The organism is Acidimicrobiia bacterium (assembly GCA_029210695.1).
Lineage (GTDB): Bacteria > Actinomycetota > Acidimicrobiia > Spongiisociales > JAHEDJ01 > JAHEDJ01.
Genome location: JARGFH010000032.1, coordinates 1 through 43,027, shown reverse-complemented (window position 1 = coordinate 43,027; position 43,027 = coordinate 1). Strand labels below are relative to the sequence as shown.

Genomic DNA, 43,027 nt, shown 5'->3' with positions numbered 1-43,027 from the left:
AACTAGCATCCAAACCCAACCCAAGGTGAGGAATTTCGATGAGCAACCCTGGGGAATTTCAGCGAGCGGCGTCACTGAGGGCATGGCTCGGCCTCGGACGGCCTACGGGGCACGTGCAGCTAGGCGGTTGCCTTCTTGCCCTTCGCCCGCTTCTCAATCTCCCGCTTGCCCCACTCGAGGTTCTTCTCCCACCCCTTTCGCAGCATGGGGTCGAGGAAACGGCTGATCAAGGGGACGGCAAGGCAGCTGTCTATTTCGTGGGTCACCTTCGACCCACCATTGTCCGGCTCGACGGTCTCCGTTTGGGTTCCCTCCATCGCTCCGAAGTTCCGGACGGCAATTCGCTCGCCGGGGACGTAGTCGGTGTAGACCGTCACCCCTTTGCGTGGCATGCCGAGCATCTTGAAAGTCCATTCGTACGAGTTGCCCACAACATCTGGACTCTCGTACACGGCCTCCATCGTCATCCCCGGCGGGGTGGCGGTCGTATCGAGCATGAAGGAGAGCACTTGTTCCGGCGTCGCGTCGACGTGCACGGTCTTGGTGGCTTTCATCGGTCGCACCTTCTCGGCGTTCAGGGGCTAACTCCATTATCACCCCCGGTTGGGCAGCCCGCTAGAGGCGAAGGCGGGCCCTGAAGGCGAATCCCAGCGGCAAAACGTCGTATTCGCCGTGCCCGCACGCCTGTGAGCGAGCGACATGCTCGGGCGACATCCGCAAAGCGACGGTTGCTGACCATAACCTTCAGGAGGATGTGCGAGTAATACTCGACCCTGCGGTCCGTCCCGTCGGCCTCGTTCCTCGACATGCCTGAACCGGCGCCTTCGTCGCCGTGGATCTCCTCGGACGCAACTGGAACGCCGAACAACTGATACCGAGGGATATCGCCCATTCCACCAAACCGGCGACGGATTACCCACACATCCTCACCTCGGCGCTCGCCTGCCCTGCTCCGCGGCGAACACCAAGCGTGGCGACGCCTTGCGCCCCATCTGCCGGATCTCGTGCTTCCTGACGAGGACGATGCAGCTGTCGATATCGATCGCCCGAGCGAGCCTTAGCGCTGGGCGCCGATACGTGGGTGATCGTCGCTGATCCGGCGGATCGCAACGTGGGTCCACCCGCTCCCGCGAGGCGATGCGAAGCTCGTTGGACAACCAGTGTGCTCGCTGGCCTTACAGACCTCCAACACGTCCCCGCTGAACCGGTAGACCGCAAGCTCGCGCCCAATCTGCTTGTGTGCGCCAGGGACTTCCTGCACGTTGGTGAAGCCGTCCGGGTCGACCGTGAAGTCGACGTGGCGGCCGGCGCCGATGCGTTCGCCGCCCCTGAACACCGTGAAGCGACCGGCAGCGTCGACGTGCTCGATGATGCCGGTGACGTCTGTCTGCTCACCATCTCTGGTGTGGAAGACAATCTCCCACCAACCCACGAAGAAATCGGGCTGGCTCAATGGAGAATCGGGTATCCGCCGTACCTGCGTCATCGGCGCAGGTACGGCCCGGTCCGACACGCGGCGGTGACGGGAGACGGCCAGGTACCGGCGGGGCGCTGTTTCATGACCGCCATCATGACATAAGACCGCAACCGGCGCGAGGGTGGGACCGACAAAGGACACGGCCGTCAGTCCGGTTCGGTCAGCCTGGCCAAGTCAACAGGCTCCTCGACTGACGCCGACTCCAGCGATCTGACGCTACCCACCAGACGGTTACCGCCGGCCTGTTTCGCCTGATACATCAAGTCGTCTGCCGCCTGCAGGAGACCCTCGAGCGGGTCGGTGGGTGTCGCGTAGGTCACGACGCCGACGCTCACCGACACGACGGCGCTCTTCCCCCCAAGTTGATCATGGATCCGGCCTACCGCGCCGAACGCTTCCTGCTGATCGGTGGCCGGGAGGATCAGGGCAAACTCGTCCCCACCCAGTCGGCCAAAGACGTCGTAGGCCCGGATGGTGGTGGCTGTTGCCTTGGCAAACTCGACCAGAAGGAGATCTCCTGCCTGATGGCCCTTCCGATCGTTGTATTCCTTCAGCCCATCGATGTCGAAATACGCTACGGTTAGTGGAAGGCCTTCGCGGATGACCCGCAACCGCTCCCGCTCGCCCAGCTCCATGAACCCGCGCGTGTTCAACGCGCCGGTGAGTGGATCGCGCAAGGCCTGTTCCTGCAACGCGCCGATGGTCCGGCTGAGGGCGTCGGCGAGAATCACAAAACCGAGCAGGAGCGCTACGAGCGTCAAACCTTCGAGAACGGCGGCCGAGAACGTCGTTGGATTCCTGGAGACGGCCGTACCTGTCGAGATAATCCGCCCGACGCCCGCCAGAAGGGCTAGAGAACCGCCGGCAGAGGCGCTGCCATGGAAGGCCACCCCGCCGACGATCAGGACGAAGACGATCCCGTTCGGGAATCGGAAGTCGGTCACGAACTCGACCAAGCTCGTAGCTAGTGGTCTGTCTGCTATTTGATGACCGGGGTAGGCAGTGCCACGAACCCTGCCACAGCGGGGATCGTCCGGCAGGAGACCAAGTCACCAAATCCGCGACGGACCACTAGCACCCCGGCGGTGCCCAGGATGACAACCGCCTCGGTTGAGATGCCCGAGAAGGAGTGAAGGATCCGAAACAATCGGTCCGAATCCTGTCCGGTTGGCCCCCTGGCGAGAAGCCGCGATTCTGTCATATATCTGCAGTATTGCCCATATCTGGCAGTAGGCGGCGGATTGTGGGTGGGATGCTTCCCCGGGAGAGAAACGAAGTCCCTGCGCAGTTTTCGAGCTTCCCGTTGTCGACCAACGGCCTCGATGCCCCGACCTCCCGCACTACGCTCTCGACTCACGAAAGGACGCTATGGACACCTTGCTCGACCGAGGCATCGATCTCGTCCTGTGGTTCCAGCAGTTCAGCCCGGGACTAGACACCCTCTTCAAGGCTTTCACGTTCCTGGGTGACGAGGAGTTCTACCTGATCTTGCTGCCCCTGGTCTACTGGAGTGTCGACCGTGCCACCGGCGTTCGCCTGATGATCGTCACCCTGTCGTCGAGTCTCGTGAACACCGTCGCCAAGACGCTAGGCGGCCAACCACGTCCGTTCACGTACGACGACCGGGTGGTTCGCCTAGTCGACGCGAGCGGATACGGACTCCCCAGCGGGCACACCCAGAGTGCAGTGGTGGTCTGGGGCTTCATCGCCACCGAGACGAGACGCCGCTGGGTCTGGTTTCTCGCCGGCTTGCTCACGCTGGGCGTCGGGCTTTCGCGGATCTACCTGGGCGTTCACTTCCCCACCGACATCCTGGGTGGCTTCATTCTGGGCATGCTCGTCTTGTTCGTCTGGCTGAAGTACGGTCGGCGCGCCGAGGCGTGGTTCTGTCGTTTGCCTCTCAACCGCCAACTGGCACTAACCGCCGCACTCCCCCTGATGGCGATGATCGCCGCACCGACCGACGACGTCGTCACCGCCGGAGGAACCTTCATCGGGATGGGTTTCGGAGTCATCCTCGAGCGGCGCTCTCTCCGCTTCGCGACCGCCGGACCAGTCATTTCCAGGGTAGGTCGGTTCGTTGTCGGCGGCTTCGTCCTCGTCGTGCTCTGGTGGGGCCTGCGTACCGTCCTGAACGGCCTGGAGCCCGCCCTCGTGTTCCGGTTGCTCCGCTATGCGGTCGTGGGGTTCTGGGGCGCCTATGGGGCACCCTGGCTGTTCATCAAGTCCGGCCTGGCGCGTCGCGAACTCGCTCGAGTGAGCCCCGATTCCGGGCTGTGACAGCCGGACGATCGGAGGGAGACACGATTCATCCAATAGCTCTGCGCATTCCGTACTGTTAACTGCAGATCCGAGGGGAGATTCATGAATCCGGTATTAGATGTTGTGGAACTAGGTTTTCCGTGGGATGGTCTCGACCCGTTCGTCTTCACTGTGCACCACGTCGACGACTATCCGGCCGGCAACACCGCCCTCGGGCCGGACGCCCCGCTGAACGGTCGGAACATCGGTTCGGACTTCTCTTATCTCGACGGTTGGAGCATGTATCACGGCAGCAGCGTGCCCGGGTTCCCGCAGCACCCCCATCGGGGATTCGAAACGGTCACGGTGGTCCGGCGGGGATACGTAGACCACTCCGATTCCCTAGGAGCGACCGCCCGGTATGGCGAGGGCGACGTCCAGTGGTTGACCACCGGAAACGGGATCATGCATGCGGAGATGTTCCCGCTCATCAACCCGGCCGGCCCGAATCCTCTCGAACTCTTCCAGATCTGGCTCAATCTGCCCCCGGGGTCAAAGCTGGTGCCGGCCCACTTCTCGATGCTGTGGGGTGAGGACATCCCCACGCTGTCGCCGGGTCCCGGCGTTGAGGTGGACGTGATTGCCGGCAGCCTCGCCGGGCTCAATGGCCCGCCGGCTCCGCCGAATTCGTGGGCTTCACAATCAGGAACAGAACTGGGCATCTGGTTGATCCGACTCGGTTCGGGCGCCCGCTGGGATCTCCCCGCTGCCCCGGCTGGAACCAACCGGATGCTGCACTTCTTCGAAGGTTCCGAAGTAACCGTTGCGTCAACGAGCATCGCGAAGGGAAGCGGTGTCACTCTCCGGTCGGAGCCAGCCGCACCCATGGCCAACAACGGCGAGCCCGCCGAGCTTCTCCTCCTCCAGGGGAAGCCAATCGGGGCTCCGGTATTCCAGATGGGTCCGTTCGTCATGAACTCCGCCGAGGAGTTACGTACCGCCGTCGACGATTACCGACGAACAGGGTTCGGAGACTGGGAATGGTCCCGGCCGGACCCCGTGCATGCCAGAACAGAAGGACGCTTCGCCCTTCACGCCGATGGCACGATCGAGCACCGGGCCATGCAGAAGACTCGGTGACCGCCCCACCGGGCCCGATAAGCGAAGAATCCCCCCGATGTAGGGGGGATTCTTTCAGGTCCCCACGTCCGTTCACTTGCTCTCCCCAAGAGCTGGAGCAGCCACGAGCGCCCGGTAAGCCGGACGCCCGTGTCCGAGCCCGGGCACCGGAAACACGTTGAAAGATTCCCTGACGACAACGTGCCCTCTGCGCGCCCGGATGGTCCCCGGTGGCCCAATCGAACCCGGGGAACCAACTCGCACTTCAATACTACGCAGAGTGGCCACGCAAAGACATGGGTCGCCGGGCTCATTGTGATCATCCGCAACGATTGGCGGCGACGTACAAGAAGGTATGGAACTTCCTCCCGACGGCTCATGGCGTGCACGAGCATCGTGCAGGTCACATGATCCCTCCCTCTTCTTCGGAGGGGAATCGACCTCGACGACGAGCTCACTCCAGCAAGCACGGGCGATCTGTGCAGGCTGCCCGGTCAAAGCCGACTGCCTCGATTATGCGCTCCAGACCGGGCCCCGCTACGGCATCTGGGGTGGGTTGACGCAGGACGAACTACAGCCGCTGCGCAGACGTCGGCGCCTCAGATCTGCTTCCTGAGAGCGCAATCACCTACACTCCCCGAAGTGAGGACCCGCACGCTTCTTCCATCCCTCGGCCTGATCTCACTGCTCATCGCGGTGCTTCTGCATAGAGCGCGCCACGGCTCTCCGCCCTCGGCCGAAGCGGGAACGTGGGTCCCGCGCGACATCGCCGGATGAGGGTCGCACTCGCCCCGTCGGACGCTATCGGCATGAGGGCCGGGCGGGTGTTGCTGGCTGACGAGCGCGTTGAGGCGTTGGGTACGTTGGGAACCGGTGTGCGCTCACGAGATTCCAGGGTCACCAAGATCGATGACCTCGCCGGGTGGGACGTGATGGTCTCGGACGCCGCCATCGACGACCCTCGCATCCTGGCGGCAATCGACCAGCACGTGCCGATCATCACACCACACCCACTCCGCCACATCCGGAAGGCAAGCCGTATGGCTCCGGTGGTTGCCGCCGCGTCGATCGGCTCGGGTTTACCGGCGGCGCTTGCCGTGCTCCTCATGGAGCGCTTCGATGTGGTCGAGTCGGTGGTGGCAGCCATCACAGTTCCGCCCAAACGAATCCGGCAGGATCGTTCGGTGATGTTCCCCGATCCTGTCGGCGTTCGATGGTGTGAAACGGTTCCGGCACCGGTTTCTTCGCCGGCGGGATTGATGTTCGCGCATGCTCCATACGATGGAGAGCTCACGGCAATCAGTGTCCGAGCCGAGGGATTCGTCGGAACGCATCACGTAACCGCACTCGAGGCCGTCGTCGATGACCCGCTCTTCAGCGGAGCGATCGCTCTGGCGGGTGCGGCGATCATGCTCATCGATGGGCCGCCTGTCGACCGTCAGATCGAGGTCCAGGTGCTCGCAGCCGAGTATCTCAAAGCGTGTGTGGCTGCCGGGTTGGGAGTCGCTTCGTTCAGCGCCGCGTAGTCGCTACTTCCTGCGTCGGTTCGTCGACCCCTGACGTCTCCTTGTTCGGTGGTGGCGTCGGGTTCGTTTGCCAACCGGCCGGGGGTCGTTGTGGGGCAACTGGGACGTTCATTGTCTCTTCGAGCACGACCACCTCGATGCCTCCCACCACATCACTGACGAGGTTGTACATGACGGCCGCCAGCGTGGTCATGCCGGTCATGAACACGGTCCACGCGATCGACAGAAACACTGCGGTCCGGAGTAGTTGCTCACTATCCGGGATTATGTTCGTTGAGTCGAACAGGGCCAGTTCGGTGAAGAAGCTTTCGATCTTCTGAGGGATCTCAACGGCGTTGACGACGGACCACACGATGACTAGACCGAGCACGAGCGCCAGACCCAGGACGGCATACAACACCGCGGAGACCTTGAGAACGGTCCAGGGGTCGAACTTTCTGATGATTCTGCGTACCCGTCGTACCGACGTCATGGCACTCCTTGCTGAGCGTCGAGATTGTACCGGCAACTCCCGACTGCGCGGGGGATACCGAGTCGTTCAACGCTGTAGGGGCCCGTCGAGTTCCCCGACCGGCCCCGCAGCCTACTCCTCTTCTATTACGACGGGCGTGAACGCACTAACCGTCACACCCTCTGGAAGCCGGATTACTTTCACGCCACTGGCCTCCCGCTTCTGCCGGCTGACCGAATCGACTTTCGTTCGAATGGCGACTCCGTTAGAGGCGATCACAAACACTTCCATGCCCTTGGCGACCGCCCTGGCGCCGCTGAGCTTGCCGCGGACCCGGGTCAGTTTGATCGCCTTCACGCCCAATCCCCCGCGCTTCTGGTCGCGGAACTGATCCATGACCGTCCGCTTGCCGTATCCGCCGGACGTCAGGATCAGCACCTCGGGACCGTCGGCGCTCGAAGCGGCGGCCACCACCCGATCACCCTCGCGCAGCCTGATGCCGCGTACGCCCTGAGTAGCTCGACCCATGGGACGCAACTCGGATTCCTTGAATCGAATTCCCATACCCTGTTCCGTGAAAATCAGCAGATCGTTGCCCCCGGTGGTTGTTCGAACTGCCACCACCTCGTCGCCGTCCTGCAGTTTGATGGCGATGAGGCTCGATTGACGCGAGTCGTACTCGCGGAACAACGTCTTCTTGACAACGCCCTTGCGGGTCACCATCACGAGGAAACGGGAGGTCTCATAATCACGCGTGTCGACGATGGCTTCGATCCGCTCGTCCGGCTCGATCGGCAACACGGATTGCGCCAACACGCCCTTCGAGGTGCGGGCCTGCCTCGGTATTGTGTGCGCCTTGACCCGGTGCACCTTTCCCTTGTTCGTGAAGAACAGCAGGTAGGCATGGGCGGTTGTGTGAACCATGTACTCGACGACATCGTCCTCGCGCAGTTCGGCAGCCTTCACGCCGCGCCCACCACGACCCTGGATCCGGTAAGTGGCCGCCAGCACCGACTTGAGGTAACCGTTGTTACTCACGGTGAGGATCAGTTCATCGTCGGCAATCAAGTCCTCGAGCGAAAGGTCGCCTTCGTCGGGAACGATCCGCGATCGGCGAGGCTCCCCGTGCTTCTCGCGAATCGCAATCAGTTCCTCTTTGATGATGGCCCGCCGCCGTGCAGGGTCGGCCAGGATTGCCTCGAGTTCAGTGATGAGCGCATGGATCTCGGACAGTTCGGCCCGCAGCTTCTCGGTTTCGAGGGCGGTGAGCCGTCGAAGCGGCATGTCGAGAATGGCGTTCGCCTGGATTTCGCTGAGGCTGAACCTCTCAATCAGCGAGGCACGCGCTTCCGGGGTGTCGGACGATGCCCTGATGATCCGGACGACTTCATCGATATTGTCGACCGCAATGATCAGGCCTTCGAGGATGTGCGCCCTGGCCTTCGCCTTGTCGAGACGGAACTGGGTTCGCCGTTCGATCACCTCCATCTGGTGATCGAGGTAGTGCCCGATGATCTCCCCGAGGTTGAGCGTCCTGGGCACTCCGTCGACCAAAGCCACCGTGTTGACGCTGAAGTTCTCCTGCAACTGGGTCAGCTTGAAGAGCTGATTCAGCACAACTTGGGGAACGGCGTCCTTCTTCAATTCGATGACCAGCCGGGTACCGACCCGTGCCGACGAGTCGTTGCGGAGATCAGAAATGCCCGTGATCTTCTTGTCGTGAACGAGGGCGGCGATCTTCTCGAGGACCCGGTCTTTGGAGACCTGGTACGGGAGTTCGGTCACCACGATGGCGTTGCGCCCTTTGCGTACTTCTTGCACGTCGGCAACCGCCCGCATCTTGACCGAGCCACGCCCGGTGGTGAGAGCATCCCGAATTCCCGCCGTCCCGACGATATATGCACCGGTCGGGAAGTCTGGTCCCTTCACGAACTGCAATAGGTCCTCGACGGCGGCATCCGGGTTCTCGATCACGTACACGCAGGCGTCGATTATCTCGCCGAGGTTGTGCGGGGCGATATTCGTTGCCATGCCGACTGCGATTCCCTGTGAACCGTTGACGAGCAGGTTGGGGAAGCGGGCGGGAAGCACGGAAGGCTCCTGATGCTCGCCGTCATAGTTCTCTACGAAGTCGACCGTGTTCTCGTCGATCCCTTCGAGCAGCTTCGTCGAGATCGGAGCAAGACGGCACTCCGTGTACCTCATGGCGGCCGGGGGATCGTCGATGGTTCCGAAGTTCCCCTGCGGATCAACAAGCGGATGGCGAAGTGAGAACGACTGTCCGAGGCGAACGAGCGCGTCGTAAATGGCGTCGTTCGAATGAGGGTGATACTTAGCCATCGTGTCTCCGACGACCGTGGCACTCTTCTTGTGGCGTGATCCGGCACCCATGTTCGCCACGTTCATCGCATGGATGATTCGTCGCTGCACCGGCTTGAGTCCGTCGCGGACGTCTGGAAGGGCACGCGAGACGATGACGGACATCGCATAGTCGACGAACGACTGTGCCATCTCGTCGTTGATGTCGATCTCGCGGATATTCCCGTGTGGGTCTTGATCGGTCATGAGGTCCTCTGCTCAGATGTCCAGGAAACGGACGTCTTTGGCGTTCTGCTGAATGAAGGCCTTTCGCTCGGCCACGTCGTCGCCCATCAGAATCGAGAAGATCTCCTCGGCTCTGGCGGCGTCCTCGAGCTCGACCCGGATGAGCGTGCGGGTAGCCGGATTCATGGTGGTATCCCACAATTCGTTGGCATTCATCTCGCCCAGGCCCTTGAACCGGGTGGGGTTGACCTTCGGGTGGTCCCGGTGGAACTCCGCCAGGGCCGCTTCGTCCTTCAAATAGTGCACGCTGGAGCCGACCTTCACCCGGTACAGTGGGGGCTGGGCAACGTAGACGTACCCGGCTTCAATCAAACCTCGCATATGGCGGAACAAGAGGGTCAGGAGCAGCGTACGGATGTGAGCGCCGTCCACGTCGGCGTCCGTCAACATCACGATCTTGTGATACCTGGCTTTCGTTACGTCAAACTCCTCGCCGATGCTGGTGCCGGCGGCAGTGATGATCGCCTGGACCTCGTTGTTCTGGAGCGCCTTGGCCAGACGGGCCTTCTCGACGTTGAGGATCTTGCCCCGAATGGGCAGGATTGCCTGGGTCACGGAGTCACGGCCCTCCTTGGCAGGTCCGGCCGCCGAGTCTCCCTCAACGATGAAGAGTTCGCTGAGGCTCGGATCCCGGGAGGAGCAGTCGACCAGCTTTCCGGGCAGGCTCGTCGACTCGAGCAGCGACTTGCGTCTGGTCAGCTCACGGGCCTTTCTGGCTGCCTCGCGAGCTTTCGAGGCCGTGATGCACTTATCGACGATCCGGCGCGCTTCGCCTGCATTGCGCTCGAGCCACTCCGGCAACATCTGATTGAGGGTCTTCTCGACGTAGGAGCGGATCTCGGTGTTCCCGAGCTTGGTCTTCGTCTGACCCTCGAACTGTGGCTGCCGGACCTTGACCGAGATGACCGAGGTGAGCCCTTCCCGGATGTCCTCGCCGCTCAGATTCTCGTCCTTCTCCTTCAACAGGTTCTTCGAACGGGCGAATTCGTTGATCGCCTTTGTGAGTGATTTCCGGAACCCCTCTTCGTGCGTGCCGCCTTCGTGGGTGTTGATGTTGTTGGCAAAGCTGAGAACCGTCTCGGTGTACGAACCCGTCCACTGCATGGCGATCTCGAGTTCAGAGTCGTCCGACTCGTGGTCGAAGTAGATGATGTGCGCATGTAGTGGTTCACGTGTGGCATTCAGGTGCTTGACGAAGTCAATCAAGCCGCCCTTGTACATGAAGGACTTCTCTTGCGGTTCCTCTCCCCGCTCGTCGGTGAGGCGGATCTCGAGGCCCTTGTTGAGGAACGCCATCTCTCTGAGGCGGGAGACGATCGTGTCGAAGTGGAACTCGGTTGTCTCGGTGAAGGTCTTGGGCGAAGGCCAGAATGAGATCGTGGTGCCGGTGCGACGTGCCGGACGAATCTTCGTGACCTTCCCGATCGGCCGGCCGTCCACGAAGCTCTGTCCCCACAGGAACCCATCTCTCACGATTTCGGCGTCGAGCCTCGCCGAAAGGGCATTGACAACAGAGACGCCGACACCGTGCAAACCGCCAGACACCGTGTAGGCGCCTTGCTCGAACTTGCCGCCGGCGTGCAGCGTCGTGAGGACCGTCGTCAACGCCGAGGTCTTGGTCTTCTTGTGATGGTCGACCGGAATGCCTCTTCCGTTGTCCCTCACCCGCACTCCCCCGTCGGCAAGCAACGTGACGTCGATCCTTGTGCAGAAGCCGGCCATGGCTTCGTCCACCGCGTTGTCCACGACTTCCCAGACGAGGTGGTGCAAGCCGCGCGGCCCGGTCGAACCGATGTACATGCCTGGCCGGCGACGAACCGCCTCGAGACCCTCGAGGACGGTGATGTCGCCAGCGTCGTAGGACGATGGATTGGGGGCAGTCACTGGACTCCTTCAGCGTTCGACGTTCTCAGCAAAGGGGGGCCGGCGTGCGGCCCTCGGGAACGCGATTTACAACGATGTGATTATAGCGGTTTGGAGGCCCTTTCCCAAGCTCTCCGATAGGCGGAATCGCCATATTTCATATGGAATTATCGGGTTGGTGGAGGTCGTACTGTGACGGCATTCACAACTCCCTCGCCAAAGCGCTCGTCGAGGCGCCGCATGAGGTCGCCAACGGAGTACCGGAGGAACCGGACCGCCGTCGATGAGGCCGCCTCGACGATCAGGACCCCATCCTTTATCACCAGCGGATTCGACGCGCCGGCCCAGGGCGACCCAGCGATTTCATCCCAGTCTTGCATGAGCGACAGCGTCAGGTCTACCTGCTCGAGACCCATCGCACCAAGCGCCGACCTCAACAAAGCACCTATCGAGTGAAGATCGTTCACCGGATCCCCCGGTTAGCCACAGACCACCGATGGCCCTCCACAGGAACCTCCTCGGAACGAGCGGTCGTTATGAAGGTCTGTGCGGCCGGAAGTGCCCCTGCCAGAGCGCCGGCCCTGTCGCGATCGAGTTCGGAGAACACATCATCGAGAAGCAGGGCCGGTGGCTCCCCCACCGCCTCCGTAATGGCCTCGTGTGAGGCGAGTCGCATCGCCAACATGAGTGTTCGCTGCTCACCCTGGCTGGCCTTTGTCCGTGTATCCCGGCCGTTCAGGAGCACGATCGGCTCATCCCTATGAGGCCCAACGGTGGTGACCCTCCGCTCCCGGTCGACTCGATCGTGCTCGACGAGCGAGGCAATAAGCAATTCGGCCCGCTCGTCGGTTGTGATGTTGGTGGCCAGATCGCCACCCCAGCTTGAGGCATAGTGGAAGGACACATCGGCTTCTTCTCCTGCCAACCGCTCGTAGGTGGACCGCACCCATGGCTGAAGGGCTTCCACGGTCCGTGCTCTTCTTTCCATCACTTTCGCGCCCGCTTGTGACATTCTTTCGTTCCACACCGCCAGCGTGACCGGGTCGGCGTCACGGCCTTCTTGACGAAGGAGCGTGTTTCGCTGCCGGACCGAGCGGTCATATTCCTGTTGATCGAGATACGCTCCCGGCCACAACTGCACGGCTGTAGCGTCCAGGAAGTCCCTCCGATATGCCGGGCCGCGTTTGACGATGTCGAGATCGTCCGGCAGAAAAACCACGACACGCAGGTGCCCGAGCAGATCGCTCGATCGGGCCGGTCGCTGTCGATTTACCTGAACACGACGCCTGCCCTGCCGGGGAATCTCGACTTCGATCAAGGAGGACCCTTCGCTTCGCTCTACGTTGGCCCGGAGAACCGCTGCTTCAGCCTCGTCGTTCACCAGATCCACATCCGTCACATTGCGAAACGAGCGCAGCGCGCCGAGATAAGCGATCGCCTCCAGGACGTTCGTTTTGCCAGATGCGTTGTCGCCAACCAGGACGTTGATGCCCTTTTCCGGTTCGAGTCGAACGTGCAGGTACGAGCGAAACCCGGTCAGCTCGACCCAATCGATCCGCATTCAGATCCGAACGGGCATCAACAGATAGAGGAAGTCCCTGGCGTCCACGCCTCTAATCACACTGGGTTTGAGACCGTCGATGACCTGGATCTCGATGCGGTCGTCCTCGATGGCTGACACCCCATCGGCCAGATACCTCGGGTTGAAGGCGATCAGAATCTCATCCTCCGAACCGGAGAACTCTCCTGGCAGGTGTTCCGCCTCTCCGCCGACGTCCTGGCGGGTGACCGTCATTTCAACGCCGCCTTCCATCAGCTTGAGTCTGACCGGAATGTGATCCTCGGCTACCAGTGCTGCTCTGGACAGAGCTTCGAGCAAGGCCGACTTGAGGACTATCACCCGGTTGGGATACGACTCCGGGAGTAGTTGCTGATAGTTCGGAAAAGTCCCTTCAATCAGCCTCAACGAGAGGGTCCCTCGCTCGGACCCGAAGGCGGCCTCCCGGGTGCCGAGCGCCATTTTGACCTTTGCAGAACCCACGGTTTTGCTCAGTTCGCGGAGTCCCCTGGCGGGAATCAGAGCAGTAGTGGCCGGCGAAACGCCCGGCAGGTCGCGGACGGCCAATCGGTACGAGTCGGTTGCGACCAGCCGAGTGCCGGTCTCTGTCGCCTCCACCAGTATTCCGGTCAGGATGGGCCGCGCTGAATCCCCACTGGCCGCTGTTGATACCTGTGCCACTGAGGCGGCGAGGAGGTCACCGTCGAGGTTGACCGCCTCAGAGAAATCGGGGTCACCCAACTGCGGGTATTCGTCAACCGGGAGTTCGCGGAACTTGAACGCAGGGCCGGCTCCCAGGATCTCCACTTCTCCGTCCCCCGACCCGACCGTAACGGCTCCTTGGGGCATCTTTGAGATAGCTCCGTCGGCGAGTTTCGCAGGAATGACTACCGAACCCTCTTCGAGGACCTCCACCTCCGTCATCGTGCGCACCGTCATCTCGAGATCGGTGCCGGTTACTCGCAGCGTCTTTCCGGTGACTTCGCACAGCACGCCCTGAAGAATCGGTAATGCGGCTCGCGGGCCAACTGCTCGGGCTGCCCGAGAAAATACGTCGACAAGGTCGTCTCGTTCGGCTCGGATGCGCACGTATGTCTATCCCTTCTAAGTTCTAAATTAACGGTAGTAGTAGTAATAGGCCCTGTGGATTGTTGAGAACCACAGGAAAGGGCCAGTTCAGAGGACCTTTCCTGTCTCCACAGCGGTTGAGGACAACCAGGGAGATTCCCACAGGGCCCGTGGACGGGTGTTCGCAGCTTGCGTTTGTCGTCATGTTGTGCGCAGCTCCTGGGACAGCGCGGTGACCCGTTCGAAAACCGCATGATCGGTCTGCAGCAGGCCCTTCACCTTATCGACCGCGTGGAGCACCGTCGAGTGATCACGGTTGAAGAGATTGCCGATTTGAGGGAGCGAGAGGTCGGTGAGTTCGCGGCACAGATACATCGCCACCTGACGCGAGAGTACGAGCGGCTGCCGGCGGCTCTTCGCCCGGAGGTCGACTGCTGAGAAGCCGAAGGCCGCAGCCGCCCGGTCCATGATCTGGTCAGCGGTCAGGGGTCTGGGGGTGGAGGAGGGAACAAGATCCTGCAGCACATCCTGCGCCATCTCGAGGTTCACCAGCTGGCCGGTGAGGCCGGCGAACGCGGTGACCCGGGTCATTGCTCCTTCGAGTTCCCGGATGTTGTTCTCGACGCTCTCGGCAATGAACAACAGAACATCTTCCGGCACTGGTTGGCGAAGGGATTCGAGGTTCATGCGAAGAATGGCGAGACGAGTTTCGACGTCCGGCGGCTGGATGTCGGTAAGTAGTCCCCATTCGAACCGGCTGCGGAGGCGATCCTCGAGAGTGTCCAGGTGACGCGGATGTCGATCCGAGCTGAACATCATCTGCTTGCCAGATTCATACAGCGTGTTGAACGTGTGGAAGAACTCCTCGAGGATTTGTTCCTTTCCTTCGAAGAACTGCACATCGTCGAGCAAGAGAACGTCGGTGCTTCGAAAGCGAGCCTTGAACTCGTCCATCCGTTTGCTGCGGATGCCGTCGATGAACTCGTTGAAGAAGTTCTCGGAGGAAACGTAGCGGACAACCTGTAGCGGGTTGAGTTCCAGGGCGTGATGACCGACGGCCTGCAGTAGGTGCGTCTTGCCGAGGCCCGCCCCACCGTAGATGAAGAGGGGGTTGTAATGGGTCCCGGGTTGCTCGGCGATGGCCATCGCCGCCGCGTGGGCGAAACGGTTGGACTGACCAACCACGAAGTGTTCGAACGTATACCGGGGCAGCAAACGGCTACCCGGCCGGTTCGGTTTCCGATCAGCGGGCCGTGGGCGGGGAGGGGGTTCCGGTTCAGCGGCCTCGGGCTCCGGTTCCTCGTCGAACGGCAGCGTCATCGTTCCTGTTTCCAACTGAACCTCGATGTCCGGGCCAAAGACCGCCAAAGCCGCTCCCTCGATTGCGGCGAGGTGTTTTTCGGCAATCCATCTCCGGTGGAAATCGCTCGGCGCGACGAGGGTGAGCTCACGGTCAACGGGTTCTCTGAGATCCAGAGGCGCCAGCCAGGTTTGCCAGGTCACCGGAGATACCCGGTCCTGCAAACTCTTGCGGAACGACTTCCAATCGTCGGTTGTCGCTTGAACTTGCGTCAACGTCTTCCTCCAACCTTCCGTGCTAGATGTCCACAGGTATTTCCACACCATGTGGAGAGCGTTCCCCGACCTCCGGGTACTGACTTATTCCGTATTCGGGGCCGCGCACGACCTCGTTTTTTTGTACAGCACGTTGGGGAAGTGCCCGGTAGTTCAAAGCCCTGCCGGCGGGAGCGGAGTATATGGGTGACCCGTCCGGTGTCTCAAGACGGCGAAAACCGACCTTGTGGACTAATTGTGGGTTGCTTTGCCGCCGGAGTTTCGCCTGTTCAGTGCATCTTTCTCGGGTGTCGCTCGACGCCGCGCGGAGTCCGGATGTGGGCAATTCGGCCGGAAACGGGTTTTCGCGTGTTAGCCAAATTTCTCGCGGATCGAACGTGAGTACGGTCGCGATTTGCCTCACGGCCTTTGACAAAGGGGAGTCACCCTCCGTAACCTCGTGCCACCTCAGATTCGGAGACTTCCCCCATGAAACGCACCTTTCAACCTAACGTGCGCAAGCGCAACAAGAAGCATGGTTTTCGCGGCAAGATGCGAACCAGGGCTGGCCGCGCCATTATCAAGCGACGCCGGCAAAAAGGGCGGAAGCGAATCGCCGTCTGAGACGGTGTACCTCTCGCTGCGAGGTGCTTCCGACTTCCAAGCGGTATTTCGTCTTGGTACCCGATGTCGGCGCGGTGGGGTTCTAGTCGTTCGGGCGCCCGGGCCGGCCGGTCCACCTCGGGTGGGGTTCGTGGTCGGGCGTAAGGTAGGGGGCGCAGTACAACGGAATCGAGCGAAGCGCAGGCTTCGTGAAGCGGTTCGGAGGGTATCGCTCCAGGATGAGACAGACTATGTGATAGTCGCATCCGCGGCGGTCGTAGGAGTTCCCTTCGACCGGTTGATCAGATGGCTGGCGGATGCCATCGCCAGTGAGGAGACAGAGGCGTGACAGAAACGAGGGCCGGATTCGGCCCCGCAGGTGTGGCCCAGGCTTTCATCCGGGTCTACCAGAAGGCATTGTCCCCCGTCTTGGGGAAGAATTGCCGCTATCAGCCAACGTGTTCGCATTACACCTACGATGCGATTGGCCGATTCGGGCTAGTGCGCGGCGTATGGATGGGGATTCGTCGTATCGGGCGCTGCCATCCTTTCCGTGAAGGTGGCTTCGATCCAGTTCCTGAAAGAGAGGAGGCCAGCTGATGGGTGCCTTTTTCGACGGCATCAAGCAGGTGCTCGGATGGTTCCTCGCCCTGTTCTTCGACGTCGTCCCGAACTACGGGGTCGCCATCATCATGTTGACGATCTTGATCAACGTCGTGTTGTTCCCGTTGACGCTCAAGCAAACGCGATCTACCAGAGCTTTTCAAACCATCCAGCCGGAGATCAAGCGGCTTCAGGCCAAGCACAAGGACGATCCTCAGGCCCTCCAGGCCGAGATGATGAAGATCCAGAAAGAGGCAGGTGCGACACCGGGCGGATGCCTCATTCCCCTGCTGGTCCAGATGCCGATCTGGTTTGCCCTCTTTCGGGTCTTGAGGGACGCGGCCGGCGCCGACACTATCGCGGAATCGGGTATTCCAGTATCTTCCTCCTTGTTGGAACACCTCCTTGCCGGGGGCGGCAGGTTCCTTGGAATGGACCTTGGTTTTCACCCCTCGGATGTCTATTCGGCGGAAGGCCTCGTAGCGACCATTCCGTACCTCGTATTGATGGCCATCATGGTGGCGGTTCAGTTCGTCCAGCAGTGGCACGCGCAACCCCGGGATGGTCGTCCGCAGGACAAGCAGGCGCAGCAGATGCAGACCATCACGAAGTTCATGCCGTTGTTCATCGGTTTTATCTCGTGGAGCTTCCCTGCCGGCCTCACGTTGTACTGGGCGACATCGAACATTTTCCGCCTGGGTCAGCAAGCCATGATTTTCCAGATGGACGGCCGCCCCGCTCCCCCGCCGAAGGAAGAGCCGAAGCAGTCAGACTCAGATTCGGATGATCCCAAACCGGGTCCGGAGAAGCCGCAGGGATCGGCCAAGAAGAAGCAGCGCAGGAGGAGGAACTAGTGGAGTGGGTCGAAGTCAAAGGAAGAACCGTTCAGGTAGCCGTGGAAGCCGCTCTTTCCGAACTGGGATTGGAATCGGCCGAGTTCGCAGACGTCGAGGTCATCCAGCAGGCCGAGAAGGGTTTCCTGGGTATGGGCCGTGCTGATGCCATAGTCCGGGTCAAGGCAAAGCCGAAGAGACGCGCCAAGAGGCGACGCAAGCCACAAGGGAGCGACGGTCGTCAGCAATCATCCGGTCGGGACAAGCCGAGGCAATCACGACGGACCCAAGGGAGTGAGGGTGGTGGCCGTTCGGAACAGAACGCATCAAGACAACAACGGAGCGACAACAAGCCGAAGGCAGACGGTAGGCCACGGCGCCCTCAACGGCAGGAGGAAACCATGGATCGGAAGACCGCACCTTCGAATGAGCCTGAGTCGGATCTGCCGGAAGTGACGATGGACGAGCGCGTCGAAGTCGTGCAGTCCTTTCTCGAAGGCCTGGTCGGAGCTTTCGGTCTCGAAGGAGAAGTTAAGGCGCATGGAGAGGAAGGGATTGTGTTCGCGTCGATCGACGGTGCACAGACAGAGGCCCTGATCGGACAACGAGGATCCATCATGCAGTCCGTTCACGAGATCACCCGAACCGTTGCCCAGCGCAAGATCCGCGAAGGTACTCGACTGCGCCTCGACATAGCCGGCTACGCCGAACAGCGTCGCGAGGCACTGCAAATCTACGCCAAGCGCCTGGCGGAACAAGTTCTGGCAGAGGGCGGAGAAGTCATGCTCGAGTCGATGAACCCGAGCGATCGGAAAGTGATTCACGACGCAATCGCCGAGATCGATGGCGTGCGCTCGTTTTCCGAGGGCGAAGAACCGCATCGCAGCGTGGTCGTGTCGGCGGAGTAGCCGCGTGGGGCAACGGCCCTTTCGGCGCATTCAGTAGACGTTCAGTAAGAAGCCCCACCCCTGGCGGTGGGGCTTCTTGTATGTTCCACGTGGAACATGGCCGAACGAAAGCCAGGAGGTTCCACGTGTAACTATGCTGATGTCAATGGCACAGCAACAGAGTCACCTGGAGCGCGTGAGGAAATGGGTAGGGGTACCTCTCGGTAGGGATCAGACCCGTGTCCTTCACAGCTATGCCGACTGGCTGCTATCCGAAGCGCTTCCGTCCGGTGGAATCGGCCCTGACGAGGCGCCCCGCCTCTGGGACCGGCACATATGCGATTCCTTGGCATTCGCCAAGGCATGGTTCGACGAAGCGGCTCCCCGATCCGGCGTCGATGTAGGCAGCGGCGTAGGCCTGCCCGGCATTCCGCTGGCGATTCTCTGGCCAACGAGCCGTTGGACTCTGCTCGACCGATCCGGCCGGCGAGCGGACCTCCTCCGTAGGGCCGTTCGCGTGCTGGACCTGGCGAACGTGAGGGTGGTTCAGGGAACGTACGAGGACCACAGTGGCGCATATGAGGCGGTAGTGGCGAGAGGAGTGAACACGCCGGCCGTACTTGCGGAGCGAATCGCCCATCTACTAACCCCTCGGGGCCGGGCCGTCGTAGGCCTGACCCGGCAGGCTAGGGACGTTTGTACGGCGATCCCGGATGGACGGGTGGTCTCTATTCCACCAAAGGTCCTTGACGGCGGAGGAAAGATCCTTATCATTGGTCCTCGTGACCGCTGACAACCCCCCACTCATCGTTGCAATTGCCAACCAGAAGGGCGGGGTAGGCAAGTCGACCACCGCCGTGAACCTCGCGGCTGCGCTTGCATACCAGGGTCAGCGAGTCCTTCTCGCGGACCTCGACCCCCAAGGTAACGCGACCTCCGGCCTCGGAATTGACCGCTCGATGATCGATGCGTCCATGTACGACCTGCTAATAGGCGAGTCTACGTTAGTTGACGTTATTGAGCCTACGAGCGTTCGGGACCTTCATGTCATTCCCGCCACAATCGACCTGGCCGGCGCGGAGATCGAACTCGTTTCAATGTTCTCGCGCGAGCTGAAACTGAAGATGGCACTCAAAGACGTGGCCGGCATGTACGACTTCGTCCTGATCGACTGCCCTCCCTCCCTTGGCCTCTTGACCATCAACGGGCTCGCAGCCGCAGACGAAGTGTTCATTCCGATCCAAAGTGAATACTACGCTCTTGAAGGGTTGAGCCAACTCGTCCGCAATGTCGATTTGGTGAAGGGAAGCCTCAACCCGGAGCTCGAGATAGGTGGTGTCGTTCTCACCATGTACGACGCCCGTACGAAGCTGTCTGCGGACGTAGCTGCACAGGTGAGAGATCATTTCGGCGACAAGGCCTACAGAACGATCATTCCTCGCTCGGTTCGCCTGTCTGAAGCACCATCGTACGGAGAACCAATAGAGTCGTTTGACCCGATGAGCAGGGGGGCGATTGCCTACCGCGAGTTGGGCCGTGAGTTCATTCAGCGACACAAGAGCGAGTAGGGGAGGAACGATGCCGGCACGCCGTAGTGGTCTCGGGAGGGGCCTCGAAGCACTGATCCCCCAGCACGACTCCATTGAGCAGGGATATGCGGTACTTCCGATCGACCACATCGAACCCAATCCCCAACAACCGCGGGTGTCGTTCGATGAAGCTACTTTAGAGGAGTTGACTGCCTCTATCGTCGAGGTTGGAGTCCTCCAGCCGATCGTTGTCCGATCGATCGAGGAGAACCGGTATGAGTTGATCGCAGGAGAACGGCGGTGGCGGGCGGCCAGACGTGCGGGCCTCAATGAGATTCCTGCAATGGTCAGGACGACGGATAATCAGGGCACGCTCACCGAAGCACTCATCGAGAACGTTCAACGCGAAGACCTGGGCGCACTCGAAGAAGCTGCTGCGTATCGCCAACTACACGAGGATTTCGAGCTCACCCACGAAGACATCGGAAAACGAGTGGGGAAGAGCCGCGCCACCGTGACCAATGCCTTGCGCCTGCTGCAGCTACCTGCCGTGATCCAGGGCATGGTCGAGCGAAGAGAGCTCAGTGCCGGCGCGGCGCGAGCGCTCCTCAACGTCGAAGACGTTGCCTTTGCCGAACACATCGCAAGGCGCGCTGTCGACGAAGGGTGGTCGGTCCGCCAGGTCGAGGACGCAGTGCGCGTCCGTGCAAACGACAGGAATCAGCCACCCAAGCAGACGGTCACCCAGATTCGTCCCGTTGCCATCATCGAGCTGGAACACAGGCTTTCGGAACACCTGGGCACGCCGGTGAAGATCCAGTATCGAGGGGACAAGGGGAAAGTCACGATCAACTTTTCGTCACTTGACGAATTAGAACGAATCTATCGGGACTTCTATTCCTGATCGCCGGCGTCGACAAAGAAGCCGTTGATACCGGCGACCAATCCTTTCGCGTGTTCCGGTCCCAGCGTCGGGTGCGCAACGATCACTGCCGGCGATCTGGTGTGCTTGAGGATGGGAGCGGCCCGTCCGCCGATCGGTAGGTCGAGGCGAGACGCGATTGAGGCGGCAAGCAGCGCCCCAGCATCGCTGCGGCTCATCGCGGAAGCGAAGAAGTAGACCCCGGGTTTGTCCGCCTGGGGGAGCCGCAACGAGACGATCAGATCTGCCCCCATACGATTTGCCCGGCGAGCCCGAATCGACTCAGTCGAGTAAACGTCGACACCGCGCGAGAAGAGCGGTCGTCCTCCCAACACCTGGAAGATCTTAGCTGCGGCAGAAGCCATTGCCCAGGCGGCCGCCGCCTCCACGTCATCTCTACAAGAGGGGTCGAAGCAGGCCCGGCTCCCGACCAATGAGCGAGGGAGATTACGCATCCATTCTCGTTCCCGTACGGCCTCGCGTCCCGTCTTGCGGCTGGCTTTGCTCACGGACTGCAGCTCTGCGATCACTTCGGGGCCGGCAGTTCCGTCTACCGGCATGCCGCGATTGGTCTGGAAATCGATCATCGCTCGTGCAGTATCGGGTCCGAAGATGCCATCGACCTTTCCTGCGTCGAAACCCAGTGCGTTGAGGCGTCGTTGCAGTTCTTCAACGTCATCTCCGCGCAGCATCGGCCGACGGTGATAGAGGATCCGATCGCCGAGACGAAAACCCGCCTCGTACAGGGAACGCCAGGTGTCCGAGCCTACGATGCCGTCCGGGTCCAACCCACGAATCTGTTGGAAAGAAATGACAGCAGCGGCGGTGCCGTCGAGAAACTCTCCGCGGGGGTCGGGTGAACAATCGAAGCCCAACGACGAGAGCCGACCCTGAATGTCTCGGATCGGCTCGCCGGAATCTCCGACTCGGTACAGTCGCATGGCCCATAACGTACTACGTATCCCGTCCCCCGTGGGCGGCGTGCACCATCCGTTGTTGGTCTTGCGGTGGCGGGGCCGAGCGGACTCTCGTTATCCGATGAACTCGGCGAGTTCCTTCAGCATCTGATGCTTGGGTCGCGCTCCTACGATCGTCTTGGCCTTCTGGCCGTTCCTGAACACGATCATGGTCGGAATGCTCATGACCCCGTAGTCTGCGGCGCTTTGCGGGTTGTCGTCGATGTTCAGCTTGGCCAGGACGAGTTTGTCGGGGTATTCACCCGCAATTTCGTCCAGGATCGGCTCGACCATCTTGCATGGTCCGCACCACTCTGCCCAGAAATCGACGATTACCGCCTTGTCTCCAGAAATCGCATCCTGAAATGTGGCGTCGTTGATAGTGATCTTGTTACTCATGGGTTCCTCCTGAAGGATCTTCAGCGCCCCGCCGGTCGGGGAGTCAGCTTTGGTCGGCGAGCCAGCGTTCGGCGTCGATGGCTGCCTGGCAGCCGGTACCGGCCGCGGTGATTGCTTGCCGGTAGATGTGATCGGCCACGTCGCCGGCGGCGTAGACCCCCTCAACGGAGGTAGCTGTTGAACCATCGCCTCGCAGCTCGATATAGCCCGCCTCGTCCAACGCCAGTTGGCCCTTGAAGATCCCCGTGTTGGGCTCGTGACCGATGGCTACGAAGTACCCATCGGTTTGCATGTCGGTCACTTCACCCGATTCGACGTTCTTGATCCGGACGCCCGTAACCCCGTCGTCGCCCAAGACCTCGACGATTGTTGTGTTCCAGAGCACCTCGATCTTCTCGTGCTCGAGGACGCGTCTGGCCATGATGGCCGAAGCGCGGAACTCGTCCCGGCGGTGGATTACCGTCACCTTGGATGCGAACTTGGTCAGGAACAGCGCCTCCTCCATGGCGGAGTCACCGCCACCCACGACGACCAGTTCTTTGTCACGGAAGAAGAAACCGTCACAGGTGGCGCAGGCTGATACGCCGCGCCCCCGGAGTTTCTCTTCCCCCGGAATGCCGAGCCAACGGGCGGACGCCCCGGTGGCGATGATGATTGATTCGGCCTCGTATTCATCCGCGTCCACCCAGACCCTGAAGGGCCGGGTCGAGAGATCGACCTTCGTAACGTCGACAGTGTGGATCCGGGGAGCAAATCGTTCGGCTTGCTTGCGCACGCGTTCCATCAGCTCGGGACCCATGATCCCATCCGGAAAACCGGGGAAGTTCTCAACGCCGGTGGTGATCATCAGCTGGCCGCCTGCCTGGCTGCCCTCAAAGACGAGCGGATCGAGATCGCCACGACCTGCATACAACGCTGCTGTGAGTCCGGCGGGGCCGGACCCGATGATTATGACTCTTTCGGGCATGTCTAGTTTTCCTCAGGTTCCCTTGTTCTCTTCCACCACATGAACGCACCGCCGGCCAGGAATAATCCCCCGACCACGGCGAAAGCACCGGCAGCGGAGAGCGGGACGGCGAGGGCACGGATGATTGAGATGAATAGATAGACAACCGCAATGAGGCCCAGAGTGGCTGCCACGAGTCCGAGGGCGGCAATCTTGAGCACACGGCTGATGCGGTCGACCGTCATCTCCCGCACCTTCGTTGTGGTGTTCTCGAGAAAATCGGCGAACTTGATAGCGAATTCGTCCATGGACCAGAGGTTAGCGGCCGAGCACGCGGCAGGGACCAGGCTAAGGCGTTGAGACGAACTCGCCGAGAACCGAGCAGTCCTGGAGGGACAATGCCAGGGCCACCCTCTCGGCGGCGGTGGTGTAAACAACTACGAAGGCGGGTTCGCCTTCGAACACGACCTCGGCGGCAAGCTCCAACTGGGGTTGGTCCGGGAGCTGCTCCGGGCAGGATGTCTTGACCATCTCGGACACGACGGCAAACTGCTCCAGGATCTCTTTAGTGACGGCCAGGTCTGCCAGGTCCTCTAGGTCGGCCCCGGTCAGTTCAACGACTTCTGCCGGAGCCCCGGCCGCAGTCGTGGTGGCGGTATCGGGTGCCGTTCCATCGCCGCCGGCGCCCTCAGCCGAATACTGGAGAGCATCGTCGGAGGTTCCCGGCGCATCCGCCTGGGACAGCATTTCCTCAGCGACGGGCGAAGGAGCCTCAGCATCTCCTATCTGACTGCGAGCCGAAGAGAGTTCGGCTGAGGTTGCATAGTCGTCGTCCGCCGTGTCGTTTCCGGTGAGCTGGCCGAGCATGGCAACTGAAGCCAGGCCGACGACTGCAAATCCGGCGGCGACGGCGGCGATACGAGGGGCATATCTAGAGAACCATCCGACCGGTCGGGCCGGGAGGGCCTCGGCGAGCGAGCGGTGCAGGGCGCCACGTTCTATGTCGGTCATTGAAACGGCCGGAGCAGCTCGGAGGACCTCGAGTACGGCGAGCTGGGCTTCGTGCTCAGCAGCACACTCAGAGCAACTCCCGACCGCGCGTTCTGCCTCAACGGCCTCCTCCCGGGAAGCCGTGCCGTCCGCAAAGGCGGCGATGAGGTCGAAGTTGTGCTCATGCATCTTGATCGTTCCTTGGACGTCGCGGACCGTCGTCTTGGTTCCGCAAGATGTCGGCGAGGAGCCTCCGACCGCGAAAGATCCTGGATTTGGCCGTCCCGGTCGGTATGTCGAGAACCTCGGCGATCTCGGCAATCGATCGATCCTCCAGGTCGGAGAGAATGACCGCGACTCGAAACTCGTCGGGGATCCGTGCCAGGGCCTTTGTGAGGTCGGGGCGAAGCTCCGCCGATGTGAAGCCGTCTGCTCCTCTCGCGTCAACCGGCTCGAGGTGCTCCGGCAGCGGATCTGCCCTGCGCCGCTTCTCCTTGCGCAGCAGGTCGTAGCAGGTGTTGACGGCGACCCGGTAGAGCCAGGTGGAGAAAGCAGCCTGCCCGGTGAAACGATCGGCTTTCCGGTACAGGGTCAGAAAGGTCTCCTGCGTAGCGTCGAGTGCCGCCTCGCGGTTGGTCATCACCCGCAGACAGACCGAGAAGACGCGGTCCTCATGGGCTCGGACGAGCGCGTCGAACGCCGACCTGTCGCCACCGACGAACCGGTGTACCAGGGCGAGGTCTTCGCCGGAGCGTGCCGTCATGGCAGGAAGCGTACTTCGGAGATGCCCCCGACATACCCGCCTTCCGGATCGGCGGGCAGGTCGGTGATCCACACGAGCCAGAATCCATCTGCCCTGCCCGGGAGTTGGATTGATCCGCGTCCGTCTCGAATCGAACCGCCGGCAACGGGCTCCCAATCGTCGATCGTATCACCGAACGTTCGAGCCCAGAGAAGCCGGTACGACATCCCGTCCGTCGAGCCGAGAAGCTCGACTCCCGTCGGTGTTCCGTCCACCTCCAGGGCGAAGCCGAGCCCGCGTTTGACCAGAGGGAGGGGATCGTTGTAGCGCTCGGTGGTCCACGAGGTCGAGGTGGTTCCGTCCGTGAGGTTCGGTATCTCCAGGTTGTGCTCCGCGCCGTCCCCCTCGGGGTCGAAGATGCGGACATCGACGACGGACACGCTCGATGAGGGAGTCCCGGCCTGCTCGGTCGTTGTAGTGGTTGTTGATGTCTCGGAAATGGTGCCTCTGGGCGAGATTGGAAACATGAGCGGATCCTGTGATCCCGTGTTGAGCGAACGTCCGACCAGGAAGAGGATGATCGCGGTGCCGAGCATGGCGACGGCGGGCAGGATCCACCTCCAGGAGACGGTTCGTTCGGGCGTTGCTCCCGGCAGGGTTGAACTTGGAGCGGCGCGCAAGAGTTCGGCCAGGCCTGCCGCATCGAGGCCTCCGGCCCTTGCTCTGCTGAGGATCCGGTCGACACCGGGTGACAGGCCGTCAACCATTTGCGATGGAGCGATGTCATGCGAAGCGGAGCCGGTGACCGCCGTGGTGAGGGTGGTGGCGAGGTCCCGAACGTCCTTGCTGGCGCTTGCGCCTTCCGCGTGCCGCCCGAAGCCGGCGAGTTTGGCGGGATGGGCCAGCGAGAAGAAGATCGACTTCTCGTCTATCGATCCGTGCAGAATCCCACGCTCGTGGAGTGCTGCGAGTGCCTCTGCCAGTCCGGCGGCGTTGGGAAGGAACTCATGCACCGGCATCGTGTCGCCTGCTTCCCTTCGGTGTTCAAGCGTTATCCCTCCCGCCCACTCAGAAACCGAATAGGCACCATCGGGGAGACGATCCGCCGCGAAGACGGAGGCGAGGTGGGTGTGGTTTGCGCTGGAAGCACCACGGACTGCCTCAAAGAACTCCGCTTGGCGTTCCTCGCTCGTTTCCGGGCCGAGAATTCGGATCAGCACCGGCCGATCGAGGGCGGTATCGGTTGCGAGCCATTCCTCGATGTCACGATCGCGACCGAGGCGGACTTCGAACTGATATCGCTCTGGTAGGCGTGGGGGCACTGGTACCTCTGTGTCGACGCTAACTGGTTGGAAGGGTGACGTTGGGCATCAACCGGTGAGGTAGGCGATCCCGACCGTGCCGGGCCCGGTGTGGGTTCCGACGACGGCTCCGAGCAGGGTGACGATGAGACGGGAGTTCAGATGCGGTTCGATCCGGGCGGTGATCGACTCGATGTCTGGTGCTGCACCGTGGAAGAGAGCGGCGGCCCGGATCCGCGGACCAAGTGCCGCCACTCGCTCCTCGAGCGCAGCAATTGCTTTGGTCCGCGTCCTGACCCGTCCGAACGGGGAGACGACCCCATCTTCCAACGTGATCAACGGCTTGATGTTGAGGAGACTCCCGAAGAAGGCCTGCGTGTTTCCGATCCTCCCGCCCCGTTTGAGGTATTCGAGAGTGTCGAGTGCAGCGATTACTTTGGTGGACCGTGCGGCCCCGGCAGCACGGGTGGCGACGTCGTCGAAGCCGGCTCCTTCGGCCGCGTACCCGGCCGCCTCGAGAACGGGCAAGCCGAGTCCCATACCGACGCTCCGGGAGTCCATCACCTTGATGCGGATGTCCCCCGACAGGCGCTCCGCGGCGATGACCGCCGATTGGTAGGTGGCGCTCAGATGCGAGGAAATCGTGATCACGACGATGCCGGACGCCCCCTCGTTCGCCATCGTCCGATACCGCTCTTCGAACAGACCGGCACTCGGCGCCGCCGTTTCCGGTAGTTGGTCGGCAGTCACCAGCCGGTCCCAGAATCCGGCCGCCGTGAGAGTGCTCCGATCGACGAACTCCTCATCTCCAAAGCGGATCGTGAGCGGAACAACGTCCACACCGTATTGCTCGGCGACCTGCGCTGGAAGATCCGACGAGGAATCTGTGATGATCCGGATCATGGTTCCGACCGTCCGTCGCGACTCCAGATAACCAGTCCTGCTGCCACGCGGGTGAAGCCCTCCGACTCGTAGAGCCGGCCGGCCGGTTCGTTCTCCGGCTGTGTGTTGAGCAACATCGTGCGACAGCCGTGCTGCCGTGCCCAACCGAGCGAGGCGCGGACGAGTGCCCTGCCGTACCCCTGTCTGGCATGGTCCGGATCGACTGCGACGCGCTGGAGATAGCCGGTGGCCGCCCCGGCCCCGACGATCGCAAACCCCACCGTGTTCCCTGTGTCGCCGCGCACGGTCAAGAACACCGATGTCGGCGTTGCGTTCAATGCTTCCTTCAATCCTGTCGCCCCTAATCGCCACAGCGGTTCGAACGCGGCGCGATCGATCTCGATGGCATGGTCCCACTCTCCCTCTTCGCCCGCCAGCACCGGGACGGTTGGGGGCGTTGCCCCGGCGAGAAGTTCACGCTGGAACATGTCCAGCACGAGGTGCGGTCGAAACCCGGCTTCCTCCCAGATCGCGGTGCTCCCGGACGCCAGGGGAGGGGAGAGCACGGCGCCGCCTCCAACCGGGACGGCGGCGGCGGCGGACTCCAGGAACTCGGCACTTCCCCGGATCAGCCGGAGGTGCGCGTCGGGACTCTCGTCGTTCCAGGGTCGGGCGGTAGCAAGTGCCCATCCCCGCCGCAGCGCGATCGGCCCCGGCCAGGTGCCGCGAAGTTTCAAGCGGCCCGTCACGAAATCGTCTGTCCGGGCAGATAGCTGTTTTGCACATAACCAGAGTAGATGCTGGGGCGACGGGCGCAGCATGTGGCAAAGTAGGCACCATGCGAGTCTTGGCCGTTGGACATCCTTCCTTCCTGTTGCACGAGCAACGCGCCTGGCACCCCGAGCGACCCGATCGGCTGATTGCTGCCAGAGCCGGGCTCGAACTCGCTCCGGTCGACATAGTCGACGGAGAAGCCGGTCCCGTGGATTTCAACTTGCTTCAGACTCTGCATACGGCTGAATACGTGAGTGCAATCGAAGGGTTCTGCTCCGCCGGCGGGGGCGACCTCGATTCTGATACATACGCGGTAGCGGCGTCCTGGGAGGCGGCGCTCCGGGCGGCGGGAGCCGGGCCGCTGGCGGTGGACCGTCTGGAGGAGGGAGTAGCAGACCTCGCCTTCTGCCTGGTTCGACCCCCCGGTCACCATGCACTCGCCAACCGGGCGATGGGGTTTTGCATATTCAACAACATCGCATTGGCTGCCCGCTATCTCACGGATCGAGGGCAAAGGGTCGCCATCGTCGATTGGGATGTGCATCACGGAAACGGAACGCAGGACCTGTTCATCTCCGACGGACGGATCCTGTATCTGTCGATCCACCAGTTCCCGTACTACCCGGGCGGCGGCTGGCTGGACGAACTCGGCTACGGGCCCGGCGCCGGGAGGACCATCAACATCCCGGTCCCCGGCGGAACGACAGGAGACGTCTACCGCGAAGCCTTCCGCCGTATCGTGCTGCCGGTTACACGGCAGTTCAAGCCTGATTGGGTGCTCGTCAGCTCCGGGTACGACGCACACCTGAACGATCCGCTGGCCGACGTGAAGCTGATCGAGGCCGACTACGCGTACATGGCCAACTCCCTCGTCGACCTCGTTCCTTCCGGTCGGACCATCGTGTTCCTCGAGGGCGGCTATAACCTGGATGCGATTCGCGACTCGGTGGCGGCTACGTTCGCCGGCTTCGCCGGGGTCATCGATCCGAACGCTTCATCCCACGGCGAGTCCGAACCCGCCGCCTGGCGATCTCTCGAGTTGGCGGAAAGAGCGGTCGGGGAGTTCTGGGAAGTTCGTTAAGTCTGCCCGCTCTGGTGCCGATACCCACCTTCGGACCATAACGGGAGACATTGATGGCCGTTGCCCTGGATGATTTGCTGAAGAAAGTGATCGAAGTAGAAGCCTCCGACCTGCATTTGAAGGTCGGTTCTCCTCCCGTAATGCGAATCGACGGCGAGTTGCATCCCACCAGCCTCGATTCGCTGACGCCAACGGACACAGAAGCGTACGCCCAGACGATCTTCACTCAGCGAGCGGCCAAGGAGTTCCGCGAGACGAGCGAAGCGGATTTCGCCTACGGGAAACAGGAACTCGGCCGGTTCCGGGTGAACGTCTACCGGCAGCGTGGCTCAGTCAGCCTCGTGCTGCGCAGGGTGCTTCCGACCACACAAAACTTCGAGGAACTCGGACTTCCGAAGATACTCGAGAAGCTGTCGATGGAACAGCGGGGCCTAGTGCTGGTTACCGGGCCGACCGGATCAGGAAAGACAACGACGCTGTCTTCGATGGTCGATTACATCAACGAGGTACGCAGGGTCAACATCGTCACGATCGAGGACCCAATCGAGGTCTTGCATCGTGACCGGAACTCGATCATTTCCCAGCGCGAAATCGGGATGGACACTGAGGACTTCACCCAGGCGCTCCGCCGGGTTCTCCGCCAGGATCCAGACGTGATCCTGATCGGTGAGATCCGCGATGCGGAGACGGTCCGGGCGGCACTCCAGGCGGCGGAGACCGGCCACCTGGTTCTTTCGTCGCTCCACACGATCGACGCCACCGAGACGGTCAATCGGATCGTGGACTTCTTCCCCCCCTATCAGCAGAAGCAAATCCGCATCCTCCTGGCGTCGACCCTCAAGGGTGTCGTGAGCCAGCGATTGCTGGAGAAGTTGGACGGTCAGGGTCGAGTTCCATCTGTCGAGGTGCTCACGATGAACGGTCGGGTCTACGATCGGATCGTCGACGAGTCCACGACAGGTGAGATCGTCGAAGTGATCGCGGAGAGCGAGTTCTACGGCATGCAGACCTTCGACCAATCGATCCTCAATCTCTATCAAAAGGGCCTGATCTCGTTCCAGATCGCAGTTGCGAATGCTTCGAACCCCCACGATTTCCGGGTCAAGGCCGAACAGATGGGACTCGTAACAGTCTGATAGCTCGAAAGCTCAAGGCCACGGGTGGAGAGGGCCGAAAGGTGGGACCGTTCAATGAACGGTCCCACCTTTGTTGTGAAATGGGTTGCAGGTTCTGAGTCCCGGGTGGCGGTTCGCAATTGGCAATTCGTCGCGTTCTTGTGGCCCTATCCTTCTCCCATGATTCCTGAGCGGCTCCAATGGCTGGTGCGCGCCGACGCCCCGGCCGTCGAACTCGCCGAACGGTTCGAACTGGCCGGCCACCAGCTATACCTGGTCGGAGGTTCATTGCGCGATGCTCTGCTAGGCCGGACGCCCGCGGATCTCGACTTCGCAACAGACGCCCGGCCCGACGAGATCCGATCCACCGTCGACGGGTGGGCAGACAACGTGTTCGGGGTGGGGGAGCAATTCGGGACGATCGGCGTTCGGAAGGGCGAGGAGATACACGAGATCACTACGTTCCGGGCTGAGGTCTACCGCGATGAGTCGCGCAAACCCGTTGTCACATATTCGAACGACATCGAAACAGACCTCTCCCGGAGAGATTTCACCGTAAACGCCATGGCACTGCGGTTGCCGCACGCCGAACTGGTGGACCCACACGGCGGTCTCACTGATCTCGCTCAGAAACAGCTCAGGACGCCACTCTCGCCGGAAATATCATTCTCTGATGATCCCTTGCGAATGCTCCGGCTGTTCAGATTCATCGCCACCATCGGTTTCGTTCCCGACGAGGCTGCTCTGTCGGCCGTCGCCGGGATGTCCGAGCGGCTGGAAATCGTCTCGGCCGAGCGGGTCCGCGACGAGCTTTCAAAGCTCATGGTCGGTGACCACGTGGCGGATGCCCTGTGGGGCCTGGTGCAGAGCGGCCTGTCCGACCACTTCCTCCCAGAACTCTCGTCTCTGCGGATGGAGCAGGACCAGACCCAACGTCATAAGGATGTGCTGAGCCATACGATCGCGGTGGTCGACAAGACGGAGGGGCGTCTTGTGATAAGGCTGGCTGCCCTCCTTCACGATATCGGGAAGCCGGCTACCCGTGAGTTCGGGCCGCAGGGAGTCACGTTCCATCACCACGAAGTGGTCGGTGCCAGGATGGCGAGGGAACGGTTACGAGCCCTCCGTTACGACAACCGGATCGTGGACGACGTCTCGACACTGGTGTTTCTGCACCTTCGACCGCATACCTTCAAGATGGGGTGGACGGATTCTGCAGTGCGTCGTTACGTTCGTGATGCCGGTCCGCTGCTCGACGACCTGAACCAACTGGTGCGCTGTGATGTCACAACGGCCAACGCAGGGCTGGCACTGAAGATCCAGCGCCGCATCGATGAGCTGGAGGGAGTGATCGCCGATCTTGCCCAGCGCGAAGAACTGGCCGCCCTCCGTCCTCCTATCAACGGGCATACCGTGATGCAGCACCTCGGGATCCCTCCCGGACCGATCGTCGGCGAGATAATGGACCTGCTGCTCGAGTACCGGCTCGACCACGGCCCGTATTCCGAAGCGGAAGCCCTCGTCCTCGTCGACAGGTGGGCACAGGAGAAGGGCAACGCGTGAAGCGACCGGCAGCACTGCTCTCACTGCTGCTGGTTGGGTGCACCGCTTCGACGTTCGACACCACGACCATCCCAACCGTTGCGACCGCATCGTCTACGTCTGCGGCGACGACGAGCACTCCGTCCCCAGCTTCTACATCCACGACCATTCCGACGCCCGGTCCGGGTGACCCAGGATTAGGGGACACGATGTATGCCGGGCTGGGCAACAGCGGCTACGACGTAGATCACTATGCATTAGACCTCGACTTTGATGGCGAGCAACTGGCGGGAACCGCCACCCTGACTCTTCGCCCGACCGAGCCGTTGTCGTCCTTCTATCTGGACCTCACCGGCCTCTCAGTGGTGTCGGTCACCGTCGACGGCGAAACCGCTGGTTTCGAGACGGTCGACGAGTTGCTGGTTCGACCGCTTCTGCCACTGCCGGAGGGCCGGGTGGTCGCAGTTGTTGTGGAGTATCAAGGCGTGCCGGCGTCGATCCCGAACGTAGCCGGCAGATTTCGAGTGGGATGGCACGAGAGCGTGGACGGATGGTTTGCGTTGAGTGAGCCGGCCGGCGCCGAGACCTGGTTCCCCTCGAACAACCATCCGCTCGACAAAGCAACCCTCTCGCTGCGGATCACGGTCCCTGCCGGTCTCGTGGCGGTGTCGTCGGGAGTCCTACGCGGCCAGGAGGAAACGGCCGGTGGCTCGACCTTCGTGTGGGAATCCGACGATCCGATCGCCCCGTATCTCGTGGCCCTGGCCATCGGTGACCTCGAACGCCAGACCAGCACGTCCGGCGAGGGAGTGCCCATCGTCAACTACTTCGATGACGACGTCGGGCCGGCCGATCGGTTGATCTTTGATCGGCAGGGGGAGATGATCGATTTCTTTGCAGGGTTGTTCGGCCGCTATCCGTTCGATGAGTACGGAGCCGTCGTCTTGGAAACCATCAATGTGCCTGCGGCGCTCGAGACCCAGACGCGAGCGACCTTCGGCACTCAGATTCTGGCCCTGGGCGAGCCGGTAGTCGCCCACGAACTTGCGCACCAATGGTTCGGGGACTCGGTGAGTGTTGCCGACTGGAGTGACGTGTGGCTCAACGAGGGCTTCGCAACGTACGCGGAATGGATGTGGGCGGGCCACTCGAGAGGCGAGGCAGCCCTCACCGGCGAGGTGGAGAGAGCCTATCGCACCCTCTCCGGCGCGGCACTCGTCGAGTCGACCGGAAGTGCGGTCGCCGCATACCAACAGGCGCTGGTGGCGTACCCGCCTCCCGGGACCCCGCAACCGACCGACCTTTTCAATGCGTCCGTCTACATAAGGGGTGGCTTGGCGCTGCACGTGCTGCGCATGGAGTTGGGTGACGAGCGGTTCTTCGCAGTTCTGCAGGACTGGGCGACGACCCACCGCTACGGCAATGCGAGCACAGACCAGTTCCTAGAGCTGGTCGAGACGTCCGGCGGCCCAGCAGCTCGACAGCTCATGGAGCAATGGTTGTTCTCGCCGGCCTTGCCGTCTATCGATGAGTTGGGTTTGCACCCACCCTCATGATGCAGTGGCGGTCAGGGATCCGTCCCGACCGGCGCAAAACGTAGAACCCAAAACCTAGAACCTGCCCGATTGACATTTCTATGCACTTGTGTGTATGTTCATGCGTTCCATGGGTTACCAAACAGCAGTCATCGGAGCGTCGGGATACGCCGGAGGAGAGCTCGTCCGATTGCTGGATGAGCACCCGGACTTCGAAGTCGCCTACCTCGGGGCGCACTCCCAGGCGGGCGCGGCTCTCTCGTCCGTGCACCCCCATCTGGATCGCGGCGCTCGGGTACTCGATTCGAACGATGTTGATGCGATCCCCGACGTTGATGTTGCCTTTCTGGCTCTGCCGCACGGATCATCAGCCCTAGTCGGCAGCCGGCTGGCCGGGCGCGGTATGAAGGTGATCGACCTCGGGAGCGACTTCCGCATGGACACCCCGGAGCGATATGAGGAGGCCTACGGATCACCTCACCCGCGGCCGGATACCCTGCAGGACTGGGCCTACGGGCTTCCTGAATTGTTTCGCGACGAGATTGCAGCCTCAGAACTCGTGGCGGCGCCCGGTTGCTATCCGACCGCTTCGTTGCTGGCGCTGGTGCCGCTGGTGGCCAATGGCATCATCGAATCGACCGGGATCACGATCAACGCCATGTCAGGAGTTTCCGGGGCCGGCCGGTCACTGCGGGAGGACCTTCTATTCGGTGCGGTGGACGAAGGTGTCAGGGCGTACGGAGTGACGACTCACCGCCATCGTCCGGAGATCGAGATGGGAATCGAACGAAGCGTGGGACGCGCTGCTCGGGTCACGTTCACTCCCCATCTCGTCCCGATGCAACGCGGCATCCTGGCAACGGTGACGGCCCCGGTGGCCGGCGGAGTCACCAGGCGAAACCTGCAGGATGTCTTCCGCGCCGCCTACGGCGACGAAGCCTTCGTTGAGGTGGTCGACGACCCACCGCAGACCAGGTGGGTCGTTGGTTCGAACCGTGCGCTGATCGCGGCTTTCCTCGACGAGAGGACGCGGACCGCGCTGGTGTTTTGCGCAATCGACAACCTCCTCAAGGGGGCGGCCGGACAGGCAGTTCAGGCCGCCAATCTCATGTTCGGACTCGATGAGAGGTCCGGGCTCCCGAAGGCGGGGTGGATGCCGTGAGCGTTACCGCAGCCTCCGGGTTTGCCGCAGCGGGCGTGGCCTGCGGGATCAAACCCGGCGGCGTTCCCGACCTGGCAGTCGTGTCGGCCGGGACCGCCGTCCCGGCCGCCGGGGTCTTCACGACCTCCACCACCGCCGCCCCGCCGGTACTGGTATCCCGCCAACATCTGGCCTCTGGGTCGGCCCAGGTGGTCGTGGTCAACTCCGGCTGTGCCAATGCCGCGACCGGCCGGCGCGGCTACGAGGTCGCCATCAAGACCGTTGGGGCGGCCGCGAATTCCTACGGCTGCGAAGCAACGGAGGTCCTGGTGTGTTCGACCGGCACGATCGGTCCGCAACTTCCGGTTGAACGCCTGATCCAAGGCCTCCCGACGGAGCTGGGTATCGATCGCGAGGCGGGCGGGGCGGCTGCCACCGCCATCATGACCACCGACTCGGTGCGGAAAGAAGCTGTGGTTGCGAACGGCGGGTACACCATTGGCGGCATGGCCAAGGGCGCCGGGATGATCCGGCCCGATATGGCGACAATGCTGGCGGTCCTCACGACCGATGCGATCGTTCCGGCAGATCGGCTACAGCGAGCGCTTCAATCTGCAGTCAACGAGAGCTTCAACTCACTCAACGTCGACGGGTGCCAATCAACCAACGACTCTGTGGTGATCCTGGCTTCCGGTGCTTCAGGCGTCGAACCCGGCCCCGAGGACTTCGGGGCCTCCCTGAGCGAGCTATGTCGAGATCTCGCCTATCAGATCGCGGCGGATGCGGAGGGAGCGACCCGGGTGGTCACCGTCCGGGTGCATGGAGCTTCCGACGATGCGGAGGCCAGAGCGATAGGCAAACACGTGACCGACTCCGATCTCGTTCGTGCTTCGTTCTACGGAGGCGACCCGAACTGGGGGAGGATCTTCGGGGCTCTCGGAGTCGGCCCGGGCCGAGTAGAACCAGAGGCGATTTCGGTTTCGTACGCGGGGGTGACGGTGGCACAGCGGGGAGTAGGCCTTCCCTTCGACGAACAGGCGCTGGTTTCGACCCTGATAGGCGGCGACTTCGTGGTCGACGTGACGGTCGGCGCCGGTTCGGGGCGAGCGACGGTACTCACCACCGACTTGACCCCCGATTACGTACGGTTCAACGGGGAACGCTCATGAGTAGAACACCGCCGGATTTGTCCAAGAGCCGCATCGCCCGTTCGATGGGCAAGGCGACCATCCTCATGGAGGCCATGCCGTACATCCAGGAGTTCAAAGGCAAGACGATCGTCATCAAGTACGGCGGTTCGGCGATGGCCGACGAGTCACTTCGACATACGTTCGCCGGGGATGTAGCGCTCCTGGCGTTGGTTGGCCTTCGGCCGGTAGTCGTGCATGGAGGCGGGCCACACATCACCAGGGCGATGGGTCAGGCCGGGGTTGAACCCCAATGGATGGATGGGCTGCGGGTGACCGACGCGGACACGATCCGGGTGGTGCAAACGACGCTGGCCGGCGAGATCAACCCGGACATCGTGCGGTTGATGGGTTCGCATGGGGCCATGGCGGCAGGCGTGACCGGCATCGACGGCAGCCTCTTCGTTGCCGCACCGAGAGACCCGATGCTCGGCTTCGTTGGAGATATCACCCAGGTGAACCCCGATCTCATCAGCCGGATGCTGGTCGAAGGGGTTGTTCCGGTGGTTGCTCCGCTGGCGCTCGGAGAAGATGGTCACGTCTACAACCTCAACGCCGACACCGCGGCCGGCGCCCTGGCCGAGGCGCTGGAAGCGGAGAAGTTGGTGTACCTGACCGACGTTGAGGGCCTGTACAGCGACCTCGGAGACCGCGATTCACTCATTCAGCGGGTGACGGTTCAAGGACTGCGCGAACTGGTGGAGTCCGGGTCGGTTTCGAAGGGGATGCTGCCGAAACTCGACTCGTGCATTTCGGCGATGGAGGCCGGAGTGCACCGTGTTCACATACTCGACGGCCGGGTTCAGCACGCCCTGTTGCTGGAGATATTCACGCCGGAAGGCATCGGCACGATGGTCGAGTCGTGACCGAACTCGCCGCTCGCGAAGCTGCCGCCCTCATGCACACCTATCAACGGCTTCCGGTCGCATTTGTGCGCGGAGATGGAACCCGCCTGTTCGATGTGGCGGGGAAGTCCTACCTCGATTGTCTCAGCGGCATAGCTGTGACCTCCGTCGGCCATGCCAACCCGCGGGTGGCGGAAGCGGTGAACCGACAGATGAGCGCACTTGTCCACGTCTCCAACCTGTTTTATACCGCACCACAGGTTGACCTTGCCGAGCAATTGTGTCGACTGTCGGGACTCGACCGTGTGTTCTTCTCGAACGACGGCGCGACGGCCAACGAGGCAGCCATCAAGCTCGCCCGGCGATGGGGGCAGGCTCAGCGAGGTCCCGAATGCTTTGAGGTCATCACGCTCGACGGCTCGTTTCACGGCCGGACGCTGGCGACGCTGGCGGCCACCGGGCAACCGGCGAAGCAAGCCAGGTTCATTCCCCTGCCAACCGGATTCCTGCAAATTCCTCCGAATGATCTACCGGCCGTTGCGGCGGCCATTCATGGCGGTACCGCGGCGGTGATGATCGAGACCACCCAGGGAGAAGGGGGAGTTCTTCCCCTGGTTGAGGAGTATCTAACCGACCTCCGTTCGTTGTGCGACGATCGCCGGGTTCTGTTGATCGTCGACGATGTACAAGCCGGTGTAGGTCGGACGGGCACGTGGTTTTCCTGGCAGAGCCTCGGTTTCGCTCCGGATATCGCCACGGCCGCCAAAGCACTTGCCAACGGTCTTCCGATCGGCGCCTGCCTGGCGACCAAGCAGGTGGCGGCTGCCTTCCAACCAGGAGATCACGCCACCACCTTTGGCGGCGGCCCGGTGATCTGCGCGGCGGCGCTGGCCACGCTGGCTGAGATCGAGGAAACGAAACTGCTGGACAACGTGGTGGCGAGGGGCGAACAACTGCGACTTCTCCTCGAGCGCGTAGCCGGAGTAGCCCAGGTGCGGGGGCGCGGCCTTCTCATTGCTGCAGTCCTGCAGGAACCGATCGCCGAGGAGGTCGTGTCAGCCGCCCTCGGGGAAGGATTGGTGATCAACAACGTTCTGCCGGACGTGGTTCGTTTCACGCCCCCGCTCACGATCAGCGCGGAGGAGGTCGCCGAGGCGGTCCGGAGGTTCGAGAAAGCAGTCGCCAGAGCAACACCTGAAGGCCCAACTGCCTAGCGGCTACCGCTGAGCCAATTGCCAATTGCCAATCGCCAATTGCCAATCGCCGAAGCCTGTCTCTATCTGGCGCGTTCGACCTTTGTGACGGGTGACGTCCTGGTGGTCGACGGTGGCCACCACCTGGTGTGAGGGCCCGGTACCGAACAATCGGCCGACCTCCTCTATTCGCATGAATATGCAGTAGTGCGTATAATCACGCTATGAACAACACAGCGGCGCGGCGAAGGGCGATTCGTCGCATCATCGCCCACCAGACGGTGGCAAGTCAGTCGGCACTCGTCGAGCAACTGGATCAGGCGGGATTCGAGGTTACGCAGGCAACGGTGTCACGCGACCTGAAAGAACTCGGTGCGATCAAGGCTCGGGACGACCATGGGAACTCCGTCTATGCGCTTCCCGCACCCGGCGGGGCCGTCGACGAGACGGTCGTTGCTCAGGCCTTGCGCCGGGTCCTGGCTGAGTTCGCTGAGACGATCGTGCCGACCGGAAACCTCGTAATCATCACCACGCCGCCGGGAGCCGCCCAGGTCGTGGCGGGTGCCGTCGATCGGGGAGGAATCGAAGGAGTGCTGGGGACGGTGGCAGGCGACGACACGCTGCTCGTGGTCGTCGCAGACAGCATCGGCGGTTGGCGGATTGCAGAACAACTCGAACAAATCGGAGCAGGCCCATGAAAGTAGTCCTCGCCTACAGCGGCGGTCTCGATACATCGATCATCCTGAGATGGCTGGTGGAGGAGTACGACGCTGAGGTCATCGCCTACACCGCTGACGTCGGTCAAGGTGAAGAGGTCGAGGAGGCGAAGGTCAAGGCGCTACAGACCGGCGCCGTGGAGGCGATCACCGAAGACCTCACCGCGGAGTTCGTAGAAGACTATGTGTTCCCAGCGCTGCGGGCCAACGCCGTCTACGAGTGGTACTACCTGCTCGGAACCTCACTGGCCCGGCCGGTAATCAGCAAGGGAATGATCGAAGCGGCCCGCAGATATGGAGCAGATGCGATCTCCCACGGCGCCACCGGGAAGGGAAATGACCAGGTTCGTTTTGAGATCTCTGCCTACGCCCTAGAGCCGGACATCAAGGTGATTGCCCCCTGGCGTGAGTGGGACCTGAAGGGCAGGGCAGATCTCGTCGCCTACGCCGAGCGTCATGGGATCCCCATTCCGGTCACGGCCGACAAGCCGTATTCGATGGATGCCAATCTTCTGCACGTCTCGTATGAGGGTGGAGTGCTCGAGGACCCGTGGACGGCTCCTCCCAAGGAAATGTTCAGGACGACGGTCGACCCGCAGGATGCCCCCGACGAAGCGCAGACGATCACCGTGACGTTCGAGAAGGGCAATCCGATTGCGGTAGACGGCATCGAACTGAACCCAGTCGAACTGCTGACGCACCTCAACGCCGTTGCAGGAGCGCACGGCGTCGGACGGGTCGACCTCGTCGAGAATCGGTTCGTCGGGATGAAGAGCCGCGGGGTGTATGAGACCCCCGGTGGGACCGTGCTTCATCACGCCCACAAGGCCGTCGAGTCCATAACGCTGGATCGAGAGGTCGCCCACCTCCGCGACGAACTCGTGCCCCGCTATGCCGAGATGGTCTACAACGGATTCTGGTTCGCGCCCGAGCGGGAGGCACTCCAGGCCTTCATGGACTCAGTGCAGGTGCGGGTATCGGGAGAAGCCCGGTTGAAGCTGTACAAAGGCGGCGTGTACGTCGAGGGTCGCCGGTCGGATCACTACGGACTGTACGACCACGCCACGGTCACGTTCGAAGAGGACTCGGTATACGACCAGGCGGATGCCTCGGGCTTCATCAAGTTGAACGCGCTCCGGCTGCGAAGGCTTGCTGAGGAGCGGCTAGGAGCAGGGGAGTGATTTGTCCATTGTCCTGGAAAGGGAGCGTTTGGTGGTTGTGAGACATCTAAGCAAGGCCGGGGCCGGAGACGCTCTCTGTCGCTCCCCCGGCCGGGGGGAGTACACCCGGCTGCAGGCCGGGTGGGAGGGGGGCTGCCGTCCTGCAGCCGGCGGCTTCGAGTTCCTCCGGAACGCGCGCCGGTGTTTCGTGTTGGCCCCCCTACCTCCGCCTCCGCTTCGCGTTGGCGCAGGTACCTTCCCCCCTCCGGGGGGACCGACCCACCTACTTGGTTCTCCGGGTCGCGTTGGCGCAGGCGCTTTCCCCCCTCCGGGGGGACCGACCCACCTGGCACGCGCCACCGCCTCTAGGTCTCGCACGAATCCGCGACCAAGTACAAGGTATCAGCTACCAGGTACCCGGTACTGCTCGAGGTACGCGTCGTGACCCTCTGGAGTGGGAGATTCGCTGAAGGCCCGGATGAGGTCCTGTGGGACTACACCGCGTCGCACACGGATCGGCGCCTTCTAGAGGTGGACGTCGAAGGCTCGATCGCCCATGCGGGCATGCTGGGAAAGGTCGGGATCCTCTCCGACGAGGAGGCCGCGGCCGTCGGCGATGGCCTGCGTGCGGTCCTGTCCGAGGCGCAAGCGGGCGCCTTTGAGTTCCTCGACTCGGATGAGGACGTGCACTCGGCCGTCGAACGCCGGCTCATCGAACTGATCGGGGACCCCGGGCGGAAACTCCATACCGGCCGATCGCGTAATGATCAGGTGGCGCTCGACCTGCGCCTCTATCTGATCCGGGCGTCTGACCGGAGGATCGCCCAGTTGGAGACTTTCGTTTCAACGCTGGTCGGACTGGCTGAGGAGCACGCCGGGACGATTGTTCCCTCATATACGCACCTCCAGCAAGCACAGGCGGTACCACTCGGCCATCACCTGCTCGCCTATGCGTGGATGGCGATGCGGGATCGGGAACGATTCGAGGATGTGAAGAAGCGCCTCTGTGTCTCGCCGCTCGGCGCGGGTGCGGCCGGCGGGTCGAGCCTTCCTCTCGATCCCGAAGAAGCGGCCCGGTTGTTGGGGCTGCCCGGCTTGTTCGAGAACTCGATGGACGCGGTCGCGTCGCGCGACCTTGTTGCCGAGTATGCCTGGGTGTGCGCTCAATCTATGGTGCATGCCTCCCGTCTGGCGGAGGAGATGATCCTGTGGTCGACGTCGGAGTTCGGCTGGGTGACGTTTTCGGACCGGCTAACGACTGGTTCATCGGCTCTGCCGCAGAAGAAGAACCCTGATATCGCCGAACTCGCCCGCGGTCGGGCGGCAGGAACGATCGGAGACCTCACCGCCCTCCTGGCCCTGCAGAAGGGTTTGCCGCTCACGTATAACCGTGACCTGCAGGAGGACAAGGAGCATGTCTTCCGGGCGGATGACGCCCTGGCGGGGACCCTTGGTGCGCTCACCGCCCTCCTCGGGGGTGTCGAATTCCATCCACCGCCGCCTTCGGCGTGGGTCACCGCACTGGATCTGGCCGAGGCGCTGGTCGGCCGGGGAGTGCCGTTCCGGGCGGCGCACGAGGCGGTTGGGGCCCTGGTGGCGGCGTTGATGGCGGACGGCCGGTCGCTGGACGAAGCGACGGTGGACGATCTCGCCGCCGCACACGCGGCCTTCGAGCCGGCCGACTTGGAGCGAATCGATCCATCCGACTCGGTCCGCCGGCGGGCAACGAACGGCGGCGGAAGCACCGAAAGCGTCCGCCGACAGATCGAACGCCTCCGCGAGACGCTCCCCTAACCCTTCTTGCGTCAGTTTCGGGTCCCGTGCGGCGGACCGACGCAAGAACGGGATCGGACGAGCCGGGAGCCACCGAAGGTGGCTCCCAGGCAGTCGGTCGTGATTTTGGTGCTATCCGTCCTTTATCCCAGAGTGGATCTGGAGATTGCCGTTGTCGATGTCCACGACCGGGTAGTAGAAGTCCCAGGTGCTGAGATCAGCCCAGTCGGTCGGCGCATCTCCGCAGTCGATAGCTATCCCGTATTGATCGGGATCTGCTCCCTTCTTTGTTGAAGGCTCGCCGTGGTCGTGCGCTTCGGCGAAGAACATGCAGCCTTCAATCCAGGCGTCGTTACCGAGCATGACCCGGGCCGTCCCGGCGAACTCCGCAACGTTGGCATTGGCATCGGGAGGCTCAGGCCCTTCCAGACCATCGTTCGAGAACTGGAGATACTCGATCGATGTCGAGTGCATCTTCAGATCGTTGACGGCGCGATCGTTGAACTGCCACTGTCCGACCACAGTGAAGTCGGCCAGGAAGCCGACGTTGCCACCGAAGTTCATTCCGTTATTGCCCTTGCCGATATGACCGCCACCTGTCAAGAAGCCTTCCGGCACCTTGATGGTCTTGGTCTCGATCAGCGGACGAGAACAGATCTCGATGGGCTGGTCCATGGTCAGCGGAGTCCGGGTTGTTGCTTCGGAGTCACCAGACAGGAACCACCAGTTATCGACGCCTACGAAACTGGCGTCAACTGTCACGCATACATCCCCGGTTATGTGGTCCGTAAGGCCACCGATGGCACCGCCGTCGGTGCAGCAATCGAACCACTCCCAATCTGCTGACAGGGTGCCCGCACCTCCTCCGTACTGATCGTTCGGGCCTTCTGGATCGTCCTCCACCGTCCACGATGCTCCAACCGGGAGTCCGGAGACGGTCATGAAAGCCTCGCCGCCCGAATCGTCCGGTTCGTCGTGGATGGTGACCAGACTCAATCCATCTGGTCCTGTGTACAGGAACAGCAGGCTGACGCCACTCGTCTCCAGTCCGGTATTGGCACTCGCCGGAACCGTCCCGTAGTCGTAGAAATCGACCACATTCTGACTGCCCGCGAGCGGTGCCACGTCGAACGTTGTGTCCCCTTGTGTCACTGTGTAGACGACTCCATCCAGGCGAGTGCCATCGATCAGTGCGTAGTCGTCACACTCGTATGTACCGCCCGGAGCGTCCGCCGCCACAGAGATGGTCTCTGTGAACACGGCATCTTCGCCACTGGTTACGATCCGAAAGTCCGGAGCGAATGTTGTCGTGATCGGATCCACGCAGGTGCTCTCCATGGACACGGTCACGCTGATGGCGGCCAGTCCATCGAGGATCGCCTGTGCGATGTCGGCTGATCCAACGCCGGTGAGATGAACGCCTCCGGTCGCGCCGGCAATACGAGTTGCCTGTCCGGCCGAGCCACCGTCGAATCCGCATGCTGCCGAGTAGTCGCCGAGAGACGGAACGTCGTCGAGTCCGGCTGGATACCCGGTGAGTGTGCTGATAGCTACCACCCGGATGTCGTTCGCCACGAGCTCCGCCGTAAGTGCCGCCTCGTCGATTCCGTATCCCAGTCCGCTGATCAAGCTGCATACCGGATCATGAGCTGGTGCGTCACCGAACCACACCACGATCTTGGTCGAGCCCGTTCGCCACTCGCCGTAGTCAATCAACTGATCGAGAGCGTAGAACTGTCCCTCCGGGCCGTCAGCACCTCCGCCCGCCGACCAAGCGCTAATGGCTGCCAGGGCGGCGACGCCGCCGTCATCGGCAATTGGTTGTGCGTTGTTAAAGGGGCGCTTCGGAATTGAGCGGGGTGTAGGGGTTCCCGGTTGATTAGGAGGGCTCTGCCAATCTGATGGTTACTA

Annotated in this window: 44 protein-coding genes; 24 read left to right on the top strand and 20 right to left on the bottom strand. The window is 62.2% G+C overall.

The features are described from left to right. Positions 1–119: 119 nt before the first annotated feature. From P1T08_11455 to P1T08_11445, 3 genes are all read right to left on the bottom strand, one after another. Positions 120–554 (bottom strand): SRPBCC family protein, encoded by a 435-nt coding sequence (locus P1T08_11455; GenBank protein MDF1596688.1) that lies wholly within the window; start codon positions 552–554, stop codon positions 120–122. A 503-nt stretch (positions 555–1,057) separates the two neighbouring features. Beyond that, positions 1,058–1,453: a hypothetical protein gene (locus P1T08_11450; GenBank protein ID MDF1596687.1), complete on the bottom strand. Its 396-nt coding sequence runs from the start codon at positions 1,451–1,453 to the stop codon at positions 1,058–1,060. A gap of 170 nt (positions 1,454–1,623) precedes the next feature. Beyond that, positions 1,624–2,421, bottom strand: a complete 798-nt coding sequence (locus tag P1T08_11445; GenBank protein ID MDF1596686.1) for a GGDEF domain-containing protein — start codon at positions 2,419–2,421, stop codon at positions 1,624–1,626. A 424-nt stretch (positions 2,422–2,845) separates the two neighbouring features. Here P1T08_11445 and P1T08_11440 point away from each other — a divergent pair, with 424 nt between their 5' ends. The 5 genes from P1T08_11440 to P1T08_11420 all read left to right on the top strand — a co-directional run bounded on the left by P1T08_11440 (position 2,846) and on the right by P1T08_11420 (position 6,363). After that, complete coding sequence (locus P1T08_11440; GenBank protein MDF1596685.1) at positions 2,846–3,757, top strand: phosphatase PAP2 family protein; 912 nt, start codon at positions 2,846–2,848, stop codon at positions 3,755–3,757. Positions 3,758–3,841: 84 nt separating this feature from the next. Beyond that, positions 3,842–4,858, top strand: coding sequence for a pirin family protein (locus P1T08_11435; GenBank protein MDF1596684.1), 1,017 nt, complete (start codon positions 3,842–3,844; stop codon positions 4,856–4,858). 334 nt (positions 4,859–5,192) lie between these two features. Further along, positions 5,193–5,453: a WhiB family transcriptional regulator gene (locus P1T08_11430; protein MDF1596683.1), complete on the top strand. Its 261-nt coding sequence runs from the start codon at positions 5,193–5,195 to the stop codon at positions 5,451–5,453. 26 nt (positions 5,454–5,479) lie between these two features. Further along, positions 5,480–5,614, top strand: a complete 135-nt coding sequence (locus P1T08_11425) for a hypothetical protein (GenBank protein MDF1596682.1) — start codon at positions 5,480–5,482, stop codon at positions 5,612–5,614. A 32-nt stretch (positions 5,615–5,646) separates the two neighbouring features. After that, the gene (locus P1T08_11420; GenBank protein MDF1596681.1) at positions 5,647–6,363 is read left to right on the top strand and encodes a hypothetical protein; all 717 of its coding nucleotides are present in this window, start codon (positions 5,647–5,649) and stop codon (positions 6,361–6,363) included. Here P1T08_11420 and P1T08_11415 read toward each other — a convergent pair. The 7 genes from P1T08_11415 to dnaA form a co-directional block, all read right to left on the bottom strand. Then, the gene (locus P1T08_11415) at positions 6,350–6,835 is read right to left on the bottom strand and encodes a DUF3566 domain-containing protein (protein ID MDF1596680.1); all 486 of its coding nucleotides are present in this window, start codon (positions 6,833–6,835) and stop codon (positions 6,350–6,352) included. The genes P1T08_11420 and P1T08_11415 overlap by 14 nt on opposite strands. A gap of 111 nt (positions 6,836–6,946) precedes the next feature. Then, the gene (gene gyrA / locus P1T08_11410) at positions 6,947–9,379 is read right to left on the bottom strand and encodes a DNA gyrase subunit A (GenBank protein ID MDF1596679.1); all 2,433 of its coding nucleotides are present in this window, start codon (positions 9,377–9,379) and stop codon (positions 6,947–6,949) included. Positions 9,380–9,391: 12 nt separating this feature from the next. Further along, positions 9,392–11,302 carry a DNA topoisomerase (ATP-hydrolyzing) subunit B gene (gene gyrB / locus P1T08_11405; protein MDF1596678.1) on the bottom strand — a complete coding sequence of 637 codons (1,911 nt, stop codon included), beginning with the start codon at positions 11,300–11,302 and terminating at the stop codon, positions 9,392–9,394. 146 nt (positions 11,303–11,448) lie between these two features. After that, the gene (locus P1T08_11400) at positions 11,449–11,748 is read right to left on the bottom strand and encodes a DUF721 domain-containing protein (GenBank protein ID MDF1596677.1); all 300 of its coding nucleotides are present in this window, start codon (positions 11,746–11,748) and stop codon (positions 11,449–11,451) included. Then, positions 11,745–12,842 (bottom strand): DNA replication/repair protein RecF, encoded by a 1,098-nt coding sequence (gene recF / locus P1T08_11395; GenBank protein ID MDF1596676.1) that lies wholly within the window; start codon positions 12,840–12,842, stop codon positions 11,745–11,747. Before recF ends, P1T08_11400 begins: the two co-directional genes overlap by 4 nt. Then, on the bottom strand, positions 12,843–13,928 hold the full coding sequence (gene dnaN / locus P1T08_11390; protein MDF1596675.1) for a DNA polymerase III subunit beta: 1,086 nt from the start codon (positions 13,926–13,928) through the stop codon (positions 12,843–12,845). 180 nt (positions 13,929–14,108) lie between these two features. After that, positions 14,109–15,482 (bottom strand): chromosomal replication initiator protein DnaA, encoded by a 1,374-nt coding sequence (gene dnaA, locus P1T08_11385; GenBank protein MDF1596674.1) that lies wholly within the window; start codon positions 15,480–15,482, stop codon positions 14,109–14,111. 468 nt (positions 15,483–15,950) lie between these two features. Here dnaA and rpmH point away from each other — a divergent pair, with 468 nt between their 5' ends. The 8 genes from rpmH (at position 15,951) to P1T08_11345 (ending at position 20,820) form a co-directional block, all read left to right on the top strand. After that, a complete protein-coding gene (gene rpmH, locus P1T08_11380) occupies positions 15,951–16,085 on the top strand; it encodes a 50S ribosomal protein L34 (GenBank protein MDF1596673.1) in 135 nt (44 codons plus the stop codon). Between the two features lie 4 nt (positions 16,086–16,089). Next, positions 16,090–16,413 (top strand): ribonuclease P protein component, encoded by a 324-nt coding sequence (gene rnpA, locus P1T08_11375; protein MDF1596672.1) that lies wholly within the window; start codon positions 16,090–16,092, stop codon positions 16,411–16,413. Between the two features lie 32 nt (positions 16,414–16,445). Continuing rightward, positions 16,446–16,664 carry a membrane protein insertion efficiency factor YidD gene (gene yidD, locus P1T08_11370; protein MDF1596671.1) on the top strand — a complete coding sequence of 73 codons (219 nt, stop codon included), beginning with the start codon at positions 16,446–16,448 and terminating at the stop codon, positions 16,662–16,664. Further along, on the top strand, positions 16,664–17,521 hold the full coding sequence (locus P1T08_11365; GenBank protein ID MDF1596670.1) for a YidC/Oxa1 family membrane protein insertase: 858 nt from the start codon (positions 16,664–16,666) through the stop codon (positions 17,519–17,521). Before yidD ends, P1T08_11365 begins: the two co-directional genes overlap by 1 nt. Further along, the gene (locus P1T08_11360; GenBank protein MDF1596669.1) at positions 17,521–18,408 is read left to right on the top strand and encodes a Jag N-terminal domain-containing protein; all 888 of its coding nucleotides are present in this window, start codon (positions 17,521–17,523) and stop codon (positions 18,406–18,408) included. The genes P1T08_11365 and P1T08_11360 overlap by 1 nt, the downstream gene beginning before the upstream one ends. Before the next feature lie 145 nt (positions 18,409–18,553). Beyond that, positions 18,554–19,180, top strand: coding sequence for a class I SAM-dependent methyltransferase (locus P1T08_11355; GenBank protein MDF1596668.1), 627 nt, complete (start codon positions 18,554–18,556; stop codon positions 19,178–19,180). Further along, positions 19,170–19,955 carry an AAA family ATPase gene (locus P1T08_11350; GenBank protein ID MDF1596667.1) on the top strand — a complete coding sequence of 262 codons (786 nt, stop codon included), beginning with the start codon at positions 19,170–19,172 and terminating at the stop codon, positions 19,953–19,955. Before P1T08_11355 ends, P1T08_11350 begins: the two co-directional genes overlap by 11 nt. A gap of 10 nt (positions 19,956–19,965) precedes the next feature. Continuing rightward, complete coding sequence (locus tag P1T08_11345; protein MDF1596666.1) at positions 19,966–20,820, top strand: ParB/RepB/Spo0J family partition protein; 855 nt, start codon at positions 19,966–19,968, stop codon at positions 20,818–20,820. On the opposite strand, the gene P1T08_11340 is transcribed toward P1T08_11345, so the two are convergent. From P1T08_11340 to P1T08_11300, 9 genes are all read right to left on the bottom strand, one after another. Further along, positions 20,811–21,779 (bottom strand): peptidoglycan-binding protein, encoded by a 969-nt coding sequence (locus tag P1T08_11340; protein ID MDF1596665.1) that lies wholly within the window; start codon positions 21,777–21,779, stop codon positions 20,811–20,813. The genes P1T08_11345 and P1T08_11340 overlap by 10 nt on opposite strands. A gap of 90 nt (positions 21,780–21,869) precedes the next feature. Beyond that, complete coding sequence (gene trxA, locus P1T08_11335) at positions 21,870–22,193, bottom strand: thioredoxin (protein ID MDF1596664.1); 324 nt, start codon at positions 22,191–22,193, stop codon at positions 21,870–21,872. Positions 22,194–22,236: 43 nt separating this feature from the next. Further along, positions 22,237–23,160 (bottom strand): thioredoxin-disulfide reductase, encoded by a 924-nt coding sequence (gene trxB, locus P1T08_11330; GenBank protein MDF1596663.1) that lies wholly within the window; start codon positions 23,158–23,160, stop codon positions 22,237–22,239. Positions 23,161–23,162: 2 nt separating this feature from the next. Then, positions 23,163–23,447 carry a phage holin family protein gene (locus P1T08_11325; GenBank protein MDF1596662.1) on the bottom strand — a complete coding sequence of 95 codons (285 nt, stop codon included), beginning with the start codon at positions 23,445–23,447 and terminating at the stop codon, positions 23,163–23,165. A gap of 40 nt (positions 23,448–23,487) precedes the next feature. Further along, positions 23,488–24,318 carry a hypothetical protein gene (locus P1T08_11320; protein MDF1596661.1) on the bottom strand — a complete coding sequence of 277 codons (831 nt, stop codon included), beginning with the start codon at positions 24,316–24,318 and terminating at the stop codon, positions 23,488–23,490. After that, entirely contained in the window at positions 24,311–24,892 is a 582-nt protein-coding gene (locus P1T08_11315; GenBank protein MDF1596660.1) for a sigma-70 family RNA polymerase sigma factor, read from the bottom strand. The genes P1T08_11320 and P1T08_11315 overlap by 8 nt, the downstream gene beginning before the upstream one ends. Further along, positions 24,889–26,193 (bottom strand): hypothetical protein, encoded by a 1,305-nt coding sequence (locus P1T08_11310; GenBank protein MDF1596659.1) that lies wholly within the window; start codon positions 26,191–26,193, stop codon positions 24,889–24,891. Before P1T08_11310 ends, P1T08_11315 begins: the two co-directional genes overlap by 4 nt. 48 nt (positions 26,194–26,241) lie before the next feature. Then, on the bottom strand, positions 26,242–27,075 hold the full coding sequence (locus P1T08_11305) for a DegV family protein (GenBank protein ID MDF1596658.1): 834 nt from the start codon (positions 27,073–27,075) through the stop codon (positions 26,242–26,244). Further along, entirely contained in the window at positions 27,072–27,803 is a 732-nt protein-coding gene (locus tag P1T08_11300) for a GNAT family N-acetyltransferase (protein ID MDF1596657.1), read from the bottom strand. The genes P1T08_11305 and P1T08_11300 overlap by 4 nt, the downstream gene beginning before the upstream one ends. 89 nt (positions 27,804–27,892) lie before the next feature. Here P1T08_11300 and P1T08_11295 point away from each other — a divergent pair, with 89 nt between their 5' ends. The 11 genes from P1T08_11295 to argH all read left to right on the top strand — a co-directional run bounded on the left by P1T08_11295 (position 27,893) and on the right by argH (position 41,137). Further along, positions 27,893–28,909: a histone deacetylase gene (locus P1T08_11295; GenBank protein ID MDF1596656.1), complete on the top strand. Its 1,017-nt coding sequence runs from the start codon at positions 27,893–27,895 to the stop codon at positions 28,907–28,909. 53 nt (positions 28,910–28,962) lie between these two features. Continuing rightward, positions 28,963–30,045, top strand: coding sequence for a PilT/PilU family type 4a pilus ATPase (locus P1T08_11290; protein ID MDF1596655.1), 1,083 nt, complete (start codon positions 28,963–28,965; stop codon positions 30,043–30,045). Positions 30,046–30,204: 159 nt separating this feature from the next. Then, on the top strand, positions 30,205–31,587 hold the full coding sequence (locus P1T08_11285) for a CCA tRNA nucleotidyltransferase (protein MDF1596654.1): 1,383 nt from the start codon (positions 30,205–30,207) through the stop codon (positions 31,585–31,587). After that, entirely contained in the window at positions 31,584–33,122 is a 1,539-nt protein-coding gene (locus P1T08_11280) for a M1 family metallopeptidase (protein MDF1596653.1), read from the top strand. The genes P1T08_11285 and P1T08_11280 overlap by 4 nt, the downstream gene beginning before the upstream one ends. A 109-nt stretch (positions 33,123–33,231) precedes the next feature. After that, the gene (gene argC, locus P1T08_11275; protein ID MDF1596652.1) at positions 33,232–34,263 is read left to right on the top strand and encodes an N-acetyl-gamma-glutamyl-phosphate reductase; all 1,032 of its coding nucleotides are present in this window, start codon (positions 33,232–33,234) and stop codon (positions 34,261–34,263) included. Next, a complete protein-coding gene (gene argJ / locus P1T08_11270) occupies positions 34,260–35,411 on the top strand; it encodes a bifunctional glutamate N-acetyltransferase/amino-acid acetyltransferase ArgJ (GenBank protein ID MDF1596651.1) in 1,152 nt (383 codons plus the stop codon). The genes argC and argJ overlap by 4 nt, the downstream gene beginning before the upstream one ends. Next, positions 35,408–36,295: an acetylglutamate kinase gene (gene argB / locus P1T08_11265; GenBank protein ID MDF1596650.1), complete on the top strand. Its 888-nt coding sequence runs from the start codon at positions 35,408–35,410 to the stop codon at positions 36,293–36,295. Before argJ ends, argB begins: the two co-directional genes overlap by 4 nt. Beyond that, positions 36,292–37,488: an aspartate aminotransferase family protein gene (locus P1T08_11260; GenBank protein MDF1596649.1), complete on the top strand. Its 1,197-nt coding sequence runs from the start codon at positions 36,292–36,294 to the stop codon at positions 37,486–37,488. The genes argB and P1T08_11260 overlap by 4 nt, the downstream gene beginning before the upstream one ends. Positions 37,489–37,691: 203 nt before the next feature. Beyond that, the gene (gene argR, locus P1T08_11255) at positions 37,692–38,165 is read left to right on the top strand and encodes an arginine repressor (GenBank protein ID MDF1596648.1); all 474 of its coding nucleotides are present in this window, start codon (positions 37,692–37,694) and stop codon (positions 38,163–38,165) included. Further along, positions 38,162–39,364, top strand: coding sequence for an argininosuccinate synthase (locus P1T08_11250; GenBank protein MDF1596647.1), 1,203 nt, complete (start codon positions 38,162–38,164; stop codon positions 39,362–39,364). Before argR ends, P1T08_11250 begins: the two co-directional genes overlap by 4 nt. A gap of 420 nt (positions 39,365–39,784) precedes the next feature. After that, the gene (argH, locus tag P1T08_11245; protein MDF1596646.1) at positions 39,785–41,137 is read left to right on the top strand and encodes an argininosuccinate lyase; all 1,353 of its coding nucleotides are present in this window, start codon (positions 39,785–39,787) and stop codon (positions 41,135–41,137) included. Positions 41,138–41,248: 111 nt separating this feature from the next. Here the strand turns inward: argH and P1T08_11240 are convergent, their stop codons facing one another. After that, complete coding sequence (locus P1T08_11240; GenBank protein MDF1596645.1) at positions 41,249–42,832, bottom strand: hypothetical protein; 1,584 nt, start codon at positions 42,830–42,832, stop codon at positions 41,249–41,251. Positions 42,833–43,027: the final 195 nt, after the last annotated feature.

Excerpts from the sequence above, each read along its gene's own strand:
- P1T08_11455 (MDF1596688.1), bottom strand. The coding sequence starts at position 554 with ATGAAAGCCACCAAGACCGTGCACGTCGACGCGACGCCGGAACAAGTG.
- P1T08_11440 (MDF1596685.1), top strand. The coding sequence starts at position 2,846 with ATGGACACCTTGCTCGACCGAGGCATCGATCTCGTCCTGTGGTTCCAG.
- P1T08_11435 (MDF1596684.1), top strand. The coding sequence starts at position 3,842 with ATGAATCCGGTATTAGATGTTGTGGAACTAGGTTTTCCGTGGGATGGT.
- P1T08_11430 (MDF1596683.1), top strand. The coding sequence starts at position 5,193 with ATGGAACTTCCTCCCGACGGCTCATGGCGTGCACGAGCATCGTGCAGG.
- P1T08_11420 (MDF1596681.1), top strand. The coding sequence starts at position 5,647 with ATGAGGGCCGGGCGGGTGTTGCTGGCTGACGAGCGCGTTGAGGCGTTG.
- P1T08_11415 (MDF1596680.1), bottom strand. The coding sequence starts at position 6,835 with ATGACGTCGGTACGACGGGTACGCAGAATCATCAGAAAGTTCGACCCC.
- gyrA (MDF1596679.1), bottom strand. The coding sequence starts at position 9,379 with ATGACCGATCAAGACCCACACGGGAATATCCGCGAGATCGACATCAAC.
- recF (MDF1596676.1), bottom strand. The coding sequence starts at position 12,842 with ATGCGGATCGATTGGGTCGAGCTGACCGGGTTTCGCTCGTACCTGCAC.
- rpmH (MDF1596673.1), top strand. The coding sequence starts at position 15,951 with ATGAAACGCACCTTTCAACCTAACGTGCGCAAGCGCAACAAGAAGCAT.
- P1T08_11365 (MDF1596670.1), top strand. The coding sequence starts at position 16,664 with ATGGGTGCCTTTTTCGACGGCATCAAGCAGGTGCTCGGATGGTTCCTC.
- P1T08_11355 (MDF1596668.1), top strand. The coding sequence starts at position 18,554 with ATGGCACAGCAACAGAGTCACCTGGAGCGCGTGAGGAAATGGGTAGGG.
- P1T08_11345 (MDF1596666.1), top strand. The coding sequence starts at position 19,966 with ATGCCGGCACGCCGTAGTGGTCTCGGGAGGGGCCTCGAAGCACTGATC.
- P1T08_11340 (MDF1596665.1), bottom strand. The coding sequence starts at position 21,779 with ATGCGACTGTACCGAGTCGGAGATTCCGGCGAGCCGATCCGAGACATT.
- trxA (MDF1596664.1), bottom strand. The coding sequence starts at position 22,193 with ATGAGTAACAAGATCACTATCAACGACGCCACATTTCAGGATGCGATT.
- trxB (MDF1596663.1), bottom strand. The coding sequence starts at position 23,160 with ATGCCCGAAAGAGTCATAATCATCGGGTCCGGCCCCGCCGGACTCACA.
- P1T08_11325 (MDF1596662.1), bottom strand. The coding sequence starts at position 23,447 with ATGGACGAATTCGCTATCAAGTTCGCCGATTTTCTCGAGAACACCACA.
- P1T08_11320 (MDF1596661.1), bottom strand. The coding sequence starts at position 24,318 with ATGCATGAGCACAACTTCGACCTCATCGCCGCCTTTGCGGACGGCACG.
- P1T08_11315 (MDF1596660.1), bottom strand. The coding sequence starts at position 24,892 with ATGACGGCACGCTCCGGCGAAGACCTCGCCCTGGTACACCGGTTCGTC.
- P1T08_11305 (MDF1596658.1), bottom strand. The coding sequence starts at position 27,075 with ATGATCCGGATCATCACAGATTCCTCGTCGGATCTTCCAGCGCAGGTC.
- P1T08_11295 (MDF1596656.1), top strand. The coding sequence starts at position 27,893 with ATGCGAGTCTTGGCCGTTGGACATCCTTCCTTCCTGTTGCACGAGCAA.
- P1T08_11290 (MDF1596655.1), top strand. The coding sequence starts at position 28,963 with ATGGCCGTTGCCCTGGATGATTTGCTGAAGAAAGTGATCGAAGTAGAA.
- P1T08_11285 (MDF1596654.1), top strand. The coding sequence starts at position 30,205 with ATGATTCCTGAGCGGCTCCAATGGCTGGTGCGCGCCGACGCCCCGGCC.
- argC (MDF1596652.1), top strand. The coding sequence starts at position 33,232 with ATGGGTTACCAAACAGCAGTCATCGGAGCGTCGGGATACGCCGGAGGA.
- argB (MDF1596650.1), top strand. The coding sequence starts at position 35,408 with ATGAGTAGAACACCGCCGGATTTGTCCAAGAGCCGCATCGCCCGTTCG.
- argR (MDF1596648.1), top strand. The coding sequence starts at position 37,692 with ATGAACAACACAGCGGCGCGGCGAAGGGCGATTCGTCGCATCATCGCC.
- P1T08_11250 (MDF1596647.1), top strand. The coding sequence starts at position 38,162 with ATGAAAGTAGTCCTCGCCTACAGCGGCGGTCTCGATACATCGATCATC.